Origin of the sequence: Crocosphaera watsonii WH 8501, from assembly GCF_000167195.1 — a bacterium.
GTDB classification, from domain to species: domain Bacteria; phylum Cyanobacteriota; class Cyanobacteriia; order Cyanobacteriales; family Microcystaceae; genus Crocosphaera; species Crocosphaera watsonii.
The window spans coordinates 229,116-286,786 of the sequence record NZ_AADV02000001.1; the positions used below are offsets into that span (position 1 = coordinate 229,116).

The following is a 57,671-nucleotide window of genomic DNA, read 5'->3' on the forward strand; positions in this document are numbered from 1 at the left end:
TCTTGGTTATGTAAGACAATTTGTAACTGTTTTAAACGTCTCTCAAATACTTCAGGAACTCCACGACCAACTCCATTTTGATCATAAGCGTAACAACTCCAATTAATGTAAGCATTTGCCAAATCTTGCTCATTTTGCCAATTTTGTGCCTCAATTAATCCCTGTAAACCAGCACCATAAGCACCAGGTTTTGAGCCAAAAATTCGATAACCAGATTTCAATTTTGCTTGTTCTTCCGTTAACCCCTGTTGCTGCCAAAATGCCTTTTCTTCCTCCACCTTTGCTGCTAAGGGATTAATACTTTTTGATTCTTCCAAGCTTGACACATCTTTGATAACTTTGTACAATAACTGTAGTAAGTTAGGGAAACTATCTCTAAAAAATCCCGATACCCGTACCGTTACATCCACACGGGGTCGCCCTAACACCGATGGTTTAAGTATTTCATAATCTACCACCCGACGAGATAACCCATCCCAGATCGGCTGTACTCCTAATAAAGCCAATACCTGGGCAATATCATCACCTCCGGTGCGCATAGTAGAAGTCCCCCAGATGGAAATAGCGAGGGTTTGGGGGTATTCTCCGTTATCTTGAGTATAACGCTCAATGAGGGTTTCTGCTGCTTTTCTACCCACATCCCAAGCGGTTTGGGTGGGTATAGCGCGGATATCCACAGAATAAAAGTTGCGTCCGGTGGGTAGAACTTCTGGCCTACCTCTGGTGGGTGCGCCAGATGCACCGCTAGGGACATATTTTCCGTTTAAACCTCTCAATAAGTTAGTGATTTCTTGGGGGGTTTCATAGAGGTTTGGCAGTAAAAAAGTTTTGCTCCAGTTTAGTTCTTTTTGGGTACAAGGTAAATGATTAAACTGTTCAATGTTATCACTATTAATAAGGTTTTCTACTAGGGTTTGAGCGTAAGTTTCTAAGACTTCAATAACATCCCCAATAATACGACACTGTTTTAAATTAAAACAAATTTCTTCAGGTATTATTTTAGATGAGTTTGCATAAGAGAATGATTCCTCTAAGTTAGCAGTTAAGGGATTAACATCTAAGTTAAAATCTGTTGCTAGTGCTGTAATTAAACCCATTCTATCTAAACTAGGATAACGAGTAATAGAGATAACTAAATCTCTTAACTGTGTATCTTTGGGACAACTTCCTAGAATATGTAAACCGTCCCTTATTTGTGCTTCTTTTAGTTCACATAAATAACCGTCAGCAATAGTTAGAAATTGAGACAAACTATCATTATTTATGCTATTTATTCCTAAGTCTTGATTGAGATTGGTTTCTGTAACTAAACTGGTGATGCGATCGCCGATTATTTTTAGTCGTTTGGGGTCTAAAGTTTGTGCTTCGTAATATTCATCTATCAATGTTTCTAACTGTTCTAAATTACCGTATAATTCTGCACGGGTTAAAGGAGGTGTTAAATGGTCTAAAATCACCGCATGGGAACGACGTTTTGCCTGGGAACCTTCCCCTGGATCATTAACAATAAAAGGATAAAAATTAGGAATAGTTGCTAAGGTTATTTCTGGATAACAAGTTGATGACAAAGCCAAACTTTTACCTGGTAGCCATTCTAAGTTACCATGTTTACCAACATGGATAATAGCTGCTGCCTGAAAATGATGTTTTAACCAATAATAATAAGCTAGATAATGGGGGGTGGGTTCTAAGTCTGGTGCATGGTAATTTAAACTAGGGTCAAAATCATAACCTCTAGAGGGTTGAATACCAATAAAAATATTACCTAATTGAATACCAGAAATAGGATAAGAGGTAACATTATTAACTTCAGGAATATCACCCCAACGCTGTGTAATCTCTTGTTGAGTTTCTAGGGGTAAGGTTTGAAAATATTGTTCATATTCTGAACAAGAAATAGATTGATTAACGGGACGTAACTCTTTACTTTCGGGATCATTGGTAATACCTTGGGTTAATCTTTGTATTAGTTCATTTCCTGTTCTTGGTATATCTTTAATACTGTAACCTTCCTCTTGTAATGCTTGTAAAATATTGATACAACTTGCAGGAGTATCTAAACCAACACCATTAGCTATTCTGCCATCTTTATTAGGATAATTAGCTAAAATCAGAGCAATTTTTCTTTCTTTAACTGGAGTATGATTAAGCTTAATAAAATTAGCAGCTAACTCGCTAACAAAATTAAGTCTATCTTCTACAGATTCATAAACAATGACATCGGTTTCTAACTGCTCATTCCAGGTTTTTACTGACTTAAAAGAAACAGCACGAGTGATTATTTTACCGTCAACTTCCGGTAAAGCAATATTCATGGCTACATCTCTAGGATTTAATCCTTGAAAGCTATCCAACCACTGTTCTTTTGTGCCACTACTAAAGATAACTTGTAAGATAGGGATATCTAATATTTGCCATAAATGACTACAAGAATTATCATCTATTTTACCCAAAGAGAAACTGGTTGTATTCAAGATTAACGGGATAGGATGATCCGATAGAGACTGACAATAATCAATCAATTTATTTTGAACATCCAGATCCCGTAAAGAAGAGATAAAAAGAGGAATAGGATTAATTTGTTTCTCAAATAAACTTTTACATAAAGCATCAATAGGTTGTAAATTTCCGGCTAAATAATGGGAACGATAAAAGAGAATAACAATATTAGCAAAATCAGTCTTATTTTCGAGATTGTTCTTATATACACCAAAATCAGGAACAATAGTCGGTTCAACAGGATTATAATTAGTTTGCCAACAAAGATCCGAAATAAATTTTAAACCATTTAACCAATTTTCTTGACCACCTTGAGTTAAATAACGCCATAATTTATGACTGTGTGAAAAAGTAACAGTAGAATGACTCATTAACGTTTCATCTAAATTGTCATCCCCAGGTAAAATAAAGAGTGTAACCTCATTTAACTCAGCAACTTCTTTGATAACTTCCAACCCGTAAGGCCAATAAGATCGACCCCCCAATAATCGTAAAATAATAACTTTAGACTGGGATAAAACTTCTTCAGCATAAGTATCAATACTTAATTGCTGTTGTAATTGGAGAATATTTGTAGCACGTATTGCAGGAAAATGATCCGGCAAAAAAGGCAAACAAGTAGCTAAACTTTGAATATCTGTATCTGCTGAGCTTAAAAAGATGATTGGGGCCGAGTTTTGTTCGATAAAGATAACTCCCTCTTGCTCAGCACTCCAACCTCCAGGTGTAGCAGCTATACGGTGCATTACAACTCCTTAACATTTAAAGAAAATCAATTTTCAGGATAGGATAGGAAAACGGAGAGATTCTATTCAAGGATTATGTCTCTTTTCCTCTAGCCTTGTCCAATGTGATGAATCCTGTTTCAAAGTCTATTTTACGTCGAACTTTACCTATAAGTATATTCGAGAAACTTTGTTCTCTTTGGCGAGAGCTAATGGAGATAGAAGGTTCTTCGGCAATATTACTCAATGATTCCATAATATACCCAGAAATAACAGATATTTCTGAAATTTTAGGGGCAAAAAAATTCTATCTGCTGCTATCTTCCCAATTATGTGCCTTATTGCAAGGTACACTTAACGATTCTTCCCTATCTTATCAGGTTATTATTACTTGCGATCCCCAAGCGATCGCAGAGTTTACCCACAAGTTAGAGCAGCACCTCGATAATAGCTCTCCTTGGCGTAAGCGATTGATTCCCTACATAGAACCCCATTTACCCCAATCAAACCCCCTAGAAACCCATTTTAACAGCCGTCTGTGGAATATTTTAGTACCTGAGTTCTCGGAAACTTCAGACGTGATGTACGAGGGACTGAGAACTTGTGAACCAGTAGAAGAAGCATTGCGTCAACAAGTTGCTCAAGAAAGGTTATTAAATCAATTAATTGGTCAAATTCATCAAAGTTTAGAATTATCAGTTATTTTAGAAACAGCCGTCAGGGAATTACGCAGTTTTTTAGAGGTTGATCGTCTATTTATCTATAAATTTAGAGAAAAATATCTCTCAACATCTGAGTCAGAGAAAATACAAAATCTAGGTGGTTTAGTAACCTACGAATCAAGGGTTTCTCAAAGTATTCCTTCTTTATTAAATGTTGTCGCCGAAGACGTTTGTTTTGCTACTATACCCGAATATCAACATAAATATCGTCAAGGGGAAATTGTTGCTATTGAAGATGTAGAAAGACAATATTCAGCATCCTTATGTTTAAGTCAATTTTTAGAAAAATATTGGATACTCTCAAAATTAATTGCTCCTATTATAGTCGAGGGTGAATTATGGGGACTATTAATTGCTCATCAATGTTTCAAAAAAAGACAATGGTTAGAGAGTGAAAAAGCCTTTTTAGGACAGATAGGAGAACATTTAGCTGTTGCTATTTATCAAGCACAATTATATGCTCAAGTACAAGAACAAAAAAATACTTTTGAACAGCGAGTGATTGAAAGCACCCAAGCACTGCGAGATACCTTAATTGCTTCCCAAGCAGCAAATCATTCTAAAAGCGAATTTTTGGGTAATATGAGTCATGAACTACGCACTCCTTTAACTTGTATTATTGGTTTATCTGGAACCCTATTACATTGGTCACAGGAAGGCTTAAACTTGCCCGTAGATAAACAAAGGAAATATCTAGATACCATTCAAAATAGTGGCAAGCATTTGCTAGATATGATCAATGAAATTCTAGAATATTCTAACTTACAATCCGGTAAGTATGTATTATCTGTTCGATATTTTTCCTTGACAAAAGTAGCTAAAAATGTTATGCAAAGAGTCAGTGATGAATCAGAACATCGTCGCATTAATTTGGAACTAGATTTACAAATAGAACCCCAGAAAGATAGCTTTTCTGCTGACCCGGAAAGGGTACAACAAATACTTTATCATCTACTCAATAATGCTTTAAAATTCACATCAAAAAATGGAAAAGTTACCTTAAGAGTTTGGTTAGAAAAAAATCAACTTTGCCTGGAAGTAGAAGACACGGGAATTGGTATAGAAGAAGAAAAAATACCCTTATTATTTGAGTCATTTCAACAACTAGAAAACTCTCGTAGACGAGTTTATGGTGGCACAGGATTAGGGTTAGCATTAACTAAACAATTAGTAGAACTTCATGGAGGAACTATTGAAGTAGAATCTATCATTAATAAGGGTTCTACTTTTACTGTCAGAATTCCTAGTCAACCCCAAAATAAAGCAAAATTAGTCAGTCAATCAGAAAAAAATCAAGCTTTATTTACAAAAAATAAGACCATAGTTCTAGTAGAAAGCAATGAAGAGATTGCTACCTTAATTGGGGAATTATTAACAGCAGCAAATTATCATTTTATTTGGTTAATGGATGGAACAAAAGTTATTAAAAAGATTGAACTACTTGAACCATCAGCAGTTATCTTAGATAAAGAACTATCGAAGATTATTGAAATTAACGATTCCTTGAAACAATACCCAGAAACTAAAGACACAAAAGTTTTAATATTAAGAAATGAAATTACTTCAAAGGAATGGACAGAAATTTCTAAAATGGGCATAGATGACTATTTAATTAAACCCATTCAACCGAATCTTTTATTAAAGCGAGTTAATGCTTTAATTTTTAACAATAATGAATCGTAAATTAAGTAAACAGTTATCAGTTATCAGTTACCAGTTATCAGTTATCAGTTATCAGTTATCAGTTACCAGTTATCAGTTAAAGAGTTAAATTTTGTCTTATGCTCATTCCAGAATCTAGTTTAATTGTCTCTTGTCAAGCACCAGTTGATTCTCCATTATTTGAGCCAAAAATGATTGCTGCTATGGCTAAAGCTTCTATTAATCAAGGGGCAAAAGGAATCAGAATTAATACCCCCGATCATGTTAAAGAAGTGAGAAAAGAATTACCCAATACTCCTATTATTGGACTGTGGAAACAAGATTATTCAGGGTATGATATTTATATAACACCCTGTTATCAAGATGCAGTGGCGATCGCAGAAGCAGGGGCAGATATTATTGCCATCGATGGCACTCTAAGACAACGTCCCGGAGGAGAAAAATTAGCCGATTTAATTGACAATATTCACCAAAAATTAGGAAAATTAGTAATGGCTGATGTTGATACCATAGAAAGTGCTATAGCCTCAGCGAAAGCAGGGGCTGATTTTGTGGGAACTACCCTTTATGGGTATACCAAAGAAACAGAAAACTTTAACCCTCCAGGATTTTCCCTATTAGAAGAAATGAGTCAAAAATTAAAGGTTCCTATTATTGCAGAAGGGGGAATATCTACCCCAGAAAATGCCAAAAAAGCCCTAGAATATGGTGCTTATTCCGTTGTGGTAGGAACCGCAATTACAGGAATTGATTTAAAAGTAAAAGCTTTTCAAGCAATGTTTAAATAAGCAAAAGATTATGGATTCTAATCAATTACCACCCAGTTATCGACGGTTTCCCAAAGTTCCTGTAGATCGCCGTGCCTATGCTTTTTTACTCGACTTTGTAACAGTATTGTTTCTGAGTTCTTTTTTTAAAGGATTGGTTAAAGACCTAGTTTTCCTGGTGATTTGGTTAATTTTACGGGTAATTGTTGTAGAAAAAAATAAAGGTCAAAGTTTAGGAAGTTGGTCTTTTGATATTAAAGTTATTGATCTTAGATTTCTACGAGTTCCTGGGTTAAAAGAACTAACCAAACGAGAAGCCATTTTAGGATTTGCTGCTATGTTAGCAATGGTGGGATTAAACATTAATTTTAAGAATGGTCTATCCATGTTAATCTTTATCACTCCCCTAATTATTGATTGTGGGCTGGCTATCGGGGATGAAGAATATAATCAAGCCTTTCATGATAAAATTAGCAACACCATTGTTATTCAGACTAAGCGTGGGTTTTCCTTAGATTTGCGCCTCAAGAAACTCTGGAAAATTATCAAAGAAAAAATACAAAGTCGTCAAAAGCAACAACCAAGGTATCGGGATGATTATTACTACGACGATTACGACGACTACGATGATCAATATTGAATCAGTTACCAGTTAGCAGTTACCAATATACAAACTCCGAACCCCGAACTCCGGACTCCGAAAAAATATTATATTTTTTTCATAAAGTTTTGTAAACTAGAGTTTAACACATAGACATTGATAGAAACTCATGACAACCCTTACCCGCGTTGAACGCAGTCTTGTGATCGGCCATATTTTATCGATGGCCTTTGGTTTAGCAGGATTATTGTTAGTATTGCCCCATCCCGATTTTATTGCTAGTTTACCGCCCATCGGCAAAACTGCCTTTGCTTGGTCTATGGCTGGCGGTGGCGTAATGTATATGTTGTTAGGAATGTCGGCAGTTGCCGTCTATGCTTATCGTACCTTGGGGGTATGGCATTCGTTGGGCTTTATGTTACCGGCCTTAGCAATTTCCTTAACCAGTGAATTACTAGGAACCAGTACAGGGTTTCCCTTTGGTCACTATCGCTATTTAACAGGGTTAGGCTACAAAATTGCTGGCTTAGTTCCCTTTACCATCCCCTTATCTTGGTTTTATTTAGGATTTAGTGCTTATTTAATTGCCCGTGCAGGATTAAATAATAAAATTTCTCAGAATTGGCTGAAAATGGTTGCTTCAATCACTTTGGGTGCCATCTTCTTAACTGCTTGGGATTTTGTCTTAGATCCAGCCATGAGTCAAACAACCTTGCCCTTTTGGGTTTGGGAACAACCCGGGGCGTTTTTTGGAATGCCTTATCAAAACTTTGCTGGATGGTTCGGCACAGGTGCCGTATTTATGACCGTTGCTACCTTAATTTGGAAGGTTAAACCCTTTAATTTTCCTCAAAGCAACTTAGGAGTACCTTTAGCTATCTATGTCAGTAATTTTGCCTTTGCTATGATCATGAGTTTAGCGGCCGGCATCTATATCCCTGTTTTATTAGGGTTAATCGTCGGTTTACTTCCCGTGTTGGTGTTGTATCGTTTAGCTGATAGCCAAACAGATGCTAATATCTCCGAAAATCTCGTCAAGGTGTCATTCAATAATGGATAATTGACAAGGAATCATGGATCATGGAGTCTTCTATTTTGTTGAATGATACGGTTATCGCTGTTATTTCTCTGTCTGTGTTACTGTTTCAAGGAACAGCAACCCTTATTTTGTTGTCCCGTCTGCTCAAAGGGGCGATCCGTCGCCCACCCCTAAAACCTCAATCAGCCGACCCTGAAATGTTGGGTAAAGTGAGTGTGGTGGTTCCCACCCTCAACGAAGCAGAACGCATTACACCCTGTTTAGAGGGGTTAGGACAACAAACTTATGAAGTACGAGAAATTATTGTTGTTGACAGTAATTCTCAAGATGGAACTCAAGAACTGGTGAAAAACGCAGGACTAAGCGATCCTCGTTTTCGCCTGATCACCGATGATCCTTTACCTTCGGGATGGGTTGGCCGCCCTTGGGCTTTACATAATGGCTTTTTATATAGTTCTCCTCGTAGTGAGTGGGTATTGGGCATCGATGCCGATACCCAACCCCAACGGGGGTTAGTAGCTAGTTTAGTTAGGGCGGCGGAGGAAGAGGGTTATGACATGGTATCGTTGTCCCCTCAGTTTATCCTCAGAGATGCTGGGGAATGGTGGTTACAACCGGCTTTATTGATAACCTTATTGTATCGTTTTGATTCGGCTGGGGTGAGAAACCAAAAACCAGAGAGAGTGATGGCTAATGGTCAATGTTTTCTCTCCCGTCGTTCTGTTTTAGAAGCATTGGATGGTTATAGCTGCGCTTCTGGTTCTTTTTGTGATGACGTTACTCTAGCCCGTGAAGCTGCGAAACAGGGCTTTAAGGTGGGATTTTTGGATGGGAAGAACTTAATTCGGGTGAGAATGTACGAAGGTGTCCAAGAAACCTGGAAAGAATGGGGGCGATCGCTGGATCTTAAAGATGCTGCTTCCACTTCTCAAGTTTGGGGTGATTTCACTTTATTATTATTGACTCAAGCTTTACCTTTATTATTGTTAATTGTTTTAGCTAGTTTGTGGTTGGTTGGGGAGCATTTTCTCCTTTTACAACTGGCGATCGCCTTAAATATTCTCTTAGTTATTATTCGTTTTGCCTTATTATTTGCTGTTTTTCCTTCCTATTACAAAGATAAGTCTTTATTAGTTAGATCATTATTATTTTGGTTATCTCCTTTGGCCGATCCTCTAGCAGTGTTGAGAATCTTTTTATCCTCTTTACAAACCCCGAAACAATGGCGAGGAAGAAGTTATGGTAATGAGTGACAATTATCAACCTAGATTATTTGGGATTAATCAATCGAATCGAGACTTTACAAAAAAATCAAGTTGGGGTAAAAATCAATTTAATAGTTCTTTCCCAGCAGCATTAGCTTGTTATATGAGTTGTAAAAATTTACAACCAGTTTATTTAAAACTTAATCATGATTTAACAGTTAATCATGGCAAAATTGATGTATCTTCTTTATTTGGTTTACATTATGATAATTGCTTAGATATATTTATGTGGAGTAATTTAGCTTTTACTCGTTTATTTATAGATGCAGCAAAATCTGAATTAAATTCAGATAAAATAACTCGTCATAAAATGTGTGTTGTCTGGTTAGCAAAAATGTTGTATGACTTTGCTAATACCAGTAAAATTAATCATACAGCTACTATAGATGAGATATCTTTAAACACAAAAAATGATAAAGCGTTTGCCTTAAGTGGTTCTAAAACTCATCAATATATGAAATCACCAGAATTAACCAAACCAAGAATTAAACAAGAAGAAATTAATAATATAATTTTAGGAGGCGGAGAAAAATTATTGAGTCCAGAAAGAAGATTTGATGCAATTATTCTTAACACACCTAATCTATTCGATTGAAATAGATTTAAAATATATAGAGTATCTGAAAAAAAGAAAGCGTTTTTTTTGATTGGTGTTCATCAAGGAAAAGATAATGAACTTATTCCATACTTAGAAAAAAAATTATCTAAAAAATCCATGACAGTTAGGGACTATATGGGAATAAACTGGGAATAGAGTATTATTATCGACATCCTAGAAGTTATAAAAGAAGAGGGATTTTCAGTATTGATGAACCCAGTCCAACCATACGAGGTGTTAATAGACCGATTCCTAAAACCTATCAAAAACATCCTGGTGATGTTGTTCCCTTATCGTCCAATGTTCGTCCTTTAACTACTCAGGAAAGAAGTTATATTCAAACGTTCCCTGATAACTTTATTTGGGAAGGTTCAAAAACAAATTTAGAGCAAATGATTGGTAATGCAGTTCCTGTTAAACTAGCTGAATATGTAGCTAATGCTATCCTTGATTATGTTTCTACTTCAAACATTATTAAAGTTCAACAGCTAAGCTTACCTATATTCTAAAATTGAGGATTAAGAAAATGAGCAATAAAAAATGGTTTATTTTAATGATAGTAGCTGTTTTAGGTTCATGTAATGGTTCATGGTTTGCAAGAGGATTGTATGATGAATTAATGTTTTATAAAGGGTATGTTCATCTAATCAACGGAACTAAAGAGCAAAAAAACATTGAGCTAATTTTCCCATCAGGAGAATAAAGAAAGGCAAACATCCATCCTGGTAAGTCGAGGACTTTTTTTGTTTTAAATACAGGTGAAGGTTCCATAACCGTTAACTTGGACGGTCAAGAGATTGATAAAGTTGGATATGTGGTAGTTCCTAACTCTCCCATAGCCATTGTAGCCATGGAGGATAGAGCAATCTTCTCGATCATATCGATTCAAAGATAAGCTTCAGAACACAGATTTTCTAGATATCTCCACAAATCACTAATTTTTACTGAATTAAATTTGACGGCTGAACAGATTTTTCAGGCTGAAAAATGAGGATTAATGAAAAAATGACTCAAACCCCCATTCTCTGCTTAAAACAATCATAACTCCTAACTCCTAACTCCTAACTCACCTTTCTAGATATCCTCACCTAAATTACCTAAACTTCCACACCTTACCCCTATCCCTTAAGAAAAACTTTCCCATTCTTTGACCTAAACCCTTAGCACTCGTAGCATAAGAGTGCTAAATTAACATAAGTGGGAAAAAGGCAACCCTGGTCTGAATCATTGCCAGAAGTCCCATCATGAAGGCGTTATAGGAGTAACTAGACAAATATGGCAAAAATTGTCTCATTTAGTGATGAATCCAGACGCGCATTAGAACAAGGGGTTAACGCCCTCGCTGATGCCGTCAAAATTACCCTTGGTCCCAAAGGCCGCAACGTATTGTTAGAGAAGAAATTTGGCGCACCCCAAATTGTTAACGACGGAATCACCGTTGCTAAAGAAATTGAATTAGAAGATCCCCTCGAAAATACAGGGGCAAGATTAATCCAAGAAATCGCCTCTAAAACCAAAGAAGTGGCTGGAGATGGAACTACTACTGCCACAGTTATTGGTCAAGCTTTGATCAAAGAAGGACTCAAAAACGTCATTGCCGGGGCTAACCCTGTGGCCTTACGTCGTGGTATGGAAAAAACCATGGCTTATTTAGTCCAGGAAATCGAAAATATTGCTAAACCTGTAGAAGGGGCAGCGATCGCCCAAGTTGCCACCGTTTCTTCTGGTAACGACCAAGAAGTGGGTGACATGATCTCCTTGGCCATGGATAAAGTCACCAAAGACGGCGTTATCACCGTAGAAGAATCTAAGTCTCTTAATACCGAGTTAGAGGTAGTTGAAGGGATGCAGATCGATCGCGGTTATATCTCTCCTTATTTCATCACCGATCAAGAACGGCAACAAGTGGAATTTGAAGATGCCTTAATCTTGATCACCGATAAAAAAATTAGTGCGATCGCCGATTTGGTCCCCATTTTAGAAAACGTTGCCCGTGCAGGTAAACCTCTATTAATCGTCTCCGAAGACATAGAAGGGGAAGCCCTAGCCACTCTGGTAGTCAATAAAGCCAGAGGTGTCTTAAATGTGGCTGCGATTAAAGCCCCTGCTTTCGGACTGAGACGTAAAGCTATCTTACAAGATATTGCCATTCTCACCGGAGGTAGCCTGATCTCAGAAGATGTGGGCTTAAGTCTGGAGACAGTGGACTTGGATATGTTGGGACAAGCTACCAAGATCAATATTTCCAAAGATAACACCACCATCGTTGCTAACACCGATGATAGGGTAAAAGCAGCAGTGGACAAACGTATTGACCAACTACGTAGAGAACTGGCCGCTACTGATTCCAGTTACGATACAGAACAACTACAAAAACGCATCGCTAAGTTAGCCGGTGGGGTAGCTGTTATTAAGGTAGGGGCTGCCACAGAAACGGAATTAAAGGATCGTAAACTACGGATCGAAGATGCCCTCAACGCTACTAAGGCAGCCGTAGATGAGGGTATCGTCCCTGGAGGTGGTACTACCTTAATTCACTTAGCTTCTAAGGTGGCTGAGTATAAAGATAGCCTCACCAATGCTGAAGAAAAAGTGGCTGCTGATCTCGTAGCCAAGGCATTAGAAGCCCCCTTACGCCAGTTAGCAAATAATGCTGGTTTAGAGGGTTCTGTAATTGTTGAAAAAGTCAGAGAAAGCGACTTTAACATCGGTTACAACGCCATTACCGGTGAGGTTGAAGACATGATTTCTGCCGGTATTATTGACCCTGCTAAGGTGGTTCGTTCCGCTTTACAAAATGCTGCTTCTATTGCTGGTATGGTTTTAACCACAGAAGCTTTAGTGGTTGAAAAACCCGAACCAGAAGCCCCCGCAGCCCCTGATATGGGCGGCATGGGCGGCATGGGCGGCATGGGCGGCATGGGCGGCATGGGCGGCATGGGCGGCATGGGTATGGGCTTCTAAAAGCTTTTATCCCTCGTTCATTCACCATGAAACCTTGCAAGAGACGCTATAGTTAGCGTCTCTTTGCATTTTTTCTAAAAAGCTTTTGAGTTATAGCAGTACAAAAAAAGATTAGGAAATACTGTAACCCAGATTCCGCACTTCAAAATGTAGTATAAAAAAATACATAGTTTTAAAAAGTCCGAAAATCATACCTGGGCAAGAATATTTCTCTTTTCATTAAATTTTTAGGAAAAATAATCAAATTAAGAAGATTTATACTCATTGAAAACTTAGCAAGACTCAGCACAAACGAAGGAGAGTTTCCTCTTCTCATTTGATATCATTAGACTCTTATTCTTTTATTATTTTTGCTTTATCCAATTCAATTTATAGATAATATCTTTGACAAGATGCAGGTAATAAACTCAATATAAAACGCCTTTCTTCTGTTAAATTGACAATTTGTTTAACTCCGTTTAAAATCACATAATGAATACCTTGAAAACATTGAAATATCCACCTCAAAGTCGGACGCAATGTTACTTTCCCTACTTGATTATTTATTCCTTTTTTGACTCTTTTTAAACAATTTCTTAATTCTCTTTGCCCCAAGTTATAAATCAACAAACACAAAGACATTAAAAATAAAATTGTTTCTATTCTTTCTGGTTTTTCAACGAAGAAACTATCAGTAAAAAATAAGGGATCTTTCAAAAATCGAAATCCTCTTTCCGTAGATTGCTGGTTTTTATAAGTTATCAGAATTTCACTAGCTTCTAATTTATTTTCCTCTACTAAGTTAGTTGCTAAAATAAATTTTCCTGCTTCTTTAGTCTTTCTACTTATCTCTTCATCTTTTTTGATGATCAGACTAATCATTTTATAAATCTTTTCCTTTTTTTTCGAGTAAGTTTCAATCAGTTCAACTTCTTTTATTTCCAACAATTTCAATTTTTTATTAATAGCTTTTAATTTATATCGAGCAGCTTGAGGATGTTCAAATTCTTCAGATTGTATTTCTTTAAGAAATTTTTGGGATTTCTTCTCTTCTTGGGAAAGTTGTTTTTCTAGTTTTTCCAAATCACTTTTCTGTCTTTTTTCACTCAAGACTATTAACCAAGTTTGCTTGATTCCACCATAAGTAACAATTTCTTCTTTCCAGGTATAACTTTCTAAATTTAGGTCACTTCTTTTTTCTTTATCTTCATCTTTTACTTCTTCCACCTCTATATTTTGCACTAATTCTTTTGCTTTTTTTATGGTCATTGGAACTCTCGTTATCCATTTTAAATGTTGGATTAGTTGGAGATTTTCTTGACCATATAAAGCACTATCACAAACCATGATACTATCAAACTTTATTTGCTTTTTGAATTCTACTAAAACTTTTCCAAATACAGCTTTATCAGATTCATTTCCATCTCCTACTCTCACAAATAATGGAATATCTCCATCTTGGCTTGTTATTAAATCCAAGACACATTGTTTTAAGTCTGGTCTATGATCCCGAGAATATCCTTTCTTAATAAAAATTGGTCTTTCTTTAATGATTTTTTCTTCTTCCTGTTTCTCTTTATCTTCTTCCCTTTTATATTCTCCATCTAAATGAAATGATGTGGAATCTAAATGGGAGTATTTAAGGTCTATTTTAAATTTTTTAATTACTTCTAAAACTACTTCAATAAAAATATCATTTAGTCCATATTTATATAATTCATCCATTACTCTCCCAATTTTATCATCATTAAGGTAATCAGTTTTAATTCTTTCTCCTAACAATTTCTCAATGGCTTTATCTTGAAAAAACTGACTGAATAAATATAGAGGTCTTGAAACAAATCCTAGTCCATTGATTAAAATAGACTTAACTACTGTACCTGCTGAGATTTTTTCTCTAACATCTATTCCTAATTTATTATTAATTATTTTGACTATTCCTATTTCATCAATTAAACCAGCTACTATCCCTAAATGGTCTAAATTTTTAACTTGTATTTCTTCTAAATAAGACATTTTTCGCTCTTTTTTTACAGAGGAAACAACTTAAGCAATTATCCCACTTTTTTGTCTTCAAGAGATTAAGAAATTATACTTAATTATTACCCCCAGGCTTGTAGTGTTTAATGCTACTTTTTGAAGTGCGGAATCTGGGTTAAAAAGAAGCGACATTACAACCACATCTCGTTCGTTACTGGTTAAATGCCAAAATTGATGATCCCTTAAAATTTAAAAAGCAAGTCAAATATATCTGTGAACTTCATCAAGAAGCTAAAACTTTGTTAGAACAAGGAATTCATTTAATTAGTACAGATGAAATGACAGGGATTCAAGCTCTTGAGAGATTATTTCCGAACAAAAGAATCAAGCCTAAACAAGTAGAAAAAATCGAATTTGAATATGAAAGACACGGAACTTTAAGCTTGATTGCGAACTGGGATGTGGCAAGAGGAAAAGTTGTTAGTCCCTCTATTGGACCGACAAGAACAGAACAAGATTTTTCTGAACATATCCAGAGAACGATTAAGATTGATGAAAAAGCAGAATGGATTTTTATTGTAGATCAACTCAACACTCATAAATCGGAAAGCTTAGTCAAATTAGTAGCAGAAAGCTGTGGAATTACTATTGATTTGGGGAGAAAAGGAAAGGAGGGGATTTTGCAATCTATGGACAGCAGAGCAGATTTTTTATCAGATGAATCTCATCGAATTCGCTTTGTTTATATTCCCAAACATACATCGTGGCTTAATCAAATTGAGTGTTGGTTTTCGATCTTAGTCAGGCGTTTACTCAAAAGAATTACTGTCCGTTCAACTGAAGAACTATCCCAAAAAATTCTCAATTTTATTGATTACTTTAATCAACATTTTGCTAAGCCGTTCGTTTGGAAATTTAAGGGCTTTAAAGATCATAAGTGACTGGTGGATTATTTTTGCTAAGCTGCACTAGTAGGCCACCAATAAAAGCTAGGGGTAATAAAACAAGAGGGTTGTTTGTATTTTGTTGGTCAAACCACTGTTGATAACGGTTTTCTACAATAGAAATTAATCTTTCAACAGGATGGCCAATAACTGTCCCTAAAGTGAGAACAAGAATTAAAGCAAGTAAACCTAATCCGAAATAAAGTAACCATTTTTTTGAGATTTTAGGACGGCCTAAATTCTTCTTTTTGGGTAATGATTTCTTTACTTGAGTCATGAAAATCTCTGTGTGACTGACAATAAGGGGGAGATGGGGAGACTGGGAGACTGGGAGATGGGGAGACTGGGTGATGGGGTGAGGAGATGACTGATAATTGATAATTTATAACTGATAACTGACTCAAAAACTTACTAATTAATAGCTTTATCCAACACCTTTTGATAGTCTTCAATATGGGGATTATTATGAAGAACTCGTCAATAAATGATAGAGAAAAGAGAAGTCTGAAGTAGAGAAAATCTCGACTAAAATCTCAGACTTCTACATTTGGCCACAATAAAATAAAATTAATTAGGGTTTGCTGAATAAAAGCAAAACCCTATTCTTTAAAAGGTTACACCCATATTCGCGATCGCAAAAAAGATCAGCTTTGTCGGCTACAAACCGCTATAATTGGTAGAAACACCTCCCAGTTGTTGGTCAAGAACAAATGTATCGAAAAGAGGAGCAACCTTTACCGCCCCCAGAAAAATTTGAATTACCTTTCGAGGGCAAATTGTCCCCCAATAATCGTTGGGTAATCATGGCAGAGTTGATACCTTGGGATGATTTTGAGGAAGAATATGCTAAACTTTTTTCAGCAGAAAAAGGTGCGCCAGCCAAACTATTTAGAATGGCATTAGGGACATTAATTATTAAGGAAAAATTAGGAACAAGTGATAGAGAAACTATAGAACAGATTAGAGAAAATCCCTATCTACAATACTTTATAGGTTTAAATTGTTATCAACAAGAGCCACCACTGGAATCTTCAATGCTAGTTCATTTTAGGAAAAGAATTGATGGAGAATTGATAAACAAAATCAATAAAAAAATAGTAAAAAGAGAAATAGACAAGAGTGATAAAGAAGTAAAAAAAAAGGATTGTCTCCAATAAAAAGGAGAAAAAATAAAAAATAAAGGTAAACTAATTTTAGATGCGACTTGTGCGCCAGCAGACATCAAATACCCAACGGATTTAGGCATATTAAATCAAGCCAGAATTGAGACAGAAAGAATAATAGATAATCTTTATAAACCATTAAGAGTAAAATTGAGAAAAAAGCCGAGAACTTCTAGAATAATTGCTAGAAAGGAATACTTAAAAGTAGCTAAAAACGAAAAGTATCTTATCAAGAAAGAAGAAAAGCTATCGGGAAACAGTTAAAATACCTTAAGAAAAATTTAGGAAATATAGAAGACTTAATTCAAGCTGGGGCTTCCCTGGAAAATCTGAGTAAAAGACAGAAAAATTGTCTAGAGACTATCAAAAAAGTTTATGAACAACAACAGTCAATGTGGGAGAATAAGACCCAGAGTGTTCCTCAAAGAATTGTAAGTTTAACTCAACCGCATATTCGTCCAATAGTGAGGGGAAAAGTAGGAAAACCAATAGAGTTTGGAGCTAAACTCTCAGTAAGCTGTGTAGATAACTATGTGTTTCTAGACAAAATAAGTTGGGAAAACTTCAATGAATCTTGTCATTTAAAAGAACAAGTAGAAAAGTATAAAGAAACGTTTGGCTATTATCCCGAATCCGTCCATGTAGATAAAATTTATCGAACTAGGGAAAACAGAAATTGGTGTAAGGAAAGAGGGATAAGAATCAGTGGTCCGAAGTTAGGAAGACCTCCGAAAAATGTCAGTGAAGAAGAAAAGAAACAAGCCCACTCCGATGAATGCTTCCGTAATGCTATTGAGGGAAAGTTTGGACAAGCTAAACGAAGATTTAGCCTAAATCTCGTGATGACAAAACTCCCTGAAACCTCCATTACATCCATTGCTATTACATTTTTAGTTGTCAATCTTTCTAAACTTCTGAGGCAGTTTTTGTCGCTTTTTTTGTCCTTATTTACTAATAATAGAACAGGGGAACTCATTAAACCGCCTTTCATTAATTTTGATTATACTTTAAACAATTTTTATGTACTAAAACTTATTGATTTGTCAGAAAATTCTTGGTCAAAAGTGGCATAAATTTTGGAGAAACTTTTTCAGCAAACCCTAATTACCCTCCTATTCTCTGCTTTGTCTCGTAACCATCGCCAAGAATCTAATAAATTTAAAGACGAAACTTGTTTATCTTTCCAGATAGGATACTTAGTATTAATTAACCATTTTCTAGCTTTTTGCCATTTATTTTCCCCTTGATAACCCTCCTCTCTTAGCTTGGGGAAAATACTCTTAGACCAACTGTCTCTGAAAATAACTTCAGGTGGTGATTTTAGCTTACCATTATCCGTTAATTCACGTTCTAAAACCTCTGCTAACTGTTTATTATTAAGGTCAGAATTATCAGATAATAACCGTTGAATAAAAGTTAATTCTATCTTAGAGGATAAAATTATGTGTGACCCAAACAAGACCTATTTATTTTCAAAAGTACCCAACTTAACCGTAATTAGTGTTAGTGCGTTCTCATTTATAACCCTTATTATCTTAACTGCTATAATCACCGATTTCATAGGGGTAATTGATATTAACCTGCAACCCGATGGAGCAAAAATTAAAATTGATACACGAAAATGATAGTCAGTCCACCTGCTACTATCTCTCTTTTGTTAAAGTTGAAAAACCCTTGTGATTTCTGAATTCTAGAATCCTTCCCGAATAATTAATAGTTAATAGTTCATAATTAAGGTTTGAGGTTCCTCCCCTTGAAAGCGCACCAAGCAGGGGTAATTATTAATTATTAATTGTTCATTGTTAATTGCTGAACCAGACACCGATGGAAGTATTAATCTAACGCAGTATTTCTAAAACCTTACTACTGTTGAACAATAGCCCAATTGTGCTTGTAACACTTAACATTACCAGCACCCAATTTCCTAAAATCGCTGCTACCATTGTCGCAGCAAGAATAGTAAACAGGGAGAAAAAGAAGGCTGTCCTCACACCAAAAATCACTGGAATCGTGGGAACACCGGCAATACGATCGCCTTGTGTATCTCTGATGTCATTGAGATTGGCAATTGATGCTATCATGAGACTCTCATAGAGCATTCCTCCGATGATTGGGAAGCTCCAAGGGACACCACTTACTGTCATTGGCACAATAAAGGTAAGAATGACCCAGAGGACGACTATAAGAGCCGTTTTAACCCCTGGTATTTTTTTAAGACTTCCACCATTGGGAAGAATTGGGAGACTATAGGCAAATGCGAGTCCTATGGTACTCATAATAGGAAAGATTGCCGCTGGTCGTAACAGCATTGCGATGAAGCTGATAACTACTGCGATCGCACATGAGTAAACCATGAAAGTATAATGCGATCGCAACCAATTAGTCCGTTGTGGCGCATTGATGATATCTGATTCCTCACTTAAATCGTGCATGCGGTCATAACTGTACGTCAAAAACCCTAATAACCCAGTCAGGAGGAGAACCACACTATCCGGCTCACATTCTGCCAAAGAGTAGAATAGCAGAGTGTATAGTACGGCCGAGACTATGACCAACCCATTGCCATATCGTAGAAAATCCCTAATAAATGTTCCACTGCTTCTAAAATTCATAACTCACCGTTCGCTCAAACTTCTGAACTATTTATAATGATAATGGCTAAAAAGCTTCGACGAAAAAATGACCATATCAGTGCGATCGCTAATCTTGTAGGTTGGGTTGAGAAACGAAACCCAACATCGATAATCTATCGTTTCCTAACATTAAGAATACTTAACCCAATAATTTCATCTCCTTGATAACGAATAATAATATCATCATCAGTTAACTCGCTATCATCAGCAGATAAAGCAGGTTGATGAAAATTGATATATAAAACATCTGCTTCTGCATCATAAGCTGTCCAAAAATTTTGTTTCGGAAGATTCTTAATTGTTTTAGCTAAACTAAGATAAGATTGAAGATTAATATGAGTGATAGCCATTTTATTTCCTAAAAGTAAACCTAATACTGATTTTAAAAAAGCTCAAAATTTAGACATTATTGTAGTATATCCTGAAACTTAGCTATAATTAGAAAGAATAAAAAAATCAAAAATCAGGAATTTATTTAACCAATGAATATCACTTTAAGTCCAGAACAAGAAAAGTTTATTCAATCACAAATTGCTAGGGGAAAATATACAAATATTCAGCAGGTGATTGATTCTGCTTTAAAATTGTTAGAAAAACAAGACCAAAATTATGAACAATGGCTGGATGAAACTCGCCAAAAAGTTAAGGTAGGTTTAGAACAATTAGAAAGGGGAGATAAGGTTGATGGTGAAGTTGTTATTGCTCAATTAGAAGCAAAATTTAAGCGTATGAGAGAGGAAAATTTTAATGAGTAAGTATAGTCTTTCTCAAGAAGCTATTCATGATTTGGATGAGATTTCTAGTTATTTTGCTCAAGTTAGTATAGAAGCAGGAGAACGTTTTGTTAAACGGTTTGCTGATAAGTGTAGAAATTTAATTAAGTTTCCCAGTATGGGACGCAGTTATTCTGAAATTATGCCTAGTTTACGGGGTGTTCCTCTTGATGGTTATATCATTTTATATCAGGTGAAGGGTGAAGAAATTGAAGTTGTTAGGGTTGTTAGTGGATACCGCGATTTAGATTCTCTTTTTTCAAATGAGGAGGAAAGTTAAGGTGCATTAAATTTCATTAATTGTTTTCTCTTTACTAATGAAGTGCGATCGCTGATCTTGTAGGTTGTGTTGAGAAACGAAACCCAACACCGATAATCTATTGTTTCCTAACATTGAGAATACTTAACCCAATAATCTCGTCACCTTGATAACGAATAATAATATCATCGTCGGTTAATTCGCTATCATCAGCAGATAAAGCAGGTTGATGAAAATTGATATAAAGAATATCTGCTTCTGCATCATAAGCTGTCCAAAAATCTTGTTTAGGAAGATTCTTAATTGTTTTAGCTAAACTAAGATAAGATTGTAGGTTGATGCTAGTTATGGCCATAATTGTTTTCTCTTTGCTAATGAACGAAGACGACGGGTTAAATAAGCAGTAATAATAAATCCATCATTCAATAATTCTCGATAAACAACAACCATATATTTACCTGTGATTATCTCTTTGATGGCTAAAAATTCATCCTGACTACCTTCTAATATTTTATCAGGGTTTTCAATTGTTTTTAAAACTTCTGATTTATAATCAATTAATTCACTATGGTTATTGAGAATATGATTCCATCTTTCTTCTGTTAAACGAATTAAAATACCATTTTTAGAAATACTGTTATTTATCATATTTAAAAAGATAATCTCAGGAGTATTATAAATAACAATAATCCTAAGACTATTAATCTTATTCCACCGTAACACTCTTAGCTAAATTACGAGGTTGGTCAACGTCTAAACCTCTTCTAGCAGCAATATGATAGGCTAACAATTGTAAGGGAATCACGGAAATAATAGGTGATAAAAGTTCATCTACATGAGGAACAAATAACAAATCATTAAAGGTTGCTCTCGCTTCATTATCATCAGTAGGAGTAACACCAATTAACCTTGCATCCCTGGCTTTTGCTTCTTGGGCATTGGATAATACTTTATCATGAACATCCCCTGGCATAGCAATAGCAACCACAGGAACTTTCGCATCTAATAAAGCAATGGGACCATGTTTCATTTCCCCTGCTGGATAGCCTTCAGCATGAATATAACTTATTTCTTTTAACTTTAATGCTCCTTCTAATGCAATAGGAAAATTAATCCCTCTGCCTAAGAAAATAAAGTCTTGAGTATCGATAAATTCGTGTGCTAACTCTTCAATTTGTTTTTCTTGTTGGCTTAAAATTAGTTCGATTTGATTGGGTAATTCTCTTAACCCTTTCACCAAACTTTCTAACTTATCTGCACTTAAATGTTGACGACGATAAGCTAAATCTATGGCCAAGCAATAAAAGCCCATTAATTGTGCAATAAAACTCTTAGTTGCAGCAACTCCGATCTCGATCCCTGCTTGAGTATTAATAATCCGATCTACCATGTGAGCGAGGGTACTTTCGGGACGGTTGGTAATACCTAAAATTTGTGCATTGTATGGAGATTCTAAAGCCATTCTGCGCTGCTTTTCCATCTCTAAGGCAGCTAAAGTATCTGCTGTTTCCCCTGACTGTGTTACCCCAATAGTTAGGGTATTTCTTAACATTGGTGCAGGAGAATAACGAAACTCTGAAGCATACTGTACCATTGTGGGAATACCTGCTAACTGTTCTAGCAAATATTTACCTACCATACTGGCATTCCAACTGGTCCCACAAGCGACAATTTGAATATAATCTACATTGTCACAAAGTTCGCCAGCTAAACCTAAATTAATGGGACTTTTTTCTTCTGCTTTTTCCTTACTCCAACTCGCATCTAAATAGGTTTCTAAACAACTTCTCACCACGGAAGGTTGCTCATATATTTCTTTGAGCATGAAGTGACGAAACCCTTGTTTTTCAACAGTGGTAACGTTCCAGTCGAGGGTTCTAGGTAGCTTTCTCAGGCGTTTTAGGTCAAAATCGTAAACTTCTACGCCGAGGGGGGTTAAACGGGCAATTTCGCCGTTTTCCAGGGATAAAACTGCATGGGTATGAGGGACTACCGCCGTTACATCAGACGCACAGAAAAATTCCCCTTGGCCAAAGCCAATAATTAAGGGTGCTTGGTGACGTGCCACAATAATTTCATCGGGGTAGTCTGCACAAATAACGGCGATCGCAAAGGAACCATTGAGACGATGGATCGCTTTTTGGATAGCTTCTAAGAGACCATCATAATCTACAGTTTCGGGGAGATATTGGGCGATTAAATGGGGAATAACTTCCGTGTCTGTTTCTGAAGCAAACTCACACCCTTTATTAATTAATTCTTCCCGTAATTCTTGATGATTTTCGATAATACCATTCTGCACAACTGCCAACCTCTGACTATTATCCCGATGAGGGTGGGCGTTATGTTCTTCGGGTTTACCGTGGGTGGCCCAACGAGTGTGGCCGATACCCATTTGCGAAGGGTTGACCTCCCGTTCTAATTTTTCCCGTAGGTTGTAGAGTTTACCTTTTGCTCGGGTACAGTGGATATTACCCTCTAAAACTGTAGCAATACCGGCTGAATCGTATCCTCTGTATTCTAACCGTTCTAAACCGTCGATTAATACGTCGGTTGCCGTTTTTGTGCCAATATAGCCCACAATTCCACACATAATTTTATATATAGTTAGATGATTAATTTATTAATTGTCTATGATCATGCTCAAAATGACCAGGGTTTTCTGATTGATCAATAAATTATCTGGTGGTCATGGACTACATAGACGTAGTTTATCTATTTTCTGTTTCAATATCAAAAGGAGGGTAGAGTCCGAGGCAGGTTATATAGCGTTTCTCGGACTCATGAGGCTTCGCCGTGAGCGCGACTCCGAACGGTACACCTAATATCGCGCGTCCGAACTCCGAACTCCGAACTCCGAACTCCTAAAACTAGAAAACTGTGTACCTCACAAGTATGGGAACTGCTATAGATGGGTATTTTAAGCGTCGATAATCACCTTTCCTTGAGGATGAGCGATACAAGCTAAAATATAGCCCTCTTCTGCATCACTCTCATCTAAACCATCGGGATCACCCTCATAACGAATGTCTACCTCTAGTTTCTTCACCTTACAACTCCCACATCCCCCACTGCGACAACTAGATTCCACCTCGATCATTTCTTCTTCAGCTAAATCTAATAAGGACATTTGTTCATTACAAAGAACCTCTTTTCCTGACTCTGCAAAAACCACCGGATAAGATGTATCATTACTCGGAGCCGTAACAGGTTTTGGTGTAGCAACATGATTATTTTTGGTGATATTATTATTGGGTGCGACAACAGATGAATTATCATTCTTCTCTTGAGAAGATGGGGGGCGTTTTTTCTTAGGACTTCCAAAACTTTCTTGATTATAGTTTTCCATGGGAAAACCTAATTCTTCTACTAATTTTTTGACCCCTTTCATGAAACTATCAGGACCACAAACATAGATAACTCTATCCTTATAATCGGGACAAATAGCTGGTAATAAAACCTCGTTTAGTCGTCCCTGAAAACCCCACCAAGGGTCTCCGGTTGTCTGACGAGTCATGGTTAAACCCAGATGAAAATTACTATGATTAGCTGCCATTGCTTCTAGTTCTTTTCGATAGATAATATCTCTCGGACTTCTAGCACTATGGACAAAAGTAATATATCTCTCAGCTACCGTATCTAAAGCCCAACGCGACATAGACATCATTGGTGTTATTCCACTTCCTGCTGAAATAAATAACAATTTAGTTGCATTATTATCAACACAGGTAAACTTCCCTGATGGTCCTGTGAGGGTAATTTCATCCCCTACTTTAACATTATCATGTAACCAATTAGAAACTAACCCAGGTGGTGCATCTGGAACATCTGCTGGGGCTGGTACTCACTTAACTGTAATTTCTAAGGTATGGGGACGAGAAGGAGTAGAAGAAATTGAATAAGACCTCTTTATTATCTTATCATTAATATTGAGATTTAGGGTAACAAATTGCCCTGGCTTATAATTAAATAGAGTGGGTGATGTTCCAGTAAAACGAAAGGTTTTAACATCCTTGGTGTCTTCAATGATGTTTAGGCAGCGAACTGTTATTTTCCCTTTGTTCCACCAGTTAATTCCTCCTAAAGCCGGAGGTTGTGATTGCACAATATTTGGAGTAGTTTCCTGTGGTTTTGAAGAGACTTTATTATTTATCTTTCCTGTGGGTAAAGGCGGAGAAATTACAGCCCCGTTAGAACCATTGCCCATAGAAGATCCTGATTCTAGTTGATAGTTATCTGCCTTAGTTGTTGGTTCAAGAGTAACTTGATTCGCTGGTTCTGTTTTTTCTGAAGCTTTATCAGTAGAACGGCGATTTTTTCTGGTTAATGCTTTAATATTTTGCAGACTCCTTTTATTAGAGGACTTACTCTTCTTAGTATTCTTACTCTTCCTATTTTTCGACTTCTTCTTAATTGGTAATCCATCAACAATTAACACAAAGTCACCAATGCGAATAATATCATCCGTCTCTAAAGGATAAGACTTTTCCTTATTAACTCTTTCATCATTGTACTGAGTGATTCCTTTCTCCGTTAAATCCTGAAAGTAATACTTACCCTTATCGGTAAACAATTTACCATGAACTTCCTGGACTTTAATACTAGGAAGCATTAACCCACAACTGGGAGAATTACCAATCAAACACCCATAGTCCTTCAGACGGTGATCGCTTAATTCTAGTTCCTGATGTTCTAGGGGATGTTGCGGATTAAATAATTTTATTTTTAGCATGGCACTAACTAAAATCAAAAAGGAGGTAAACAGTAAATCCTGATATTTTTAGAATCCCCAGAAAATTGCCAAAGTTAACACACTTAAGATATCTTTAGATTGATTAATGAAAATTAATGAAAATTATGCTCTTTCGTCAACTGTTTGATGAAGAATCATCCACGTATACTTATTTAATCGCCGATCGCAGTCTAAAACAAGCTTTATTGGTTGATCCTGTCTTGGAACAAGTTGAACGGGACCGAAAATTGTTATATGAGCTACAATTAACCTTAAAATACTGCTTAGAAACCCATATCCACGCCGACCATATTACAGGAACAGGAAAATTACGGGGTATAACCGGATGTTTGGTGATTGTCCCGGAAAATGCTCCAGTTAACTGCGCTGACGGGTTTCTCAGGGACAGAGAAGTATTAAAGTTAGGGGATGTTATCATAGAGGCGATCGCTACTCCAGGCCACACGGATAGTCACTCGGCCTATTTAGTCAATAACAAAGCTGTTTTAACAGGAGATGCTTTATTTATTCGAGGGTGTGGGCGTACAGACTTTCAAGGTGGTAATGCAGGGGTATTATACGACTCGGTGACACAACGATTATTTACTTTACCGGACGAAACTTTAGTCTATCCTGCCCATGACTACAATGGTCACAGTGTTTCTACTATTAGGGAAGAAAAACAATATAATCCTCGTTTTCTGGGACGGGATCGCCCTCAGTTTATCACTTTTATGAATAATCTTAATTTACCTGATCCGAAGAAGATGATCAAAGCAGTCCCTGCTAATCAAAAATGTGGCAATATTTAAACAGTGATTAGTTAGGGGTAATATAAAAAATGAGTAAGAAATTTTTTAGGTTAATTTTTGTCTTAGTTTTGATGTGTTTATTCTTCATAAAACCTGCTTCTGCTGTGATTAGGGAAAGTAAAATACCCCCTGATATTCTGCTTTATAAATCCATACAAACTTGGCGAGATAAATCTAAAAATCCTTGGCAACTAATTTTTTACAAAGAGATAAGAGGCAATAATAAACCAACGATAAATCTTCGTTTAGTAGGATTTCCTGAATTATTTGAATTTGCACACCCTCAACCGTTAACCATCAAAATTAGGGAAGATTTAACCGTTAAAGTTCCTGATATTTTTGCCAGTGATAAAGAGGCCTTTTCCCCTAGTATGGGTCAGTATGATTTCAATCCTATTATAGAACGATTAGAAACCGATAGTTTTTGGTTGTTACAATTACCTTTAAAAGATGATGAATCAAGTACAATTAAAGTACCTTATTTTATTATAGAAGAATGGACAAAAATAATATCAATGTAATTATTATGTAGTATTGTTTATGTTAATCAGATTACATCAATGGCATTAACAAGAAGAAATTTACTCAAACAAATCGAATTTTTTAGTATAGGGTATATAAGCATCCCCTTAAGTCGACAAAAGCCCATATCTGATCTGACCCCAGAACAAATAGAGGGACCCTTTTATCCTCTAAAATTTCCTATAGATGATGATAATGATTTAACCTGGATAGGAAACAAAAAAAACCAAGCATTAGGAGAAAAAATCATCATCGCAGGTCAAGTTTTAACTAGGAAATATCAACCCATTACCTCAGCAAAAGTTGAAATTTGGCAAGCTTGTTCTTCAGGACGTTATAATCACGAATACGACCCTAATAATGCACCGATTGATCCTAACTTTCAAGGTTGGGGGCAGACAAATACCGGGGAAGACGGTTCCTATGTTTTTAAGACTGTTAAACCAGGGGGATATCCAGTAACTAGGTCTTGGAGAAGACCTCCTCATATTCATTTTAAAGTAACACTTCCTAACCAAGAAGAATTAATTACTCAACTGTATTTTTCAGAAGAAACAACTTTAAACGAAAGGGATAAAATCTTACAAAGAATTCCGAACAATCAACAATCTTTGGTAATAACTGAATTAACGAGAAGTGAAAAACTCAAGATAAGAATTGGTCAATTCAACATTATCATATAAGAATAATTGAGAATACCAAACCAGTGAACTTAGTTTAAGAAACTGTTTGTAAGGGACTTGACTTAATCTTTTCTAAACTAAGGGTAAGATTATCATCTTGACGATGAGCTTCCCATTTTCCTTGGTTAAAAACCCCTTCCTGCCATTGTCCTGTCATCAATTTTTCATCAGAAGAAACCGTCCCAAAATAGTCAATACAATGACGGGAACCGCTAAGATAACATTTACGGAAAGTAACCGTGCGGCCACTGATTTCCCCTGTAACATTAGCTTCTCCTAGAGAACTATCATCCAAAACGTTCCCACTCAGAGTATTTTTTCCCTGCACTAAAGTCATTTCAAAACGAGTAGGAGAACCATATTGCCAATAAGTTCCAAGCCATACTCCACTAACATCAGCCATAACTTATATTACTTGGTTTTTCTCAATTGTAGGATATGGTGCGGGTTAATAGTCAAAAAACTCTAGTATCAATTCTCATATAGCAATCAGGTTTCAGTTGTGAGAATTAATGTTGAAACTGATCCCCCCACTACCCCCCAACCCCCCTTATTAAGGGGGGAACTAAAGGGGAGATCTCAATAATCTCATAAATCATTACTGATTGCTATATGGCCAAAATGGGACGATGCTGGATAATATTTTAAGTAAAAAAACAGAAAATTTTGTTAATAATAGGGCTAAAGTCTTTTAAACTGGGATAAACAGCATATTTTTACCATAGTGTTCATAATTAATAGCAATACATAAACAGTAATATAGTTTTCTAGTAGTGATAAAAAATGGACTTGTACAGGGCTTCTGGAAGTGCTGTTTATGTTATAGTTAGAACAACGCCCATATTAATAGGGCTACAGAATCTATTTTATTCTTAGGAATAAGTATAATGACGGTGAGGGGTAGTTGATAAACTATTTGGAAAGATATTTTTCTTAGTCATATATACTTTAACTGATTAAGTTATCTCATCTTAATGGGACTTTTCATCTCATTAAAGTAAGTTGTACTAGGACATGAGAAATGATTTGGAACTCAATTTTTTTTATGACAATAATTGACTTAATAATTATTGTTATGTGCTTTTACTCCTTTTATACATTTACTCAGGATTATAAGTTACTCAAAAAGCTGAGATGGCAGAACTCTGTTCTCTACATTATATTAGGACTAACTTCTATTGGGATATTCTATAGTATAGACTTATATACAATGTATGTAATGCCCTTGTTTACATCCCGTGAACAAGCAATGAAAGCTATGATGGATCTTCATCTAAATGCAAGTTGGGTTACTACTTTATTTGGATTAGGCTTTACCGTAGTAGGGTTATGTAGCCTAGTTAGTAAGTTACTGCCAGAAACCTATAACAACCTAAGAGATTTACAAGTTAGTGAAGCTCAGATTCGTCAATTTAATTTTCAACTAGGAACTGCAATTAAAGAACGGACTTTAGAGCTAGAAACAACTAATAACAAGTTAGCCACAGAAATTGAGCAACGTAAAGTAATAGAACAAAAATTACAACATGATGCACTGCATGATAATTTAACTAAACTACCTAATCGTTCTTTCTTGATGACAGAAATCAACGAATCACTCCAGAAGTCTAAAACTGATCAAGATTATCAATTCGTTGTTCTATTCATTGATATTGATAGATTTAAGGTGATTAACGATAGTTTAGGACATCATGCTGGGGATACTATATTAGTAGAAATTAGTCAGCGTATCTGTCAAACAATAGATAATCTAGGTCGGGTTTTCCGCCTAACTGGAGATGAATTTGTAGTCTTATTAAAGAACATTAATAGCTCTCAAAAAGTCCTGCAAATAACTAATAAAATTATCGAGCAGATTCAATTACCTATATACATCAATAATCTTGATTTTTTTACCACTGTCAGTATTGGGATAGTATTTGGGAGACAGCCTTATTGTTATGATTATGAAGAGGGTATAGAGATTCTACGAGATGCAGATAATGCCATGTATAAAGCTAAAGAAAAAGGACGTAATCGTTATTGTGTCTTTGATCAAACTATGCACAAAGAAGCTCTGAAAACCTTACTTATACAAACCGATTTAAAGAAAGCATTAATTAAAGAAGAGTTTATACTTTATTATCAACCAATCATCTCCCTTTCTACCCAAGAACTTATTGGTTTTGAGGCATTGGTAAGATGGAATCATCCCCAAGAAGGATTAATTCCCCCCATCGAATTTATTAGTTTAGCCGAAGAAACAGGATTGATTATAGACTTAGGAAACTGGGTATTTTTTGAGGCTTGTCGTCAAGCTCAAGTGTGGAAGAAACAATATGAAAAAGCTGCATCTTTAAAAATAAGTATTAATTTATCAGGTCATCAGATCAACGAAGTAAATTTAGTAGAAAATATTGATAGAATTTGTAACCTAACTCAATTAGATCCAAAATTCATCAGAATGGAAATAACAGAAAATATTTTAATCAAAAATCATCAAATTATTAACGATTTATTTCAACAAATTAAAGAAAGAAAAATACAAATTTGTATCGATGACTTTGGCACTGGTTACTCATCATTAAGTTATTTGCATAATTTTGAGCTTGATATACTTAAGATTGATAAGTCTTTTATTCAGCGTAATCTAAACGAGTTGAAAACAATAAAAATCCTCAAAACCATTATTGATGTAGCTTATAATTTCGGAATGGATGTAGTAGCAGAAGGAATTGAAACTGAGCAACAATCTAAAATACTTCAAGATTTAGGCTGTAAATTAGGACAGGGTTACTTTTTTGGACATCCCTTAAATGCGAAAATTTTTGAAAAGACTTGGTTTGAGACTGAGCAAGCATCACTCATTAATTATTAACAGATGATCTTTCTACGAAAATGGGATGCGTCTATTATCCGTAAATCCAAGAATCATCCCAGGGCGATCCACCAATTTCTAAACCCCCCAAACAACTGTTAGCTTTTAAGAGTATTTTACCCTCATGATTAGCTAATTCTAGGGTTAAATTTCCTTTTACAGTGTCCCGACAAAGGAACTGTAAACCCTCAGCCGTAGGAACCCTAACATAAGTCCCTGATTCCTTAGTATTCCCTTCTATTTTAACCAAAAAATCAGCATTTTTTCCCTGCATAATCCAACTTCCCCAAGGCGTTACTTTCCAAGATAATTGACTATCATCTCTGAAAAATTTATAGAATTTACCTTGATAGTGTAACCCAATAATTCCAACAGATTCTTGCCAGTTGAAAACTTGTCTTATGCCCCCAGCAGCAGTTAAAGCTAAGTCTGATTCTTGCTCAAAACTATTACAATTAATCCAAAACCATTTACTAGGGAAAGAATAACCCCAGTTTTTTTCACTGTATGCCGGAACATTACTAAATTCGTACTTTTTACCATTCCAATCGATATAACCAGTTGCCCATCCATGAGCCATTAAAACTTGCCATCCTGGATCAAAAATAGGTAGAAAAGATAACCATCCTGCTGTTGCTTCTTGGGAATAAAAACGATTTCCCCATCCATCCACTGGCCTTATATCATAGCACCAACGACAATAATTATTGGTAACAGGATCTTCAATATAACCCTGATTTAAGGTAGCGCTTGCTTGATAACCTTCCTCAACAGCTTCCTCGAAAATAGTTGACTCAATAATTTGCGGTTTTAAAGTAAGATTCTCTTTTTTCCAATGACACAACGCCAATTGTTGCTCACTAGCCCAAAACTTTTTAACATCAGGAAAAATACGATATAAATATTCTTCATTTTCCCCTAAGACTTGTGCTGCACCTCCGCTATGAGGTTTTCCACCAATGGGATCATCAATAGAATACATAAAGGCAAAACTTTGACCCCATTGGGGTAAAGTAACCCGATAATACCAACCTTCAAAAAAACGCCTGAAACTACCATCCCAATGATAACCAGAATGGGGGGTTTTCCAGGGTTTATTAATGTTTGATGTCTCTTCTCCCAAAAGTTCTCTCAATTTTAAACTGTTAACTGTTAATGGAATAAGCTTTCAGCACTAATTCCAAATTAGCAAAAGGCAGTACCACAACCCACAAACTAGCCCCAACAATCAAGACTACCCAAGAGGATAAATCGTTCCTAGGGGTTGTTTCATCAACCCAAAACAGTTTAAACCACATCGAAAATATGAGTAAGGCTACAGCCCAATAATAACTAATAACAATCCCTAGCATAATATTCAATCCCAATGGGCATTTTAACTCAATTCTATGTTATCCGAAATTGACAAAATTGCAACTCCAACCTTATTATTCCTCAATTTTTATAATCTCTATCAACACTTAGATTAGAAAATCTAATATAAATGCTGAGAAAGAATCAGAATTATCAGACTTTCCTCCCTAAGGATATTGAAAAGATTACAGCAATTGTTCCGTATAAATACGTAAGTCTTTACCCTATGGCATCTTGGATAGAAAAACTTGTTGACCTCATGATAATCAAAGGTTTGTAGCTTAATCCTTTCTTAAATATGAATTAGAAGACAATATCTGTGCGGATCGTTTTTGAGGAAATTTAAGTAAATCTACTATCGTAATCTATGTACTTTTTCCTGTAAACCTTTATTAAGAGATTCAAGGAACACCATTCTGAATCAGAATTCACGAAAACCACACCCCCTGAAAAATTCGTGCTACTGTGTAAAGGTTTAAGAAATGTAAAACACAGTTCTGTGAGGAGTCAAAGTTGGAAAACCCATTGAATTAAGGGAATTCCAAGAGGTTAAACAACTTACTTAAGACAATATCTATGAACAATAAATTTTTGACTGGATTAGCAACTGCCTTAATGACCACTGTTGGAACTACCACCTTAATTGGTGTTTCCTTACAGAGTTCACAAGCCTCTAATACGATAGATCAGGTAGATCAAATAGGAGTAGGGACCCTTGTAGGGCAAGAAATTTCCGATTTTCAGAGGCCAAATGTGGTCAGTTTCGGACCCATTCAACCCGATAGCACATCTGAAACTGCTTCAAAGCAGATCGCCACACTCTATGTTCACCCATGGCAATCTCAACTGGCAGTAACCTTAAGAATTCGTCAAATTCCTGTGTTAACTTTTTTGGGGTCAAAAGCCGAGTTAGCAGCCCTTCGAGAACAAGGAAATGATATAGATCCCACTAAGATAGAAAGCAAAGCTATTGATCGCGCTAAAGCCTTCGCTAAACGCCTCAATGAACTTGATAACGATAATACTTTTAAAGCAGAAAACCTCAGCGTTACCTTAAATCCAGATAAAACCCATAGTATTAAATTAAATTCAGAAGAATTAATCAAACTCGATAAAGGGGTTATCTTATCCGATACCACCCGCAACAAAGCCATTGACGCTTTACAAGCTACCAACCGTTTACGGCGATTGATGGGAAATGCGCCCCCTCTAACAGCCGTTGTTAACCCAAATCAACCCCGTAACAATGAGTCCGGTTTAGCTAGTGTTCGCCCTGTCACCAGTCGTCGTAAAGGGATGGCCTCTTGGTACGGGCCAGGTTTTCACGGCCGTTTAACCGCCAATGGCGAGCGATACAACCAAAATGGTTTAACCGCAGCACACAAAACTCTACCCTTTGGCACTCAAGTACGGGTAACTAACCTCAGAAATGGTCGTTCTGTCATTGTCCGTATTAACGATCGCGGACCCTTTGTAGGTGGACGGGTGATAGACTTATCAAAGGGAGCAGCAAGTGTGATTGGTTTAGTTAGCAGTGGTGTGGCTCCCGTTCAACTAGAAATATTAGGGCGTTAATCAACAGCAAAAAAATGCGTCTGTTTAAAACTGTAGCCGGGTTACGTACTTACTTAGCTTCCGTGAGAGAAAACCAAACTATCGGGTTGGTTCCCACTATGGGAGCCTTACATGAAGGTCATATTAGCCTCATTCGTCGTGCTATGTCTGAGGTTGATCGGGTGGTGGTGAGCATTTTTGTTAACCCCCTCCAGTTTAGCCCCCAGGAAGATTTAGCTAAGTATCCTCGTCAACTAGAAACAGACGCTCAACTGTGCGAACAGCTAGGAGTGGCTGCTATATTTGCCCCAACTCCCGACGAAATGGGTATTAATAGCACCTCTGAGCCAAGCACTCAAGTTATTCCCCCGGCACAGATGCTCTCTGTCTTATGTGGGCCGTTTCGCCCTGGCCACTTTCAAGGGGTGGCCACCATTGTTACTAAATTATTGACCATTGTTGAGCCCAATATGGCCTATTTTGGGGAAAAAGATGGCCAACAATTGGCTATTATCCGCCGATTGGTTAAAGATTTAAACCTACCTGTAGTTATTAAAGGTTGTCCCATTATTCGAGAACCCTCTGGACTCGCTTATAGTTCTCGTAATCAATATCTGACAGCAACACAACAACAAGAAGCGATCGCCTTATATAAAGGGTTACAAGCAGCTAAACAAGCTTTTATCACTGGAGAAAGGGAAACTCAAGCTTTAATTAGTTGTGTTAAAGAACAATTAACCTCCCATTCTGCTATAGAGGTTCAATATATTGAATGTGTCCATGCTCAAACTCTAGAACCCTTAGATACCATTGAAGAAACAGGGTTATTAGCGATCGCTGCTTATATAGGATCTACTCGACTGATTGATAATATAATCTTACGGGTTAGACAACCCATTATTGCTATTGATGGCCCTGCCGGTGCCGGAAAATCTACCGTTACCCGTCAAGTGGCCCTAGCTCTAAATTTAACCTATTTGGATACAGGGGCTATGTATCGGGCTATGGCCTGGTTAGTTTTACACTCAGACATAGCAACAGAGGATGAAAGTGCGATCGCTGAATTAGTGTCCCAAGCTACCCTAGAATTTATCCCCCCCCGTGATCAACAACCTCTCCAAGTGATTATTAACGGGGAAAATGTTAGCCAAGCTATTCGCACACCCGAAGTCACTGCTTTAGTGTCTCCTATTTCTGCCTATGCTGCGGTTCGTGAAAAATTAGTGACTTATCAACAGGAATTGGGAAAATTAGGGGGTATTGTAGCGGAAGGCCGAGATATTGGTACTAATGTTTTTCCTGATGCCGAGGTTAAGATTTTCTTGACAGCTTCGGTTGAAGAAAGGGCAAGACGACGGTTAAAGGATTTTCAGGCCCAAGGAGAAGATAATATAAGTCTGCAACAACTGGAAAAAGATATTCAACAAAGAGATTATCAAGATACTCATCGAACTTTGGCTCCTCTCCGCAAGGCCAGCGATGCGATCGAACTTAATACCGATGGTTTAACTGTTGAAGAAGTGATTAATAAAATTATTCATTTGGTTCAGTAATATCTTCATAAATATCTGAAACTAAACAAGAAAATTCGAGGGTATTTAAAGTTAATTGCTCACTTTCTTGATAGGATTGTAATAACCATTGCTCTTGTTCATTCTTAGAGAAAGTATCGACTCTTTTAGTGTTTTGACTAATTAAAACATATTCTTTTAAAGATTCTAATCGACGATAATCAGCAAATTTATCTCCTCGATCAAAAGCTTCTGTACTATCGGATAACACTTCAATAATTAAACAAGGATGACAGATATATTGAGTTAAGTTTCTATCTCTTTCATCACAACTAATAGCTATATCGGGATAATAATAAGTATTGACTGATTCAATTTTAACCTTTGTGTCAGAAGCATAAACACGACAACCTTTTCCCCGTAAATGATTTCTTAAAAGGGTTATCACGTTAACAGCAATTAACACATGGTTATTGCTTGCACCTGCCACAGCATATACTTCTCCTTGACGATATTCGTGTTTAATATCGCTTTTTTCTTCACAAGAGAGATATTCATCAGGGGTTAAATATAAGGTTTCAGGATTAGCTATCACAATCTTTTTTACGATTTTGATGATTATTTATTTATTATACTATTATTTCGTTGCATTAAAAATATTTTCAGGGGTTAAACTGAGATCAGGAAAATTGGAAGATACAATGGGTTGACTATTTTTTAAAATGGTTTCTTCATAAAAACCATCTACTAAAATTAAGAGGTTAACTTGTTCTTTTTCAGGATCAATAATCCAATATTCACTGATTCCTCTCGTTGCATATTCTGAGCGTTTATAACGATAGTCTCGATCTTGATTTCTCTTTCCTGGTGAAACTACTTCTACCACTAAAACAGGGGATGACATTTCGGGTGTAATGGTGGCTCTTTTTCCACCTATTTGAGTTAATAATTCTTCACTCAATATCATTAAATCAGGTAAACGAACACGATTGCTACTAACAACTAATTCTGTATCTTTATGACAAATTAGCTTAAAAGAAATTATCTTAGCAAATTCTGTGAGCAGATAGATAGCAATACGGTTATTTATTGGACTTTCCGTTGGCATAGCAATTAATTCTCCGTCGACTAATTCATAACGAGTTTCTGTCCCGTCGTCATAAGCAAGATAGTCTTCTAGGGTAAATTTTTGAGTAATTACAGTCATTGTTTACCTCAATTATGAGTTAACAGTTACTATACTAATTCTAACTAAAACAATTAATTATTAACTATTAATTGTTTATTGCGATAAATGAATACTAGGATCTTGTGCAACCCAACCAACAGGAGATTTAAAACGGACTTCAAAATGTAAATGAGGGTTTAATAAGTCAGGTTGTCCTGTTGTCCCCACATAACCTAAAACTTCCCCTACTTGCACCGAGCGACCCATACGAGTCTCAAAACGACTAAGATGGCCATAACGGGTTTGTCTTCCATTCCTATGATCCACAATCACCAAAAAACCATAACTTCCCTCTTGGCCCACATAAACCACCTCTCCTGAGTCTGCTGCTAATACAGGGGTTCCTACTTCCGCTAAAATATCCATTCCCCCATGAAAAAAAGACTCTCCTGTATTGGGTTCCACGTGCCATCCATAACTTAAGCCAACTTGGGCGATCGCGGGTAAAGGATAACCCCTCAACCCAGTATAATTATCTTGAGAAGGTCTTTTTCCTGGTTGCCAATTAACCCCAGGAATAAAGACCACTGTTGGGTTTTCCACACAACCATTAAGCTCAAACAAAACATCTGCCCTCACACCATAAGCAGTGGCTAAGTCTTGCCAGGTGGCACCATTGGGAACAGTTATTTTAACCCCATTAAAAGGAGGAATTAAAATTTCTTGTCCAACCTGTACTCGTCCCCCTTCGAGACTGGGGTTAACACCTACCAAGGTTTGAGGAATTAAATTATACTGTTGCGCAATACTTTCTATGGTTTCCCCAGAAATAACCTGATGGCGTTGTAAACGGGATAAAATAGGACTTTGACACAACTCAGATAAAGACGTTTGAGCGATCGCAGATAAAGGAGAAAACCAGGAGACTAGAGAAAAAAAAGCAACAATAAATCTTCCTTTGAAGCCAATTTTTTCTCCATAAAGGTCACTCAGCAAAAAATTCTGCCTTCTCCAAACCCCATCTTTGTTTAATCTTTTTTGTTCACTGCTCACTGCTAACTGTTCACTGCTCACTGTTCACTGTTCTACAAAACCCTGACAATACTGGGGATACTATCGATCGCTTCTAGATTACGAATTTCATCTAAAGCAGTGTTGAAATTTCCTTCACGGACATAGTGAGTGACGACGACAATCTCAGCAAGTTCCCCTTGAAAACCAATTTGAACCACCGACTCTAAACTAACCTGATGATCACCAAAGGTTGTCCCTAAATAACCGATTACCCCAGGTAAATCTTTGGTGAGGAAACGGGCATAAAAACGGGTATTAATGGCTTCTATGGGAGTAATTTGACAAAAATGCTGATGAACACAACTTAATAAGGGATCAAGATTGTTATTTGTACCACTACTCTTGAGAATTGCCACAATGTTCATAATATCAGAAACCACTGCGCTGGCCGTGGGTCCCGCACCAGCACCTGGTCCAAAAAACATCACTTGTCCCAGGGGTTTTCCTTCTACCAAAACAGCGTTATAAACGCCGTTAATACTGGCTAAAGGATGATTTTTCGGTACTAAGGTGGGATGAACCCTTAATTCTAGTTGTTGGGAGTTTTCTCCTTCTGTTCCCTGAGCAATGGCTAATAATTTGATCACAAAACCTAGTTGCTCGGCGTAGGTAATATCCGTTGCACTGATTTCACGGATACCTTCACAGTAGATATCTTCTCGTTTAACCCTTCCTGCGAACCCTAAAGAGGCTAAAATAGCGATTTTATCGGCCGCATCTAACCCGTCCACATCGGCAGTGGGATCGGCTTCAGCATAACCTAATTGTTGCGCTTCGGCTAACACTTCCCCAAAGTCTGCCCCATCTGAGGTCATTTTGGTCAAAATATAGTTGGTAGTGCCGTTGATAATACCAATAATACTGACGATCCGATTTGCCCCTAAAGACTGTTTCAGGGGTTTAATGATGGGAATACCACCACCCACGGCAGCTTCTAAGAGAACATATACTCCGGCTTCGTTGGCTGCTTCGTAGATTTCATCGCCATAACGAGCAATTACTGCTTTATTTGCTGTCACTACGTGCTTTTTGTTGGCAATAGCTTGTAAAATGAGGGATCTGGCAGGTTCGAGTCCTCCCAATAATTCCACGACGATCGCAATTTCTGGATCGTTGACAATACTTTCTAAGTCGGTGGTGATCACCCCTTCGCTTAATTCCACCTGACGGGGTTTATCGGGCGATCGTACCCCTACTTTGCTGATGGTAATTTCTTCTAACAGGGGGTTTCTACCTGTGGGGTCGAGTAAAATTTGTGCTGTTCCCGTTCCCACTGTTCCCAAACCCAGTAAACCAATTTTAACGGCCACTTATTCTACTCCTATCTTTTCTAGTATATTTTATCAGTTAACAGTGACCAGTTAGCAGTTACCAGTTAGCAGTTACCAGTTAGCAGTGATCAGTTACCAGTGAGTAGGATGCTACTTTTGCAGCAAGTGAGCAGGATGCTCACATTCCTAGCTCATTTTGGCTAAAACATTTCACTACCTACTTAGGGTTTGCTGAAAAAGTTTCTCCAAAATTTATGCCACTTTTGACCAAGAATTTTCTGACGAATCAATAAGTTTTAGTACATAAAAATTGTTTAAAGTATAATCAAAATTAATGAAAGGCGGTTTGATGAGTTCCCCTGTTCTATTATTAGTAAATAAGGACAAAAAAAGCGACAAAAACTGCCTCAGAAGTTTAGAAAGATTGACAACTAAAAATGTAATAGCAATAGATGTAATGGAGGTTTCAGGGAGTTTTGTCTTGTCCAAACTTTCCCTCAATAGCATTACGGAAGCATTCATCGGAGTGGGCTTGTTTCTTTTCTTCTTCACTGACATTTTTCGGAGGTCTTCCTAACTTCGGACCACTGATTCTTATCCCTCTTTCCTTACACCAATTTCTGTTTTCCCTAGTTCGATAAATTTTATCTACATGGACGGATTCGGGATAATAGCCAAACGTTTCTTTATACTTTTCTACTTGTTCTTTTAAATGACAAGATTCATTGAAGTTTTCCCAACTTATTTTGTCTAGAAACACATAGTTATCTACACAGCTTACTGAGAGTTTAGCTCCAAACTCTATTGGTTTTCCTGCTTTTCCCCTCACTATTGGACGAATATGCCGTTGAGTTAAACTTACAATTCTTTGAGGAACACTCTGGGTCTTATTCTCCCACATTGACTGTTGTTGTTCATAAACTTTTTTGATAGTCTCTAAACAATTTTTCTGTCTTTTACTCAGATTTTCCAGGGAAGCCCCAGCTTGAATTAAGTCTTCTATATTTCCTGAATTTTTCTTAAGGTATTTTAACTGTTTCCCGATAGCTTTTCTTCTTTTTTGATAAGATACTTTTCGTTTTTTAGCTACTTTTAAGTATTCCTTTCTAGCAATTTTTCTAGAAGTTCTCGGCTTTTTTCTCAATTTTACTCTTAATGGTTTATAAAGATTATCTATTATTCTTTCTGTCTCAATTCTGGCTTGATTTAATATGCCTAAATCCGTTGGGTATTTGATGTCTGCTGGCGCACAAGTCGCATCTAAAATTAGTTTACCTTTATTTTTTATTTTTTCTCCTTTTTCTTGGAGACAATCCTTTTTTTTTACTTCTTTATCACTCTTGTCTATTTCTCTTTTTACTATTTTTTTATTGATTTTGTTTATCAATTCTCCATCAATTCTTTTCCTAAAATGAACTAGCATTGAAGATTCCAGTGGTGGCTCTTGTTGATAACAATTTAAACCTATAAAGTATTGTAGATAGGGATTTTCTCTAATCTGTTCTATAGTTTCTCTATCACTTGTTCCTAATTTTTCCTTAATAATTAATGTCCCTAATGCCATTCTAAATAGTTTGGCTGGCGCACCTTTTTCTGCTGAAAAAAGTTTAGCATATTCTTCCTCAAAATCATCCCAAGGTATCAACTCTGCCATGATTACCCAACGATTATTGGGGGACAATTTGCCCTCGAAAGGTAATTCAAATTTTTTTTGGGGCGGTAAAGGTTGCTCCTCTTTTCGATACATTTGTTCTTGACCAACAACTGGGAGGTGTTTCTACCAATTATAGCGGTTTGTAGCCGACAAAGCTGATCTTTTTTGCGATCGCGAATATGGGTGTAACCTTTTAAAGAATAGGGTTTTGCTTTTATTCAGCAAACCCTACTTAACCGTTTTTAATGCCATATAATGAACACTAAAAAACAAATTATTCCTACACTGACTATCAAAACTGTTCCATGTTACGTACTCTCTTCCCCATTGTCCTAACAGTCTCCCTCGTAGCAACTCCCTATGTAGGGATGACACAAAGCATTGAACAGTTATTTCAACAAGGTAATCAAGCTCAAAATGAAGGTAGATATAGGGAAGCAGAAAGTATTTGGCGACAAATTATCTCAATTGACAGCAATAATGCCATAGCTTACTTCTATATTGGTTTAGCGTTAAGAAAGCAAGGGAAATTGGAAGAAGCGACCGCCGCCTATAAAAAAGCCATAGAACTTGACCCTAACTATTCTTTTGCTTACAACAACATGGGTAATGCTCTAAGAAAGCAAGGGAAATTGGAAGAAGCGATCGCCGCCTATAAAAAAGCCATAGAACTTGACCCTAACGATGCTTTTGCTTATAACAACATGGGGTTAGCCCTAGATGATCAAGGGAAATTGGAAGAAGCGATCGCCGCCTATAAAAAAGCTATAGAACTTGACCCTAACTATGCTACGGCTTACTACAACATGGGTAATGCCCTAAATCGTCAAGGGAAATTAGAGGAAGCGATCGCCGCCTATAAAAAAGCCATAGAACTTGACCCTAACTATTCTTTTGCTTACAACAACATGGGGGTAGCCCTAAGAAAGCAAGGGAAATATGATGAAGCCATTGCTGCCTATAAAAAAGCCATAGAAATTAACCCTAACTATGCTTTTGCTTACAACAACATGGGGGTAGCCCTAAGAAAGCAAGGGAAATATGATGAAGCCATTGCTGCCTATAAAAAAGCCATAGAAATTAACCCTAACGATGCTTTTGGTTATAACAACATGGGGTTAGCCCTAGATGATCAAGGGAAATATGATGAAGCCATTGCTGCCCATAAAAAAGCCCTAGAAATTGACCCTAACCTTGTTTTGGCTCAAAATAACCTGAAAGAAGCTGAACGTCTTTTAGCCATAAATAATAATCCTCCCCTTCCTAATATCGATGATAGAGATTATCTCCCCACAGAAACCCAAGAAGGCCTAGTGCAGCTTGGCGAAAGTAATCCACCAGATTTTTACAGAAACTTTCGTGACTAGCCACGACAATGTGTTTCAATGAAACTAACGGAAGAATCTCGAAGTTGATGTCCATGATAAAAGCATTGCCAATTAACCTCTCCAACCTACAGAAAACAGTACTCCAACAAATAGTGAGAGGGACAACAAACCCCTATCGCCTTGTTAGACGAGCCAAGCTAATCTTAGCCGCAGCATCAGGAGAGAGCAATAGTTCGATTAGTCGAAGATTAGAATTAGACCGAGTACAAGTGCGTCAGTGGCGATCGCGATGGTTTGAGGAGAGAGAAAAACTGAGTGCCGCCGAAGAACAACAGGTAACGGAGAAAGCATTAATGGTCTTGATCAAAGGAATTTTAAGCGATCGCCCAAGACCTGGAACAACAAAATCCTTTACGGTCGAACAAGTAGTCCAGATTGTAGCGATCGCTTGTGAAGAATGTGAAAAATCAGACAGACCAGTGAGCCATTGGACACCTTCAGAGTTGGCGGATGAAGCCATAAAAAGAGGAATTGTCGAAAAGATTTCCCCCCGTAGTGTGGGGCGTTTTTTAAAAAGAAGCGACATTACAACCACATCTCGTTCGTTACTGGTTAAATGCCAAAATTGATGATCCCTTAAAATTTAAAAAGCAAGTCAAATATATCTGTGAACTTCATCAAGAAGCTAAAACTTTGTTAGAACAAGGAATTCATTTAATTAGTACAGATGAAATGACAGGGATTCAAGCTCTTGAGAGATTATTTCCGAACAAAAGAGTCAAGCCTAAACAAGTAGAAAAAATCAAATTTGAATATGAAAGACACGGAACTTTAAGCTTGATTGCGAACTGGGATGTGGCAAGAGGAAAAGTTGTTAGTCCCTCTATTGGACCGACAAGAACAGAACAAGATTTTTCTGAACATATCCAGAGAACGATTAAGATTGATGAAAAAGCAGAATGGATTTTTATTGTAGATAAACTCAACACTCATAAATCGGAAAGCTTAGTCAAATTAGTAGCAGAAAGCTGTGGAATTACTATTGATTTGGGGAGAAAAGGAAAGGAGGGGATTCTGCAATCTATGGACAGCAGAGCAGATTTTTTATCAGATGAATCTCATCGAATTCGCTTTGTTTATATTCCCAAACATACATCGTGGCTTAATCAAATTGAGTGTTGGTTTTCGATCTTAGTCAGGCGTTTACTCAAAAGAATTACTGTCCGTTCAACTGAAGAACTATCCCAAAAAATTCTCAATTTTATTGATTACTTTAATCAACATTTTGCTAAGCCGTTCGTTTGGAAATTTAAGGGCTTTAAAGATCATAAGTGACTGGTGGATTATTTTTGCTAAGCTGCACTAGCTCTATGATTGGCACTTATAATGGCTATGAATGGAAAGACGATGTGTTAACAGTACCTATGACAAAGGACTAATTGCCGAGAGCCGTGTGAGGTGAAAGTCTCATGCACGGTTCGGACTGGGAGTAGTGGTAGGTGACTACCACTTCGACCCCTAATTAGAAAATAAGCATGTTCCTCAATTAAAGCCGAAAGATTTAGAGCAGGTGCGGAATGCACCGCCGCTTTCCACTGCCGCGTTCCAGCAGGAGTTGAAATCCTGCTGGAACGCGGCAGCGCATTCGACGCCTTTAATTCAATTCAAGGTGGGTCGGCGGTCAAAACTGCTATTGGCTGTGACTTGGGTATCAAGAAACTGTTAGCTTTGAGCAATGGAGAATTGATAAAAAATCCTCAATTTGAGAAACGCTTGTCAAAAAGGAAAACCATTAGACAACGCAGATTATCTCGTAAAAAGAGGGGGTCATCTACTTTGCTAGGGGTTATCTAGAAAAAGCGATCGCAACCTAAACCCCTAGTAAAAGTTCTATCACTTCTTAGTTAACCCATAGTACAACTTTCCAGAATAGATTTAAGCGATCGCTTAATTAGAGGATTAAATATTATGTGTCGCTTTCTATCCTCAAAAAAGGTGATGAGGTTTTTAAAGGTTATTGTTGTCTTCTTGCTGTTTATCATTATTGTTGGAGTTCCTTGGCTTGATGTCTTAGCAAATAATGCTCCCAAGCAAGGATCTCAAAATGTATCTGATACCATTAACAATTTTCTGACCATGCTGGGTGGTGGTGGGATCGGAATGGCAGGAAACCAAGTGATAAAAAGGAAAACTTCCCCCCCTAGTGAACACGCAACCTCTAGCAATACCTCGACCGATTTGATGAGAAATCCTTTGTACAAAGCGTACATAGATCAGCTAAAAACGGACTTGTTCAAAAAACTTGCCATAGTAGAAAAAAGACAGAAGGCCTTGCACAGCAAGATCAACAATATTGAGTTTTTTCTGGGGAAGAAGTATCAAGAATTTGACCGTAAAGACACACTTCACTAATTAAGCGATCGCACCGTTAACCCCTAATTGACCTAGCTAATTTATGGTTTTTTCCCGCCGACCCACCTTGAATTGAATTCAAGGCGTGGAACGCGGCAGTGGAAAGTGGCGGTGCATTCCGCACCATATTTCTAATAGCTAAGTCTTCTATCGCAATTAAGTCATTGTCTCGCACAAGTTTAGTGGTTAACTCGTGGAGAAAGTCGCTACGAGCATCTTTAATTTGAGCGTGTACTTTAGCTACTTCTAGACCAGCTTTATAGCGGTTATTTGAGTCTACTGTTATCATAATCTTACAGTAAATTTATGGTCGCTTCGGAATTATTGTCATGAAAAGATACAAAATCAAGCCCTGGATAATTTTACCTATATTAAGTCTCATCACAGCTATCTGTTTAATCGGTTGGCAAACTCAGGGGTAAATTAAGTCAGGCTACTCACTTGGACTTTGGACAAAAAAAGTTTGTTAGCGTATATTTTACGCTAAACTAAAATCCCAAAAAATCGGCTCTGTATCAGTCAATAAAATTGGCTGACAAATAGGGCTAATCTATAGATTCTGAGGAAAACTAAGGAGCTTTTAAGTTTTTAGTTGATTTTTTGCTCCCTTTCTTGATAACATCATGACGAGTTCGTGGGGCTTTTTTGTAACCTTTAATACGTCCGGAAGAAAAACCTCGACGTTTGGGAAATTTGGCGAAAGTCCCCAAGGTCGTAATTATTCTTGAAAAGTCTCTTTGAACTAGACTAGGGGTGATTTTGATGGATTTATTAGTCTTCAAATACTGTTCCCAATCACGGGGTAAAACCACAGCTAATTTTCTGGCAGCCCACGAATTTACGTAAGAAAGAAGTGTTAGTTTAAACCAATTTTCTTCATGATGTACATCGGGAGTTAAATAAGATGTCATCAATAATCTTTGTTTACCAAATCGAAAAAGATGTTCCATGTCATAACGTTGTCGATAACACTGATAACAATCAACTAAACTTAACTCATCGCGCCGAGAACCAATAACAATAAGCCACATAGGTTTCCAAATACTATTTCTTTCTTGAGCTCTGACAACAATCTGGAGTAAAGTAAAGGGGTGATTGTTCATTTTATAGTTTTTAGTTCCTCTCATTAACATCTGTTTCCATCCCGAAATAGTCACTGTTAATTGACGACCTTTTTTCGTTGTAAAGGGAACATGATGAACTTCATCAGGTTCAGTCCAAGTTTGGTCATCTTTAAGGTCAAATTTATCCCCATACCAACGGGGATGTCCCGAAGTTTTGGCTTGATTTGGGTCCCGAATAAATTGACGATAAAAAACTCGGTCACTTCTAACTCTTGTAATAGTAACTACGTCTTCGTGCTTAACTTGTTCCCCAATAAAATCCTTTTGGCTGTAGTCACTATCAGCCACTAAGACAGATAATTTATCAGAAAATAAAGAACTTTGCCAGATTTTTTTTAGTTGTTGATTGCCTTGATTTACTCCTTTATGTTTAGAGGGGACTCACTCTCCTGATAAGGGGACAGCCCAAGGGACTTTTTCTGTGTCTATTTGGTCAGGTAAAGCGCAGACAACGGAATAACAATTTCCAATATTAATGGGTTTATTTCCCTTAATTGGATTGGGGTAATGAATAAAGGTTTTATCCGCTAACGTTTCGCCAAACCGTCGTGGACAGGGAGTTGTGTCAATACCAAATAAGTTATAATGTTTTGAAGTAGGAGGAATTGTTCTCGATACCGCTGAAAATAAAGTCTCAATTCTCTGTTCATAATTAGGGTCAGTTTGAGTGGGTAAAAACTCTTGAATTCCTCTATATAAACTGTTATAATCTCTTCTAAATAAAGGATTGAGAGACAATTCAACGACTGAGTGAGCTTGTTGGTTACTGGAGAGGGCATCGAGTAATTCTATAATAGTTTCTTTTCTAGCTTTTAGTCCTTGGAAGAGGTTAGACCTCCACACCAGGAATTCCTCGACAGACGTAGCCGTTTCATTTTTGGTCATTTTTAAAATTTATTACCTTATAAATTAGCGGAATATATACGCTAACATCAAAAGAGGTTGTTTGTTACAGTTAAGGCTAATGTCATCACATTCCGAACTTAAGACCAGTCAAGATGTCCACCTGAGAGCCAAACAAATTAAGAGTCTAATTCGCTCTCTTAAACAGAAAATAAAGAAAATTGAACGGGAAGGGGAAGTAGCACCAGCTAATTGTCATATTATTCGTTATCAGGTTAATGGAAAGGGAACAATCTACTGGTATTATAAACTACAGGCTGCTGAATCAATTTTTCCTATGGCCACTAATAATGAGAAAAAAACCAAATATAAATATTTAGGACGAGCCGGAAGTTCTGCTCATATTGATGCTGTAGAAAAACTCACTAGAAGAAATCTCATTGATGAATGAGAACGAGTCATTCAATCTCTAACTGAAAGCTACTTAGATATCTATATTGGAACCGAAACTGAATGAAGCTATTTAATATTTAAAATCCCCTAAAAAGATGGAAAGAGAGTTTTTAAAATCACCTTAATTCTCTATTTTAGCTCTGGAGATATGTTTAGCGTAAAATTTACGCTAACAATTGTTTTTTATCCAAAGTCCAATACTCACCTCTAACCCTAGCCACCCCCGCCCCTCCCAGGAGGTGAGCCAGGAGGTTAACTGAATTTCTAAGCTATGAATTTTTATCTTTCTTCCAAAAGAAGACCCTCGGCAAAGCCGAGGGGATGAATTTTGGGCAAAATACCTCGACTCGTAGTACAATGGTAGGTAGCGGTAAAGCGCATCGGAATATTAAGGGGATTGGCTTCCCTTACCTCAGATCTTCGGGACAAATATCGCCCTAAGAATTTTAAAGGTGACGCGACTGGTAGATTAGGTTTAGCGGTGACGCACAGCCAAAAAATTAAATAGATTTTAGATCCGTTTGCGGTCGGTGCGCCCGTGAAAGTTAAATAATACGGCACAGTAATGGCGGTCTGACGGGGACTATTTCGGTAGTCTAGTTAAAAGTCTATATGGGAATCCCTCGCGCCTCTCGCGACGGGAGGTTCAATACAGTGATGACAGTATGGAGTTAATCAACCAAAAACCTTTTCTAGACAAAATCATCATCTATCCCATTAAATCTTTAGATGGTTTATCTATTTCGCAAGCAACACTGCTCAAAGGCGGTGCTTTAAAATATGACAGACAATGGGCAATTTTTACTGAAGGAAAAAAGTTAATTAATGCCAAAAGTAACAACAAAATATATAAACTCAGAGCAACTTATAATAATAGTTTAAGTCAAGTTACTTTGGAACATAGAGATAATAACTTAAAGCAAACCTTTGATTTACAACGGGAAATGAAACAAATAGAAATTTTCTTAAGTGACTATTTTGGTTGTTTGGTGTATTTAAAAGAAAATAAATTCACTGGCTTTCCTGATGATAGTAACGCCTCTGGACCAACTATTATTAGTAAAGCCACCTTACAAACCATTGCTCAGTGGTTTCCTGACCTAACAATAGAGGAAATAAGAAGAAGATTCAGAGCAAATTTAGAAATTAATGGAGTGTCGGCTTTTTGGGAAGATCAATTGTTTGCCAATAAAAATGAATGGGTCGATTTTAGGATCGGTAATGTTAATTTTCAAGGTATTCATCCTTGTCAAAGATGTATTGTTCCGACAAAAGACTCTTATATAGGAACAATAACAAACAACTTTCAAAAACAACTTATAACCAAAAGAAAAGAAACCTTACCCAGTTGGGTAAACCCTAGCCAGTTTAATCATTTCTATCGAGTAAGCGTTAACACAAAAATCATCAACCTACAACAAGAAAGCTCCTTAAAAGTTGGAGATGAAGTGGAAATAATGAATAATTGATAACTGATAACTGGTAACTGATAACCGATAACTGAAATATGGTCTTTTCTTTTCAACTACAAAAAAAATGTCTTCATACTCAAGCCAGAGTCGGAACTTGGTCAACCCCTCATGGTATCGTAGAAACCCCTAGATTCATGCCTGTAGGAACCCTAGCAACGGTGAAAGGGTTAACCCCGGCACAACTGGAAACAACGGGCGCACAGATGATTTTAGCCAACACTTATCACCTACATCTACAACCAGGGGAAAAGATTGTGGAAGCTGCCGGAGGTTTGCATAGCTTTATGGGGTGGAATGGTCCTATTTTAACCGATTCTGGGGGCTTTCAAGTTTTTAGCCTCAGCAAACTCCGAAAAATTAGAGAAATTGGTGTTACTTTTCGTTCTCCTCGGGATGGTAGCATCATCGAGTTAACCCCTGAACGATCTATCCATATTCAAAATGCTTTGGGTGCAGACGTGATCATGGCTTTTGATGAATGTCCCCCAGGAGACGCTGATTATGACGCTGTAGCAGCAGCAACCGATCGGACGTATCGCTGGTTAGAAAGGTGCATCAAAGCCCATCAGAGACCCCAGGATCAGGGTTTATTTGGCATTGTTCAAGGGGGAACCTATCCTAAGTTGCGATCGGATGCGGTATCTGCTTTAATTCCTTTAGATTTACCCGGATATGCCATTGGTGGGGTGAGTGTGGGGGAAGAACCGGCCTTAGTCCGTGACATCGTTAAATTTACCACTCCCTTGCTCCCTGAGTCTAAACCCCGTTATTTGATGGGGGTGGGAACTTATAAGGAGATGGCGATGGCGATCGCTTCTGGGATCGATTTATTTGATTGTGTTATTCCCACTCGTTTTGGTCGTCATGGGACGGCATTGGTACGAGGGGAACGCTGGAACCTCAAAAATGCCCGATTTAGAGAAGATTTTAGCCCTTTAGACCCTGAATGTCCTTGTTACGTTTGTAAAAACTTTTCTAGAGCTTATTTAAATCATTTAGTGAGATCGCGGGAAATGCTCGGTTATATCCTCCTATCGTTGCACAATGTAACAGAATTAGTGAGGTTTACCCAACGCATTCGTGAGGCTATTTTAAATGATAGTTTTACCGAGGAATTTGCTGATTGGTTAAAAGAAGATTTTCCTTAATTTTTATTTTGATGTCAGAATTGCCTGTTATACAGTTACTATTTTCTAAATGTGTTTCCAATATTGTTAGAAAACGGATCGCTATGGGACCATTCTTAACTCTACCACCACCCATGGCATAAATTTCACCATTAATATATTCATGTTTTTCTTTTTTTTTCCTTTCATAAGAAGTATTCTTCAGGAGTTAATAATGGAAATGAGTCTTTTCTTGCTATTATAATAGTTGATTGAGAAAACTTATATCAGTTCAATTTCAAATACTTTGGAAAAGATTTCAATAACTTTTGCTTCTATTTCTTCTAAACTAATTCCAGGTGTAAATTGCTGTAAGCTACCCACGGGTTTATCTTCAATACCACAAGGAATAATATTTTGAAAACCTTGTAACTCTGGACAAACATTAATAGAAAATCCGTGCATTGTTACCCAACGTTTAACTTTAATCCCAATAGCTGCAACTTTGCAATTATTAACCCAAACCCCTGTTAATCCTGGAATTCTTTCTCCTGTAAGTTGATAATGCTTTAAAACTTGAATAATCACTTCTTCTAGTTGTCTTAAATACCAGTGTAAATCCTGTTGATAATATCGTAAATTAAGGATAGGATAACCTACTAATTGACCCGGACAATGGTAGGTGACTTCTCCTCCTCTTTCTGTGCGATATACTGGAATTTCGCTCTGTTTCGGGTCAAATTTGATAAACTTGGTACTAGAACCTGTTCCTAATGTATAAACGGGAGGATGTTCTAACAATAATAGGGTGTCCTCTAAGCTAGGATCGTCTAGACGTTGCTTAACAAGCGATCGCTGTATCTCCCAGGCCGCTTCGTAGGGAGTTGTACCTAATTTTTGCAGTATACACCGTCTGGGTTTAAATGAAGTTGCAGTATACATAACTATTGACAAAGTTTTGACAGCAAATATTTAAGAAATATAAAGAGATGCAAAGGAAAATAAAAAGAAAACAAAGACCTATGTTTAGAACAATACAAAGTGTTAGGCTAAAAGTATACAGAGTTTGTTTTGGAGAAAGGCATTGAAAGAAACGCCACCAAAAGAGGTTTTTCTCAGCAGTTCTTCCCCTAGCCAACTAACGAGTGTTTTGGGGTGAAGATTAGGGACTGGGATCAGGGAGAGAAATAAGACTATTTAAGCTATTATTGAACTCTCGCCCTTCTATCATTAGAATATCTTAATCTAGGTTAAATTAAGCAATCAAGCAAAACCGATTAAGAGAGTAGAAAAGAGGTCAAGGAATTTATGAATCAACCAAGGTATCCGACTCCATTGTTATTGAATTAATCCGATGATAGGGATTAGTCTATCTCAGCAAAAAGGAGAGGAATTATCCTCAGTTTTCTCTTTTAATTCTACAACAGCGAAACAACGAATGGAGTATTGAGTATGAAGCTTTTAATTCAAGGCAATAATATTGATGTAACCGAATCGATCAATGATTACGTTAAACAAAAACTAGAAAAGGCAGTCAAACATTATCAAACTTTTACTACAAAAGTTGATGTTCATTTATCTGTTGCTAAAAATGCTCGTATTACTGATAAGCATAAGGCCGAAGTAACGGTTTATGCTAATGGTACAGTGATTCGGGCCCAAGAAGGTAGTGAAAATCTTTATGCAAGTATTGATTTAGTTTCCGATAAAATTTCTCGTCAGCTTCGTAAATATAAAGAGAAAGTAAGTAATCATAAACCCCAATCTTCTGCAAAATTGCCAGAAGTTTTGCCAGAAAAAGAAGTTTCAGAAGATTTGATCGGCGATCGCCAGGCAGAATTACCTCCCGAAGTAATTCGCATGAAATATTTTGCTATGCCGTCAATGTCCATTGAAGAAGCAAAACATCAACTAGAATTAGTAGATCATGATTTCTATATGTTTCGTAATCAAGAAACCGAGGAAATTAATGTTATCTACATGAGAAATCATGGTGGTTTTGGTATCATACAACCCCGTGAAGCTAATGAAAATGATCACACAAGTGCCTAATTAATTAGAGCGTTGCAAGATGATCTAGAGCAAATTTTTTAGGGGAGTAAAATCATTTTATTCCCCTTTTTTCTTATTTTTGCTTCAAATGTGAGTCGTAACAGTATTCTAGACTCTACAACTAGGATGGTTGTAGCTACGGGTATCAGCATTCATTTGCCGAAACGATGTTAATCATTGATTCTCTAAAATGTTAAGATATATTATGAACCGTATCATAAAGGCAATTTATGAGTGAACAACCATTACGCATTTGCATTGTTGGGGGAGGGTTTGGGGGACTGTACACTGCTTTACGTCTCACCCAGTTTACTTGGGAAGAGGATCAGACTCCTGAAATTATCTTAATTGATAAAAGCGATCGCTTCTTATTTACTCCCCTTCTCTATGAGTTAATAACAGAAGAGATGCAAACGTGGGAAATAGCCCCCCCTTATGAGGAACTTTTAGCAGATACACCGATTCGCTTTCATCAGGGTTGTGTCACTGGTATTAATATCGAAAACAAACAACTAGAATTGGATAATCATAATAGTCTACATTATGACCGTTTGGTGTTAGCAATGGGGGGAAAAACTCCCTTAGATAATTTTAGTGGTGTTAAAGATTATGCCATTCCTTTTCGTACTTTAGAAGATGCTTATCGTATCAAAGAAAGATTACGCTTATTAGAAGATAAAAAAGCAGAGAAAATTCGTATTGCTGTAGTTGGGGGCGGATATAGCGGTGTAGAGTTGGCTTGTAAATTTGCAGATCGTTTAGGGGATACAGGGCGAATTAGATTGGTTGAAAGAGGAGATAAAATACTCAGCAACTCTCCCGAATTTAACCGAGAAGTTGCCGAAAATGCCTTAGAGTCTCGAAGAGTTTTTATCGATCTAGAAACAGAAGTCACTCAAGTTAGTTTCGATAGTGTTTCTTTATCTTATAAAGGAAAGATTGATAGCATTCCTGTTGATTTAGTATTGTGGACTGTGGGAACTCAAGTTATCGAAATGGTCAAAGAATTACCGTTAGAAAAGACAAGTAATGGACTATTAAAAATAACCCCTGAATTACAAGCCATTGAGCATCCTGAAATTTTTGCTATTGGTGATTTAGCAGCTTATTATGATGAATCTAAGGAGCCAATTCCTGCAACGGCACAGACAGCTTTTCAACAGTCTGATTATTGTGCTTGGAATCTTTGGGCTTCGATTACTGAGCGTCCACTGTTACCTTTTGCTTATCAACCATTAGGAGAAATGATGGCTCTGGGAATAGATAATGCTACATTATCAGGATTAGGAGTTAACTTGGATGGCTCGTTAGGTTATATTGCCAGAAGATTAGTTTATTTATACCGTTTACCAACCCTAAAACATCAAATCAACGTTGGTATTAATTGGATGACTAAACCATTAACTGACTTGTTATTATAATAGTTAGAAGGTTAAGAAAAAAATAGAGGGTTTATGAAACAACCAAAAGTCATTTTTTTAGACGCTGTTGGCACTTTATTTGGGGTGAAAGGAAGTGTAGGGGAAGTGTATCGTTATCTCGCTGCAGAGGTTGGGGTAGAGTGTGATGCTTCCCTTTTAGAAAAAGTGTTTTATCAACAGTTTAAAAAAGCTCCTCCTTTAGCTTTTCAGGGGGTGGACATTATGATGGTTCCAGACTTAGAATATCAATGGTGGTATCGGGTGGCTTATGATACTTATACAGAGGCAAATGTCATAGATCAATTTAGTGATTTTGATGGCTTTTTTAGACAACTTTATGATTATTTTGCCACCCCTCATCCTTGGTTTCTTTATACGGATGTTTTCCCTGCTTTACAACATTGGCAAAAGCAGGGCATAACATTAGGGATTATCTCAAATTTTGATAGTAGAATATATGAGGTACTAGATATTTTTGGCTTAACTAATTTTTTCCAAACTATAACCATTTCTTCTACCACAGGAAAAGCAAAACCTGATTCTCATATCTTTATTAAAGCTTTAGAAAAACATAATTGTAAACCAGAAGAAACTTGGCATATTGGAGATAGTAGAAAAGAAGATTATGATGGTGCAAAGTCTGTTGGGATTAATCCTTTTCTATTAGAAAGAAATGAGGAAGTATCTAGATCAGATTACACAATTATTGATTCAATGGAAAGGTTAACTTTATGAGGAAAACGTCTACGATAGTTAATTTGGTGGTCGTATTATCAACAGTTTTAGAAAAGTTAGTAATAGATATTAGTTTTGCCCACCCTACATTTAAGGATAGAATGAGATCAGGTGGGCAAATTATAAACAATTTTAGAACAGGTAGTAATAGATATTAGTTTTGCCCACCCTACATTTAAGGATAGAGTAAGATGAAAAAACTTTTAGTTACAGGTGCAAGCGGATTTCTTGGTTATAATCTTTGTCAGTATGCTCAAGAAAATTGGCAAGTTTATGGCAGTTATTATAACCATAAACTTGATTCAAAAAATATTAACTTTGTCAAGGTTGATGTTACAAATATTGATGAATTACAGACAATATTTAAGCAGATAAAACCCGATGCAGTAATTCATTTAGCAGCAGCATCAAAGCCTAATTATTGTCAAAATAATCCAGAAGATTCCTATAAAATAAATGTAACTGCTTCGGGGAATATTGCTAAATTATGCGCTGATGTCAATATCCCTTGTGTTTTCACCTCAACTGATTTAGTTTTTGATGGTTTAAATCCTGCTTATAAGGAAAGCGATCCCGTTTCTCCTATTAGTTACTATGGAGAACAAAAAGTAAAAGCAGAACAAGAAATGTTGATTATTTATCCCAAAACGGTAATCTGTAGAATGCCCTTAATGTTCGGGTGTGATTCGTTGGGCTAGAAAGCTTGTACCAAGTATAAGTGTGTAGCCCGTTCTGTACCTTTATAACAGAATAACTTAGAAGTTTCGCATTGACAGAAAATAAAAATTATGCTGTCAAAGAATTAGTGGGAGATAATTGTTCTAAAATAAACTCCCGTGCCACTTTTAAAGAAAGCTCTCTTTGGAGAGAATACCAAGACTCTATAGTTGCTTTAATTCTCATCAGTTCCAATTGACAAAATGCTCTTAAAGAACAGAAAATATGAGTAACAATAGCTTTTTTCGTTCTTACTTGAAACTTAGATAATCCACACAATTGTTTTAAAGCTCTATGATAGCATTCTATTCCCCAATGAATAGTTTGTAACTCTCTAAAATCATCGCGCTTCCAATCCATAAGTTTAGATTCATCATATAGAAAAGTAGCATAATAACGACAACTTCCGTGTTTAAAAGTCCTCTTAAATATTTTTACTTTTCCGAATTCTTTGATAATTACTATCAATCCATTATTAGGAATTTCCAACTCCTCTACTCTTTGATATTTACCTCCTTCTACTTTTACTTGTCTATTTTTGGCTATTCCTACTTGAAAATTCAGTTCTTTGTCTCTAAAAAATCTTAAATTCTCTTTAGAAGAATACCAACAGTCTGTCGTTATAGTAGAAGGTTTTACCCCCCACTTGATTACTTCTACGATCATCTCTCTTAAGTAATCATTTTTTGTTTTATTATCTAGAGGATCATAAAGGCGATAATTAATAGGCATTGATTTTCCATCATAGTCAGTATAATACAAAGTAATTAAGTTAATTCCTTTGATGGCTTTTTGATGTTTTCCTGACCAATAATAGTTGATTAAATGAGCTTTTCCTACTTGAGAGTAGTGTTTTTCAATAACGGTATCATCCCCACTTAACACTCCTCCAATCAAATTAAGGTTTCCTTGAACTTCTCTAAATAAATCTATTGGTTCATATTGCTCTCTTAGTAAGAATCTATTGGTGCTATGACGAGAAATTTCTAAAATCTCAGCTAAACGGCAGCAACCTGTGTATTTTGGCTCTGAGAGCAAGAAGTATGTATATTGATCTAGATTACATTGGGCTGTTGATGGTTTACTCCGAAGTCTTATGATTTTTCTCCTTCATTAGCGATCACCTGAAAACATCATCTGCATATTTACGCTCTTTTGTCAATGCGAAACTCCTAGATTCATGAAATACTAAATATCCCCCCTTTAGTTCCCCCCTTAATAAGGGGGGTTTGGGGGTTAGGGGGGATCAGCATTCACTTAATTCTCACAACTGATAACTGATTGCTATAGAACTCAGGTTACTAACTATTCCTTCAAAAGGAGGTAGAAACCTTGATATTTTTATATGAAATTTTAAGGAAAAATTTTTTATTTTCCCCTGACAAAGTATTAACATTTAATAAACATCATGGAATTCTGGATCTTGCATCGGCAGAGTCCGTTTTTTACTCAATTTTCGTAACCAAAAGCCTCCAATAATAGCAATGGTTAAGGAGACAAATCCAGTGATAGATTGTAGTAGTAAAAATCCGCCGATGGCAAACATACTACCAAACATAACTAAAGTAGCTGCTACCACTTTTAAGAGATCATTTTGTAAATTTTGTGCTGGTTCTAAACCGCTTTTGTATTGTTGATATTGCCAACCTATTCCCCCAGGACGAACCTTCTCGTAGAAATTTAATAAAGTTTGTTCATCTTCGGGAGGGGTTAAATACATAACCGTTATCCATACCAATGCTGTTAACACGGAAATTCCTAGTAACCGCCAACCAAAGTCAGGAAAAATATTATTAATGGCAGGATTAATAGTTGTAACTAAACCAATTAAAAACCCTGTAACCATGGCTGATAATTCTGCTGCGGCATTAATTCGCCACCAAAACCAACGTAAAATTAAGACAAGTCCGGGACCAGTTCCAATGGCAATTACTAAACGAAATACTGTCCGAACATCCGTTGCATAAAAAGCAGCAATTGAACCTAAAACCGTCACTAAAAGAGATGCTAATCTCACCGCATCGGTTAACTCTTGATCCGTCGCATCAGGACGGAAAAAACGACGATATAAATCATTAGTTAAATAAGAAGCACCCCAATTAATAGATGTGGAAATGGTACTCATAAAAGCAGCGATTAAAGAAGCAACCACTAACCCCAAAACTACCGAAGGTAAATAGTTTAACATCAAGGTAGGATAAGCTAATTCTGCATCTTCTAAATTAGGTAATAAAACCATTGCAGCTAAAGCAGTAATAATCCAAGGCCAAGTTCTAACAATGTAGTGGAGAATGTTAAAAAACCAAGTAGCCTTTTCTGCTTCTTTTTTAGCTGCTTCGTCAGTTTCTCCTTTCACTGCTAACAATCTTTGCACAAATTCTCCACCCCCATCACTGCGACGAAAAGACCACCATTGCACAAATATATAAGCTGAAAATGTAGTGGCTGTAATACCGGCAGCATCGTTCCAAGTAAAGTTTAAACCGCCATTATTGGTGATAGGAATAAACGATAAAACATCAAAATCAGTTATTTGTTGAACATTAGGAATTAATTCACGCACTCCTCCCGCATCATTCACCGCAATAACTGCCACTAACATCGCCCCAAATAGTCCTAAGAAAAATTGGAAAAAGTCCGTAACAACTACACCCCAAAGTCCTGAAACTCCGGTATAAATTAAAACAAAAACACTCAAAGCGATCACTGTCCAGAGTTTGGTTGCTTCTCCAGGATCAAAACCCAAACTTTGCCATAACTGCAAAGCGTCCACCACCTTAACCATAGCTAACATAGCGTAACCGATACCAATACAATTGATAGGAACCGCGAATAAAAATGCCTTGGTTGCCCGTAAAATGGCTGCTGTACGCCCACCGTAGCGTAATTCTGTTAATTCAGCGTCCGTGACCATTTCCGACCGTCTCCACAGCCCTGCAAACACATAAATTAGAACAATGTGGGCGATACCAAAACTCCACCATTCCCAGTTTCCTGCAATACCCCGAGTAGCAACCACACCGCAAATATACAAAGGGGTATCGATAGAAAATGTCGTAGCGGCCATACTGGTACCAGCTAACCACCAAGGGAGGTTTCTTCCAGCTATGAAGTTGTAAACTATACTTGTCGGTTTGTCGTCTTCGTCATCAGTTTTAGTTTCTTGATGGGACAACAATAACCCCAAGGCCATCGTCCCAAAGAGATAAATTAAAATAATAATCCAATCTATAAGCTGCATAGTGTAAATTTAGGTTATTTTATTTAAAGTTTGGTTGTGAGGATTTTCTGTGTTAAAAGTTGAGTCGTCTAAACAGTGGATAAATAAGTTGTCCCAAGTCAATGATTGGGTATTATTAGGGTTATGGATGGTTATTGGTGGTGTTCTCCGCTTTACAAATTTGGACGCTAAACCCCCTTGGACCGATGAATTTGCCACAATGGTGTTTAGTTTAGGAAATGATTTCCGGTCGGTTCCTCTGAATCAGGTTATTTCATTGGATACCCTTTTGCAACCACTTCGTGTTAGTGGCGACGTAGGAATAGGTAATGTTGTTTCTTTATTGCTACAAGAAGATAATCATCCTCCTTTATATTTTGTTTTAGTTCATTTATGGGTTCATTTATGGCAAGATGTGGGGGAATATGTGGATGTGGGGGTGGTGAGATCGCTTCCTGCTTTGTTGGGAATTTTATCTATTCCTGGGGTTTACTTTTTAGGAAAAATTGCTTTTAATTCTCGGTTAATTGGGCAAATAAGTGCTAGTTTAATGGCGGTTTCTCCTTTTGGTATTTTCTTGGCACAGGAAGCCCGTCATTACACCTTAAGTATTTTATTTGTGATTGCTTCTTTAATATGTTTAATACTCACTCTTAGACATCTTTATCAACAGTCTATTATTCCTTTATGGTTAGTATTTAGCTGGATTTTGGTTAATAGTTTGGGTTTATCGGTTCATTATTTCTTTGTTTTAACTCTCATCTCAGAAGTTATAACCTTAGCTGTTCTGATTTATGCTAAATATAGAAACAATTTTTCACAGTTAAGTAAACGAAATATCATCCGTATTTTAGCAGCTATTCTCGGAACATCTGCTACTGGTTTAGTCTGGATGTTGTTAGCCATTTCTCATGGTTACGGTAATAATATGATTACTTGGATTCATCCCTTAAGTCATATTTTATATGCTATTAGTCCCCCCTTGCAGTTATTAGCAGTTTGGGTTCCCATGATTTCTTTATTA

General features: G+C 36.8%; 49 protein-coding genes and 7 pseudogenes (2 of these 56 cut by a window edge). 32 read left to right on the plus strand and 24 right to left on the minus strand.

Annotated features, from left to right (window positions below):
* On the minus strand, positions 1–3,245 hold the 5' portion of the coding sequence (gene cobN / locus CWATDRAFT_RS01210) for a cobaltochelatase subunit CobN (RefSeq protein WP_007303262.1). It extends 511 nt beyond the left edge of the window; 3,245 of the gene's 3,756 nt are visible here — the first part of the coding sequence; the start codon lies at positions 3,243–3,245; the stop codon falls past the left edge of the window.
* Positions 3,246–3,352: 107 nt separating this feature from the next.
* Between cobN and CWATDRAFT_RS01215 the strand changes: the two genes are divergently transcribed.
* The 9 genes and pseudogenes from CWATDRAFT_RS01215 (at position 3,353) to groL (ending at position 12,842) form a co-directional block, all read left to right on the plus strand.
* Positions 3,353–5,629, plus strand: a complete 2,277-nt coding sequence (locus CWATDRAFT_RS01215) for a hybrid sensor histidine kinase/response regulator (RefSeq protein WP_007303263.1) — start codon at positions 3,353–3,355, stop codon at positions 5,627–5,629.
* 98 nt (positions 5,630–5,727) lie between these two features.
* The gene (locus tag CWATDRAFT_RS01220) at positions 5,728–6,396 is read left to right on the plus strand and encodes an N-acetylmannosamine-6-phosphate 2-epimerase (RefSeq protein ID WP_007303264.1); all 669 of its coding nucleotides are present in this window, start codon (positions 5,728–5,730) and stop codon (positions 6,394–6,396) included.
* A 10-nt stretch (positions 6,397–6,406) separates the two neighbouring features.
* A complete protein-coding gene (locus tag CWATDRAFT_RS01225) occupies positions 6,407–7,015 on the plus strand; it encodes an RDD family protein (RefSeq protein WP_007303265.1) in 609 nt (202 codons plus the stop codon).
* Positions 7,016–7,145: 130 nt separating this feature from the next.
* Positions 7,146–8,036: a gamma-carotene 1'-hydroxylase CruF gene (gene cruF, locus CWATDRAFT_RS01230; RefSeq protein WP_007303266.1), complete on the plus strand. Its 891-nt coding sequence runs from the start codon at positions 7,146–7,148 to the stop codon at positions 8,034–8,036.
* A gap of 20 nt (positions 8,037–8,056) precedes the next feature.
* Positions 8,057–9,268 carry a 2'-O-glycosyltransferase CruG gene (cruG, locus tag CWATDRAFT_RS01235; protein WP_007303267.1) on the plus strand — a complete coding sequence of 404 codons (1,212 nt, stop codon included), beginning with the start codon at positions 8,057–8,059 and terminating at the stop codon, positions 9,266–9,268.
* Positions 9,261–9,875 (plus strand): HindVP family restriction endonuclease, encoded by a 615-nt coding sequence (locus CWATDRAFT_RS01240; RefSeq protein ID WP_042711067.1) that lies wholly within the window; start codon positions 9,261–9,263, stop codon positions 9,873–9,875. The genes cruG and CWATDRAFT_RS01240 overlap by 8 nt, the downstream gene beginning before the upstream one ends.
* A 251-nt stretch (positions 9,876–10,126) precedes the next feature.
* Positions 10,127–10,264, plus strand: a pseudogene (locus CWATDRAFT_RS41585) (DNA cytosine methyltransferase); the annotation flags it as partial.
* Positions 10,265–10,404: 140 nt separating this feature from the next.
* Positions 10,405–10,581: a hypothetical protein gene (locus tag CWATDRAFT_RS32225; protein ID WP_157134023.1), complete on the plus strand. Its 177-nt coding sequence runs from the start codon at positions 10,405–10,407 to the stop codon at positions 10,579–10,581.
* A 572-nt stretch (positions 10,582–11,153) separates the two neighbouring features.
* A complete protein-coding gene (gene groL, locus CWATDRAFT_RS01245) occupies positions 11,154–12,842 on the plus strand; it encodes a chaperonin GroEL (RefSeq protein ID WP_007303269.1) in 1,689 nt (562 codons plus the stop codon).
* A gap of 369 nt (positions 12,843–13,211) precedes the next feature.
* Here groL and CWATDRAFT_RS01250 read toward each other — a convergent pair whose 3' ends face one another.
* A complete protein-coding gene (locus CWATDRAFT_RS01250; RefSeq protein ID WP_007303270.1) occupies positions 13,212–14,837 on the minus strand; it encodes an IS1634-like element ISCwa1 family transposase in 1,626 nt (541 codons plus the stop codon).
* Between the two features lie 263 nt (positions 14,838–15,100).
* Here CWATDRAFT_RS01250 and CWATDRAFT_RS01255 point away from each other — a divergent pair, with 263 nt between their 5' ends.
* On the plus strand, positions 15,101–15,742 hold the full coding sequence (locus CWATDRAFT_RS01255; RefSeq protein WP_007303151.1) for a transposase: 642 nt from the start codon (positions 15,101–15,103) through the stop codon (positions 15,740–15,742).
* Here the strand turns inward: CWATDRAFT_RS01255 and CWATDRAFT_RS01260 are convergent.
* Positions 15,726–16,022, minus strand: coding sequence for a hypothetical protein (locus tag CWATDRAFT_RS01260; protein ID WP_007303271.1), 297 nt, complete (start codon positions 16,020–16,022; stop codon positions 15,726–15,728). The two genes, CWATDRAFT_RS01255 and CWATDRAFT_RS01260, sit on opposite strands and share 17 nt — an antisense overlap.
* 433 nt (positions 16,023–16,455) lie before the next feature.
* Here CWATDRAFT_RS01260 and CWATDRAFT_RS35355 point away from each other — a divergent pair.
* A pseudogene (locus tag CWATDRAFT_RS35355) lies at positions 16,456–17,981 on the plus strand (IS5-like element ISCwa2 family transposase).
* Positions 17,982–17,998: 17 nt separating this feature from the next.
* On the opposite strand, the gene CWATDRAFT_RS01275 reads toward CWATDRAFT_RS35355, so the two are convergent.
* From CWATDRAFT_RS01275 to CWATDRAFT_RS01285, 3 genes are all read right to left on the minus strand, one after another.
* Positions 17,999–18,367, minus strand: a complete 369-nt coding sequence (locus CWATDRAFT_RS01275; RefSeq protein ID WP_007303273.1) for a hypothetical protein — start codon at positions 18,365–18,367, stop codon at positions 17,999–18,001.
* 379 nt (positions 18,368–18,746) lie between these two features.
* Positions 18,747–19,340: a UbiA family prenyltransferase gene (locus CWATDRAFT_RS01280; protein WP_231607034.1), complete on the minus strand. Its 594-nt coding sequence runs from the start codon at positions 19,338–19,340 to the stop codon at positions 18,747–18,749.
* Positions 19,341–19,654: 314 nt separating this feature from the next.
* Entirely contained in the window at positions 19,655–19,891 is a 237-nt protein-coding gene (locus tag CWATDRAFT_RS01285; protein WP_007303275.1) for a DUF2283 domain-containing protein, read from the minus strand.
* Positions 19,892–20,023: 132 nt separating this feature from the next.
* Between CWATDRAFT_RS01285 and CWATDRAFT_RS01290 the strand changes: the two genes are divergently transcribed.
* Together CWATDRAFT_RS01290 and CWATDRAFT_RS01295 are read left to right on the plus strand one after the other, a co-directional pair.
* Positions 20,024–20,296, plus strand: coding sequence for a type II toxin-antitoxin system ParD family antitoxin (locus tag CWATDRAFT_RS01290; RefSeq protein ID WP_007303276.1), 273 nt, complete (start codon positions 20,024–20,026; stop codon positions 20,294–20,296).
* Entirely contained in the window at positions 20,289–20,594 is a 306-nt protein-coding gene (locus CWATDRAFT_RS01295; RefSeq protein ID WP_007303277.1) for a type II toxin-antitoxin system RelE/ParE family toxin, read from the plus strand. The genes CWATDRAFT_RS01290 and CWATDRAFT_RS01295 overlap by 8 nt, the downstream gene beginning before the upstream one ends.
* Positions 20,595–20,691: 97 nt before the next feature.
* Here the strand turns inward: CWATDRAFT_RS01295 and CWATDRAFT_RS01300 are convergent, their stop codons facing one another.
* The 5 genes from CWATDRAFT_RS01300 to CWATDRAFT_RS39180 form a co-directional block, all read right to left on the minus strand.
* Entirely contained in the window at positions 20,692–20,928 is a 237-nt protein-coding gene (locus CWATDRAFT_RS01300; protein WP_007303278.1) for a DUF2283 domain-containing protein, read from the minus strand.
* A complete protein-coding gene (locus CWATDRAFT_RS01305) occupies positions 20,919–21,296 on the minus strand; it encodes a hypothetical protein (RefSeq protein WP_232286917.1) in 378 nt (125 codons plus the stop codon). The genes CWATDRAFT_RS01300 and CWATDRAFT_RS01305 overlap by 10 nt, the downstream gene beginning before the upstream one ends.
* A complete protein-coding gene (glmS, locus tag CWATDRAFT_RS01310; RefSeq protein ID WP_007303280.1) occupies positions 21,280–23,166 on the minus strand; it encodes a glutamine--fructose-6-phosphate transaminase (isomerizing) in 1,887 nt (628 codons plus the stop codon). Before glmS ends, CWATDRAFT_RS01305 begins: the two co-directional genes overlap by 17 nt.
* A 327-nt stretch (positions 23,167–23,493) precedes the next feature.
* A complete protein-coding gene (locus tag CWATDRAFT_RS39175) occupies positions 23,494–24,276 on the minus strand; it encodes a 2Fe-2S iron-sulfur cluster-binding protein (RefSeq protein WP_268742118.1) in 783 nt (260 codons plus the stop codon).
* A gap of 141 nt (positions 24,277–24,417) precedes the next feature.
* Positions 24,418–25,305, minus strand: a complete 888-nt coding sequence (locus tag CWATDRAFT_RS39180) for an FHA domain-containing protein (RefSeq protein WP_232286918.1) — start codon at positions 25,303–25,305, stop codon at positions 24,418–24,420.
* 125 nt (positions 25,306–25,430) lie between these two features.
* On the opposite strand from CWATDRAFT_RS39180, the gene CWATDRAFT_RS01320 reads away from it, so the two are divergent.
* Genes CWATDRAFT_RS01320 through CWATDRAFT_RS01330 form a run of 3 tightly spaced genes read left to right on the plus strand, consistent with a single transcriptional unit; the run spans position 25,431 to position 27,322 of the window.
* Complete coding sequence (locus CWATDRAFT_RS01320) at positions 25,431–26,117, plus strand: MBL fold metallo-hydrolase (RefSeq protein ID WP_042711127.1); 687 nt, start codon at positions 25,431–25,433, stop codon at positions 26,115–26,117.
* 29 nt (positions 26,118–26,146) lie between these two features.
* Entirely contained in the window at positions 26,147–26,638 is a 492-nt protein-coding gene (locus CWATDRAFT_RS01325) for a DUF3122 domain-containing protein (protein WP_007303284.1), read from the plus strand.
* Positions 26,639–26,677: 39 nt separating this feature from the next.
* A complete protein-coding gene (locus CWATDRAFT_RS01330; protein ID WP_007303285.1) occupies positions 26,678–27,322 on the plus strand; it encodes a protocatechuate 3,4-dioxygenase in 645 nt (214 codons plus the stop codon).
* Between the two features lie 34 nt (positions 27,323–27,356).
* Here CWATDRAFT_RS01330 and CWATDRAFT_RS01335 read toward each other — a convergent pair whose 3' ends face one another.
* Entirely contained in the window at positions 27,357–27,725 is a 369-nt protein-coding gene (locus CWATDRAFT_RS01335; protein ID WP_007303286.1) for a hypothetical protein, read from the minus strand.
* Between the two features lie 846 nt (positions 27,726–28,571).
* Here CWATDRAFT_RS01335 and CWATDRAFT_RS01340 point away from each other — a divergent pair.
* On the plus strand, positions 28,572–30,179 hold the full coding sequence (locus tag CWATDRAFT_RS01340) for a putative bifunctional diguanylate cyclase/phosphodiesterase (protein WP_232286920.1): 1,608 nt from the start codon (positions 28,572–28,574) through the stop codon (positions 30,177–30,179).
* Between the two features lie 34 nt (positions 30,180–30,213).
* On the opposite strand, the gene CWATDRAFT_RS01345 is transcribed toward CWATDRAFT_RS01340, so the two are convergent.
* Positions 30,214–31,302, minus strand: coding sequence for a tocopherol cyclase family protein (locus CWATDRAFT_RS01345; RefSeq protein ID WP_007308894.1), 1,089 nt, complete (start codon positions 31,300–31,302; stop codon positions 30,214–30,216).
* Between the two features lie 806 nt (positions 31,303–32,108).
* Here CWATDRAFT_RS01345 and CWATDRAFT_RS01355 point away from each other — a divergent pair.
* Together CWATDRAFT_RS01355 and CWATDRAFT_RS01360 are read left to right on the plus strand one after the other, a co-directional pair.
* Complete coding sequence (locus CWATDRAFT_RS01355; protein ID WP_007303289.1) at positions 32,109–33,107, plus strand: septal ring lytic transglycosylase RlpA family protein; 999 nt, start codon at positions 32,109–32,111, stop codon at positions 33,105–33,107.
* A 14-nt stretch (positions 33,108–33,121) separates the two neighbouring features.
* Positions 33,122–34,639, plus strand: coding sequence for a bifunctional pantoate--beta-alanine ligase/(d)CMP kinase (locus CWATDRAFT_RS01360; RefSeq protein WP_007303290.1), 1,518 nt, complete (start codon positions 33,122–33,124; stop codon positions 34,637–34,639).
* Here the strand turns inward: CWATDRAFT_RS01360 and CWATDRAFT_RS01365 are convergent.
* From CWATDRAFT_RS01365 to CWATDRAFT_RS01385, 5 genes and pseudogenes are all read right to left on the minus strand, one after another.
* On the minus strand, positions 34,620–35,192 hold the full coding sequence (locus CWATDRAFT_RS01365) for a Uma2 family endonuclease (protein ID WP_007303291.1): 573 nt from the start codon (positions 35,190–35,192) through the stop codon (positions 34,620–34,622). The two genes, CWATDRAFT_RS01360 and CWATDRAFT_RS01365, sit on opposite strands and share 20 nt — an antisense overlap.
* A gap of 42 nt (positions 35,193–35,234) precedes the next feature.
* Positions 35,235–35,804 carry a Uma2 family endonuclease gene (locus CWATDRAFT_RS01370; protein ID WP_007303292.1) on the minus strand — a complete coding sequence of 190 codons (570 nt, stop codon included), beginning with the start codon at positions 35,802–35,804 and terminating at the stop codon, positions 35,235–35,237.
* A gap of 75 nt (positions 35,805–35,879) precedes the next feature.
* Positions 35,880–36,839: a peptidoglycan DD-metalloendopeptidase family protein gene (locus tag CWATDRAFT_RS01375; protein WP_007303293.1), complete on the minus strand. Its 960-nt coding sequence runs from the start codon at positions 36,837–36,839 to the stop codon at positions 35,880–35,882.
* A gap of 11 nt (positions 36,840–36,850) precedes the next feature.
* Positions 36,851–38,149 carry a homoserine dehydrogenase gene (locus CWATDRAFT_RS01380; RefSeq protein WP_007303294.1) on the minus strand — a complete coding sequence of 433 codons (1,299 nt, stop codon included), beginning with the start codon at positions 38,147–38,149 and terminating at the stop codon, positions 36,851–36,853.
* Between the two features lie 213 nt (positions 38,150–38,362).
* A pseudogene (locus CWATDRAFT_RS01385) lies at positions 38,363–39,857 on the minus strand (IS5 family transposase).
* A gap of 212 nt (positions 39,858–40,069) precedes the next feature.
* Here CWATDRAFT_RS01385 and CWATDRAFT_RS01390 point away from each other — a divergent pair.
* The 5 genes and pseudogenes from CWATDRAFT_RS01390 to CWATDRAFT_RS01405 all read left to right on the plus strand — a co-directional run bounded on the left by CWATDRAFT_RS01390 (position 40,070) and on the right by CWATDRAFT_RS01405 (position 43,504).
* Positions 40,070–41,131, plus strand: coding sequence for a tetratricopeptide repeat protein (locus CWATDRAFT_RS01390; RefSeq protein WP_007303296.1), 1,062 nt, complete (start codon positions 40,070–40,072; stop codon positions 41,129–41,131).
* 8 nt (positions 41,132–41,139) lie between these two features.
* Positions 41,140–41,721, plus strand: coding sequence for a helix-turn-helix domain-containing protein (locus tag CWATDRAFT_RS01395; protein WP_007303150.1), 582 nt, complete (start codon positions 41,140–41,142; stop codon positions 41,719–41,721).
* Positions 41,722–41,785: 64 nt separating this feature from the next.
* Positions 41,786–42,427 (plus strand): transposase, encoded by a 642-nt coding sequence (locus CWATDRAFT_RS01400; protein ID WP_007303297.1) that lies wholly within the window; start codon positions 41,786–41,788, stop codon positions 42,425–42,427.
* A 345-nt stretch (positions 42,428–42,772) separates the two neighbouring features.
* Positions 42,773–42,925: pseudogene (locus CWATDRAFT_RS39185) on the plus strand (transposase); the annotation flags it as partial.
* A gap of 135 nt (positions 42,926–43,060) precedes the next feature.
* Positions 43,061–43,504: a hypothetical protein gene (locus CWATDRAFT_RS01405; RefSeq protein WP_035824050.1), complete on the plus strand. Its 444-nt coding sequence runs from the start codon at positions 43,061–43,063 to the stop codon at positions 43,502–43,504.
* 16 nt (positions 43,505–43,520) lie between these two features.
* On the opposite strand, the gene CWATDRAFT_RS41590 is transcribed toward CWATDRAFT_RS01405, so the two are convergent.
* Both CWATDRAFT_RS41590 and CWATDRAFT_RS32610 read right to left on the minus strand, forming a co-directional pair.
* Positions 43,521–43,793, minus strand: coding sequence for a transposase (locus CWATDRAFT_RS41590; RefSeq protein WP_007303298.1), 273 nt, complete (start codon positions 43,791–43,793; stop codon positions 43,521–43,523).
* Positions 43,794–44,073: 280 nt separating this feature from the next.
* Positions 44,074–45,513, minus strand: a pseudogene (locus CWATDRAFT_RS32610) (NF041680 family putative transposase).
* 79 nt (positions 45,514–45,592) lie between these two features.
* On the opposite strand from CWATDRAFT_RS32610, the pseudogene CWATDRAFT_RS01425 reads away from it, so the two are divergent.
* The 3 genes and pseudogenes from CWATDRAFT_RS01425 to tgt all read left to right on the plus strand — a co-directional run bounded on the left by CWATDRAFT_RS01425 (position 45,593) and on the right by tgt (position 48,544).
* Positions 45,593–45,988: pseudogene (locus tag CWATDRAFT_RS01425) on the plus strand (hypothetical protein).
* A 601-nt stretch (positions 45,989–46,589) separates the two neighbouring features.
* Entirely contained in the window at positions 46,590–47,393 is an 804-nt protein-coding gene (locus CWATDRAFT_RS01430) for an MOSC domain-containing protein (protein ID WP_007303302.1), read from the plus strand.
* A 38-nt stretch (positions 47,394–47,431) separates the two neighbouring features.
* The gene (gene tgt / locus CWATDRAFT_RS01435; RefSeq protein WP_007303303.1) at positions 47,432–48,544 is read left to right on the plus strand and encodes a tRNA guanosine(34) transglycosylase Tgt; all 1,113 of its coding nucleotides are present in this window, start codon (positions 47,432–47,434) and stop codon (positions 48,542–48,544) included.
* On the opposite strand, the gene CWATDRAFT_RS39195 is transcribed toward tgt, so the two are convergent.
* Positions 48,501–48,659 (minus strand): hypothetical protein, encoded by a 159-nt coding sequence (locus tag CWATDRAFT_RS39195; protein ID WP_007308906.1) that lies wholly within the window; start codon positions 48,657–48,659, stop codon positions 48,501–48,503. The two genes, tgt and CWATDRAFT_RS39195, sit on opposite strands and share 44 nt — an antisense overlap.
* A 125-nt stretch (positions 48,660–48,784) precedes the next feature.
* Positions 48,785–49,444, minus strand: a complete 660-nt coding sequence (gene lipB, locus CWATDRAFT_RS01440) for a lipoyl(octanoyl) transferase LipB (RefSeq protein WP_007303304.1) — start codon at positions 49,442–49,444, stop codon at positions 48,785–48,787.
* 510 nt (positions 49,445–49,954) lie between these two features.
* Here lipB and hpf point away from each other — a divergent pair.
* The 4 genes and pseudogenes from hpf to CWATDRAFT_RS01460 all read left to right on the plus strand — a co-directional run.
* Entirely contained in the window at positions 49,955–50,554 is a 600-nt protein-coding gene (gene hpf, locus CWATDRAFT_RS01445) for a ribosome hibernation-promoting factor, HPF/YfiA family (RefSeq protein ID WP_007303305.1), read from the plus strand.
* Positions 50,555–50,784: 230 nt separating this feature from the next.
* Positions 50,785–51,975: an NAD(P)/FAD-dependent oxidoreductase gene (locus tag CWATDRAFT_RS01450; RefSeq protein ID WP_007303306.1), complete on the plus strand. Its 1,191-nt coding sequence runs from the start codon at positions 50,785–50,787 to the stop codon at positions 51,973–51,975.
* A 33-nt stretch (positions 51,976–52,008) separates the two neighbouring features.
* Positions 52,009–52,710 carry an HAD-IA family hydrolase gene (locus CWATDRAFT_RS01455; RefSeq protein WP_007303307.1) on the plus strand — a complete coding sequence of 234 codons (702 nt, stop codon included), beginning with the start codon at positions 52,009–52,011 and terminating at the stop codon, positions 52,708–52,710.
* 191 nt (positions 52,711–52,901) lie between these two features.
* Positions 52,902–53,399 (plus strand): annotated as a pseudogene (locus CWATDRAFT_RS01460) (SDR family oxidoreductase); the annotation flags it as partial.
* 97 nt (positions 53,400–53,496) lie between these two features.
* On the opposite strand, the gene CWATDRAFT_RS01465 reads toward CWATDRAFT_RS01460, so the two are convergent.
* Both CWATDRAFT_RS01465 and CWATDRAFT_RS01470 read right to left on the minus strand, forming a co-directional pair.
* The gene (locus CWATDRAFT_RS01465) at positions 53,497–54,525 is read right to left on the minus strand and encodes an IS701 family transposase (RefSeq protein WP_071892110.1); all 1,029 of its coding nucleotides are present in this window, start codon (positions 54,523–54,525) and stop codon (positions 53,497–53,499) included.
* A 298-nt stretch (positions 54,526–54,823) separates the two neighbouring features.
* Positions 54,824–56,668: a sodium:solute symporter family protein gene (locus CWATDRAFT_RS01470; RefSeq protein WP_007303310.1), complete on the minus strand. Its 1,845-nt coding sequence runs from the start codon at positions 56,666–56,668 to the stop codon at positions 54,824–54,826.
* A gap of 49 nt (positions 56,669–56,717) precedes the next feature.
* Here CWATDRAFT_RS01470 and CWATDRAFT_RS01475 point away from each other — a divergent pair, with 49 nt between their 5' ends.
* Positions 56,718–57,671 carry the 5' portion of a glycosyltransferase family 39 protein gene (locus CWATDRAFT_RS01475; protein ID WP_007303311.1) on the plus strand. Its footprint extends 888 nt past the window's final position, so the window shows 954 of its 1,842 coding nt (coding positions 1–954); it begins with the start codon at positions 56,718–56,720; its stop codon lies off the right edge, out of view.

What these genes read in the sequence shown, in the direction of transcription:
- CWATDRAFT_RS01225 (WP_007303265.1), top strand. Translation starts at nt 6,407, where the DNA reads ATGGATTCTAATCAATTACCACCCAGTTATCGACGGTTTCCCAAAGTT.
- cruG (WP_007303267.1), top strand. Translation starts at nt 8,057, where the DNA reads ATGGAGTCTTCTATTTTGTTGAATGATACGGTTATCGCTGTTATTTCT.
- tgt (WP_007303303.1), top strand. Translation starts at nt 47,432, where the DNA reads ATGGTCTTTTCTTTTCAACTACAAAAAAAATGTCTTCATACTCAAGCC.
- cruF (WP_007303266.1), top strand. Translation starts at nt 7,146, where the DNA reads ATGACAACCCTTACCCGCGTTGAACGCAGTCTTGTGATCGGCCATATT.
- CWATDRAFT_RS01325 (WP_007303284.1), top strand. Translation starts at nt 26,147, where the DNA reads ATGAGTAAGAAATTTTTTAGGTTAATTTTTGTCTTAGTTTTGATGTGT.
- CWATDRAFT_RS01390 (WP_007303296.1), top strand. Translation starts at nt 40,070, where the DNA reads ATGTTACGTACTCTCTTCCCCATTGTCCTAACAGTCTCCCTCGTAGCA.
- CWATDRAFT_RS01280 (WP_231607034.1), bottom strand. Translation starts at nt 19,340, where the DNA reads ATGCACGATTTAAGTGAGGAATCAGATATCATCAATGCGCCACAACGG.
- CWATDRAFT_RS39195 (WP_007308906.1), bottom strand. Translation starts at nt 48,659, where the DNA reads ATGGGTGGTGGTAGAGTTAAGAATGGTCCCATAGCGATCCGTTTTCTA.
- CWATDRAFT_RS01450 (WP_007303306.1), top strand. Translation starts at nt 50,785, where the DNA reads ATGAGTGAACAACCATTACGCATTTGCATTGTTGGGGGAGGGTTTGGG.
- CWATDRAFT_RS01260 (WP_007303271.1), bottom strand. Translation starts at nt 16,022, where the DNA reads ATGACTCAAGTAAAGAAATCATTACCCAAAAAGAAGAATTTAGGCCGT.
- CWATDRAFT_RS01285 (WP_007303275.1), bottom strand. Translation starts at nt 19,891, where the DNA reads ATGGCTATCACTCATATTAATCTTCAATCTTATCTTAGTTTAGCTAAA.
- CWATDRAFT_RS01405 (WP_035824050.1), top strand. Translation starts at nt 43,061, where the DNA reads ATGTGTCGCTTTCTATCCTCAAAAAAGGTGATGAGGTTTTTAAAGGTT.
- CWATDRAFT_RS01335 (WP_007303286.1), bottom strand. Translation starts at nt 27,725, where the DNA reads ATGGCTGATGTTAGTGGAGTATGGCTTGGAACTTATTGGCAATATGGT.
- CWATDRAFT_RS01430 (WP_007303302.1), top strand. Translation starts at nt 46,590, where the DNA reads ATGGAGTTAATCAACCAAAAACCTTTTCTAGACAAAATCATCATCTAT.
- CWATDRAFT_RS01395 (WP_007303150.1), top strand. Translation starts at nt 41,140, where the DNA reads ATGTGTTTCAATGAAACTAACGGAAGAATCTCGAAGTTGATGTCCATG.
- CWATDRAFT_RS01340 (WP_232286920.1), top strand. Translation starts at nt 28,572, where the DNA reads ATGAAAGCTATGATGGATCTTCATCTAAATGCAAGTTGGGTTACTACT.
- CWATDRAFT_RS01320 (WP_042711127.1), top strand. Translation starts at nt 25,431, where the DNA reads ATGCTCTTTCGTCAACTGTTTGATGAAGAATCATCCACGTATACTTAT.
- CWATDRAFT_RS01215 (WP_007303263.1), top strand. Translation starts at nt 3,353, where the DNA reads ATGAATCCTGTTTCAAAGTCTATTTTACGTCGAACTTTACCTATAAGT.
- CWATDRAFT_RS41590 (WP_007303298.1), bottom strand. Translation starts at nt 43,793, where the DNA reads ATGATAACAGTAGACTCAAATAACCGCTATAAAGCTGGTCTAGAAGTA.
- CWATDRAFT_RS01370 (WP_007303292.1), bottom strand. Translation starts at nt 35,804, where the DNA reads ATGACTGTAATTACTCAAAAATTTACCCTAGAAGACTATCTTGCTTAT.
- lipB (WP_007303304.1), bottom strand. Translation starts at nt 49,444, where the DNA reads ATGTATACTGCAACTTCATTTAAACCCAGACGGTGTATACTGCAAAAA.
- CWATDRAFT_RS01295 (WP_007303277.1), top strand. Translation starts at nt 20,289, where the DNA reads ATGAGTAAGTATAGTCTTTCTCAAGAAGCTATTCATGATTTGGATGAG.
- CWATDRAFT_RS01470 (WP_007303310.1), bottom strand. Translation starts at nt 56,668, where the DNA reads ATGCAGCTTATAGATTGGATTATTATTTTAATTTATCTCTTTGGGACG.
- CWATDRAFT_RS01360 (WP_007303290.1), top strand. Translation starts at nt 33,122, where the DNA reads ATGCGTCTGTTTAAAACTGTAGCCGGGTTACGTACTTACTTAGCTTCC.
- CWATDRAFT_RS01300 (WP_007303278.1), bottom strand. Translation starts at nt 20,928, where the DNA reads ATGGCCATAACTAGCATCAACCTACAATCTTATCTTAGTTTAGCTAAA.
- CWATDRAFT_RS01355 (WP_007303289.1), top strand. Translation starts at nt 32,109, where the DNA reads ATGAACAATAAATTTTTGACTGGATTAGCAACTGCCTTAATGACCACT.
- groL (WP_007303269.1), top strand. Translation starts at nt 11,154, where the DNA reads ATGGCAAAAATTGTCTCATTTAGTGATGAATCCAGACGCGCATTAGAA.
- CWATDRAFT_RS01290 (WP_007303276.1), top strand. Translation starts at nt 20,024, where the DNA reads ATGAATATCACTTTAAGTCCAGAACAAGAAAAGTTTATTCAATCACAA.
- hpf (WP_007303305.1), top strand. Translation starts at nt 49,955, where the DNA reads ATGAAGCTTTTAATTCAAGGCAATAATATTGATGTAACCGAATCGATC.
- CWATDRAFT_RS39180 (WP_232286918.1), bottom strand. Translation starts at nt 25,305, where the DNA reads ATGCTAAAAATAAAATTATTTAATCCGCAACATCCCCTAGAACATCAG.
- glmS (WP_007303280.1), bottom strand. Translation starts at nt 23,166, where the DNA reads ATGTGTGGAATTGTGGGCTATATTGGCACAAAAACGGCAACCGACGTA.
- CWATDRAFT_RS01250 (WP_007303270.1), bottom strand. Translation starts at nt 14,837, where the DNA reads ATGTCTTATTTAGAAGAAATACAAGTTAAAAATTTAGACCATTTAGGG.
- CWATDRAFT_RS32225 (WP_157134023.1), top strand. Translation starts at nt 10,405, where the DNA reads ATGAGCAATAAAAAATGGTTTATTTTAATGATAGTAGCTGTTTTAGGT.
- CWATDRAFT_RS01240 (WP_042711067.1), top strand. Translation starts at nt 9,261, where the DNA reads ATGAGTGACAATTATCAACCTAGATTATTTGGGATTAATCAATCGAAT.
- CWATDRAFT_RS01220 (WP_007303264.1), top strand. Translation starts at nt 5,728, where the DNA reads ATGCTCATTCCAGAATCTAGTTTAATTGTCTCTTGTCAAGCACCAGTT.
- CWATDRAFT_RS01455 (WP_007303307.1), top strand. Translation starts at nt 52,009, where the DNA reads ATGAAACAACCAAAAGTCATTTTTTTAGACGCTGTTGGCACTTTATTT.
- CWATDRAFT_RS01330 (WP_007303285.1), top strand. Translation starts at nt 26,678, where the DNA reads ATGGCATTAACAAGAAGAAATTTACTCAAACAAATCGAATTTTTTAGT.